Genomic DNA, 52079 nt, shown 5'->3' with positions numbered 1-52079 from the left:
CGGCCTCGCGGTGGCTGTCGGCCATCAGGGCCAGCAAGGCGTCGGTGCGCTCCTGCGGGTTCCAGGTCATGGCGGCGTCGGGCTCAAGCACGACGGAAAGATCGGTGTTGCGGGCCGGCGGCGAGGGGACGCCCCACCAGATCCAGCGTTCCTTCAGGTCGTCGGGCAGGCGGGCGGCGGCCTCGCGCACGGCGCGGCTGTGGAAACCGCTGGTCCCTTCCAGGCCATCGGTCGGCAGGCGGGTGGCGACGACGAACACGCGGGGCCGCGACTGCGGGACAAAGGCCCCGGCGTCGATCTCCAGCGCGCCGAAGCGGTAGCCCTCTTCCGACAGCGCGCCACATAGGGCGGTGAAGTCGTCGCCGTGATGCGAGGTCAGCAGGCCAACGACGTTCTCGATGACGATCACCGGCGGGGCGCGATCCTGCGCCGACATCGCCTTCATCAGAGTCCAGAAGCCGAAGAAGGCCGAGGACTTGCCGCCGGCTAGGCCCGCGCGGGCGCCGGCCAGGCTGAAGTCCTGGCAGGGGCTCGAGGCCCAGGCCAAGTCGGCGGTCGGAATATCACCACCGCTCAGGGCGAAGACGTCGCCCGCATGAAAGTGCTCAGCGGCGTCGGCGAAGTTGGCGCGATAGGTGTCGGCCTTCACCGCGTCGAAGTCGTTGGCGAACGCACAGGTCCAGCCATCGCCCAGGCCGATCCGGGCCATGCCGCCGCCGGCGAAGAACTCAAGGAAGGAGGGAGAAGCGTTCCGATTCATCGCCGCTGAGTCTAGCCTCACCGGACCTGGAGGGGATAGTCAAAGACATGCGTACCGCCGCCCTGATCGCCGCCGCCCTGTTGATAACGGCCTGCGGACAGTCGCCCATGGGCTCGGCCGAGGAAGCCCCGCCGCCGGCCGATGCGCCGATCACCGTCGGCCCGGACTATTCCGGCGACTTCGACGCGGTCGGGACCGAGCCGTTCTGGAACGTGAAGGTGCGCGCCGACGGCATGACCCTGTCCCGCCCCGACCATGCCGACGTCGTCACCGGCAATTCCGGCGTGCGCATCGACGGCGAGCAGGGCGTGTTCGACACCACCGCCGGCGAGACCCGGCTCGTGCTGCGCCTGACGCCGGGCGAGTGCTCGGACGGCATGTCCGACCGCCGCTACGGCTACCTGGCCGAGGTCTGGATCGACGGCGAGACCCTGAAGGGCTGCGCCTCGAAGACCCGGGACCTGGCCGCCCAGCCCAAGCCCTAGTCGCCCTTGGGTCCCAGATAGCCCGCGCCGTACACGGCCTCGCGGAAGTCGTGGTGCAGGGTGCCGTCGAATGGAAAGGTCTGGACGAAGAACACCGCCGTCAGATGGTTGACCGGATCGACCCAGAACAGCGTCGTCTCGCGGCCGTCCCAGAAGAATTCGCCGATCGCGCCGCGATTTTCAGCGGCCGTCTTCGGCGCGCTCTTACGGACCGCGAAGTCGAGACCGAAGCCGACCGTGCCCTTGCTGGGCAGCCAGAGGCGCTGGGTGACGCGGGGGTCCAGGTGGTCGGTGGCCATCAGGCGCACGGTCGAGGGTTTCAGGATCCGCACCCCGTCCAGCTCGCCTTCGTTCAGCAGCATGCGCGAGAAACGGGCGTAGTCGTCGATCGGCGCGACGATGCCGGCCCCGCCCATGGTCAGGCGGCGAGCGGGGTCGAAATTCAGGCGGCGGGTCTCGGCGTCGGCCTGGCGGGCCAGCTTCCCGTCGGGACCCTTGTTGTAGGTGGCGGCCAGGCGAGCGAAGGCGGCCTCGGGCTGGGTCCAGGCCGCTTCCTTCATGCCCAGGGGCTCGAGGATGTGGGCCTTCACATAGGCTTCGAACGGCTGGCCGGTCAGCTTCTCGACCAACAGGGCCTGGACGTCGACGGCGGCGCTGTAGCTCCACTGCTCGCCGGGATCGAACAGCAGCGGCGCCTTGGCGATGCGATGGCCGAACTCGGTCAGGTCGTTGGCCTGGTTCATCGGATCCAGCGCCGAGAACGCCGCATCGGCCGGGGTGGCCGTCCCTCCGTACGAGAAGCCGGCCGTGTGGCGCAGGATGTCGCGGATCAGGATCGGGCGAGCCGCCGGGCGCGTCTGGCCCTGGGCGTCCATCACCTTCATGTCCGCGAACTCGGGCAGGTAGCGCGACAGCGGGTCGTCCAGGCCGAACTTGCCCTGTTCCCACAGCTGCATTAGCGCCACGCCGGTGACCGGCTTGGTCATCGAGAAGATCTGCACCAGGGTGTCGCGACGCATCGGCTTGCCGGCTTCGCGGTCGGCCATGCCGGCGGTCCCGAAATAGCGCTCCTGGCTGTCTTTCCAGACCACCGCCGAGACCCCGACGGCGCGACCGCTATCGACCATGGCCTTCAGGGCCGCGTCGATGCGCTTCTTGTCGATCTTGACCGGGGCGGGCGCCGAGGCGGCGGGCGTCGCACGTGCAGCGGCGGGAGCGACCGGCACGGCCAGCAACGTCGCCGCGACGGCGGCGAGGATGATCTTCTTGGACACGGGAGGCTCCCCAACGCTTTCTTATGACAGCGTTGGACCTTCGCCGAGGCTGAGCTTTTTGGCCAGAGCGTCGAGGTCGTAGACGGCTACTTCAGGCCCAGGCGCTGGCCGTCGTAACGCTCGCGCAGCGGGGCCCACCAGGCCTCGTTATCGAGGTACCACTGGATGGTCTTGCGCAGGCCGGTGTCGAAGGTCTCCTGCGCCTTCCAGCCCAGCTCGGTCTCCAGCTTGGTCGCGTCGATCGCGTAGCGGGCGTCGTGGCCCGGACGGTCGGTGACGAACGCAATCAGGTCGCGGCGGCTCTGGCCGGCGATCGGGCGCAGCTCATCGAGGATGTCGCAGATCGCCTCGACCACCTGCAGGTTGGTGCGCTCATTGCGGCCACCGACGTTGTAGCTCTCGCCCGGAACGCCCTGGGTGGCGATCAGGTGCAGGGCGCGGGCGTGGTCCTCGACATGCAGCCAGTCGCGGACATTGTCACCCTTGCCGTAGACCGGCAGCGACTTGCCCTCGAGGGCGTTCAGCGTGACCAGCGGGATCAGCTTCTCGGGGAAGTGATAGGGGCCGTAATTGTTCGAGCAGTTCGAAACCACCACCGGCAGGCCGTAGGTGTGATGCCAGGCGCGGGCCAGGTGGTCGGACGAGGCCTTGGACGCCGAATAGGGCGAGCGCGGGTCGTAGGGCGTGGTCTCGCTGAACAGGCCGTCCGCGCCCAGGCTGCCGAACACCTCGTCGGTCGAGATATGGTGGAAGCGGAAGGCGTCCTTCTCGCCGCCTTCCAGCGTGCGCCAGTGGTCCAGCGCCGCCTGCAGCATGACGTATGTACCGACGATGTTGGTCTGCACGAAGTCGCCGGGGCCGGTGATCGAGCGGTCGACATGGCTCTCGGCGGCCAGGTGCATGACCACATTGGGGCGGAAGGCCTTGATCGTGGCCGAGACCACCGCCGCGTCGGCGACGTCGCCCTGCACGAACTGGTAGTCGGCCTTGCCGTCCAGCATCGCCAGGCTGGCCGGCGAGGCGGCATAGGTCAGCTTGTCGAAGTTGAGGATCGCGACGTCGTTCTGGCCGGCCAGGTGGCGGCACACGGCCGAGCCGATGAAGCCCGACCCGCCGGTCACCATCACGCGGAGATTCTGCTGCGACATGCGCGGGTTAGCCTCGGGCTGAAACAGAGCCGGGTCCGTATCCAGTTTTTAGTGTACGCGCAACTTAGTCGGTGAAGACCACGGTCTTGCGGCCATTCAGCAGCACGCGGTCTTCCAGGCGGTAGCGCAGGGCGCGGGCCAGGACACGGCGCTCGATGTCGCGGCCCTTGCGGACCAGGTCCTCGGGCGTGTCGCGGTGACTGATGCGCTCGACGTCCTGCTCGATGATCGGACCTTCATCCAGGTCGCCGGTCACGTAGTGGGCCGAGGCGCCGATCAGCTTCACGCCACGCGCATGGGCCTGGTGATAGGGCTTGGCGCCCTTGAAGCCCGGCAGGAACGAGTGGTGGATGTTGATGCAGCGGCCCTGCAGCTTGGCCGACAGGCCGTCCGACAGCACCTGCATGTAGCGGGCGAGCACGACGATGTCGGTCTTGGTCTCCTGGATCAGCTTCCAGAGATCGGCTTCCTGCTCGAACTTGGTCTCCTTGGTCACCGGCATGTGGTGGAAGGGCAGGCCCGACAGGTCGATGTGCTCGTAGGTCTCGGCCGGATGGTTGGAGACCACGCCGGCGATGTCCATCGGCAGCTCGCCGATCCGCCAGCGATAGACCAGGTCGGCCAGGCAGTGGTCGAACTTGCTGGCCAGCAGCAGCACGCGATAGCGCTCGGCGCGGTCGCGCAGGGACCACTTCATCTTCAGCGGCTCGGCCAGGGCGCCGAACTCGCCGCGCACCGCGCTGCGATCAGCGCCGTCGGCGTCGAACACCACGCGCATGAAGAACTGACCGGTCTCCTGGTCGTCGAACTGCTGGGCGTCCAGGATGTTGCAGCCGCGCTCGAAGAGGAAGGCGGACACCTTGGCGACGATGCCGCGCTGGTCGGGGCAGGAGAGGGTCAGGATCATGGTCCGCTCCCTCTAGAGAACTGTATCGCCGAAGAAAAGCGGCTGAACGCGTCAGGCGAGGCCGATTTTCCCGTCGGGCGCGGAGTTTTCCTAAACCTTGGGCACGTCCATGCCTCGCTGGACGGCGGGACGAGCCTCCACCGCCATCAGCCAGTTCTCGACCGCCGGAACGCCGGGATCGCGACCCGGCTCGGCCTTGGCCAGGGCGCCAAGCACGGCCTTGGTCCAGCTGTAGCTGGCGATGTCGGCGATGGAATAGTGCTCGCCGGCGATCCACGGATGGTCGTTCAGCCGCCGATCGAGCACGCCCAGGAGGCGCGAGACCTCCTCGCCAAAGCGGTCGATGGCGGCGGGAACCTTCTCTTCGGCGCGCAGGGCGAAATAGCCGTACTGACCGGCCATGGGCCCCAGGCCGCCGACTTGCCAGAAGGTCCATTCCAGGGCCGCCCAGCGCTCGGGACCGCTCGGGGCCAGCAGCTTGCCGGTCTTTTCGGCCAGGTAGACAAGGATCGCGCCGCTCTCGAACATCTTCTGAGGGCCTCCGGGGGCGTCATGATCGACGATGGCCGGGATCTTGTTGTTGGGCGAGATGGCCAGGAACTTCGGATCGAACTGCTCGTCCTTGCCGATGTTCACCGGGTTGACGCGGTAGGGCAGGCCGACCTCCTCCAGCATGATCGAGGCCTTGCGGCCGTTCGGCGTGGTCCAGGTGTAGAGATCGATCACGAGGCATCTCCCTGTATTCCGGGTCAACAACGCGCGGGCGGGTAGATGGCGCCGCGCGAACGGGTCTAGGCTCTGATCATGGTTTCCTCTTCCGAAGTCTTGTCTGATCGCGCGATCGACATCCTGGCCAAGCTGGTGGCGTTCGACACCACCTCGCGCCGCTCGAACCTGGAATTGATCCAGTGGGTCGAGCAGTACCTGGCGCATCTGGACGTCCCGACCCGCCGGGTGCCGAACACCGACGGGACCAAATCGAACCTGATGGCCACCATCGGCCCGGCGGTCGAGGGCGGAGTTGTTCTCTCCGGTCATACCGACGTCGTCCCGGTCGACGGCCAGCCGTGGTCCAGCGATCCGTGGGTGCTGACCGAGCGCGACGGCAGGCTCTACGGCCGCGGAACCTGTGACATGAAGGGCTTCCTGGCCCTGGCGCTGGCCGCCGCGCCGGACCTGGCCCAGGCGACCCTGTCACGGCCGGTGCACCTGGCCTTCTCCTACGATGAAGAAGTCGGCTGCCTGGGCGCGCCGGACATGATCGCGGTCATCGCCACCGAGGTTCCCCGGCCGGCGCTCGTCGTGGTCGGCGAGCCCACCGACATGGTCGCCGTGCGCGGCCACAAGGGCATCGCCACCTTCACGGTCACCGTCACCGGCCGCGAGGCCCATTCCAGCCTGACCCACCTGGGCGTCTCGGCCAACACCATGGCGATCAAGCTGATGGCGATGCTGGTCGAACTCTCCGAAAAGCTGGAGCGCGAGGCCGATCCCAATTCGCCGTTCACGCCTAAGGGCGCGACCCTGACGGTCGGCATGGTCCATGGCGGCACGGCCGGCAACATCCTGGCCCGCGAGTGCAAGTTCCTGTTCGACCTGCGCACCCCGGGCAAGATGGATCCGATGGCGTTGCTGGCCGACTTCTTCGCGGCCTGCGAGGCGATGGGCGCCGAGATCAAGGCCAAGGCCCCGGAAGGCGGCGTCAAGGTCGAGCGCCGCTCGCTGACACCGGCCTTCGCGCCCGAGGAAGACGGCGTCGCCGAAACCTTCGCCCGCAAGCTGGCCGGCGACAACGGCCCCGCTCGCGTTGTGCCCTATGCCGCCGAGGCCGGACAGTTCCAGGGCGCGGGCTTCTCGACGGTGATCTGCGGCCCCGGCTCGATCGACCAGGCGCACCAGCCCGACGAATTTGTCGAGATCAGCCAGATGCAGCGCGGCGCCGCCTTCATGCGCCGGCTGATCGAGGACCTTTCCACTTCCTGATGATGAACCGGCGGCCGATGAAGGCGGCCGGGTCGAACGACATCACCCGCAGGATCGCGCTGGGCGAAGCCTTGCGCTTGGCCTGGATGGCGCGGCGGTCGGCCATGACCTGATCCAGGTCCTCGCGCTTCAGCGCCGCCTTGATGCCGCGGATCGCCGGTTCGACGTCGCCGCGCCGCCAGTGCAGCAACAGCAGGCCCGACGTCACGGCCACGTGCAGCGGCAGGGTCACCGGGAACAGCCAGCCGGGCGTGTTCTTCAGGAAGGTCCAGACCCGGTTGCGCGAGCCGTGGAAGATCGCGAAGTCCGACCGCACCCCGGTGCTGGCCGACCCCACGTGGGCGACCTTGGCTTTCGGCAAAAGCAGGGTCGGGTAGTCGTAGAGCCGCAGGCGGTAGCCCAGATCGACGTCCTCGCAGTAGCAGAAATACCGCTCGTCGAAGCCGCCGACCTCCAGGAACAGGTCGCGGTCGATCAGCATGGCCGCGCCGCAGGCCGAGAACACCTCACCCTCGGGTAGGACCGCCGGTTCCTTGCGGCCATACCCGCCGCGGAACGGTATGCCCGCGCTGGTGACATTGTCGCCGGCCCCGTCCAGCAAGCCCGGCCGATCGGCCGACAGCTGCAGCGACGCGAAGCTCTTTACGGTCGGGTGACGACCCACCCCAGCCATCAGCTCGGCCAGCCATTCCGGCTCGGCATAGGCGTCGGGGTTCAGCAAAACCAGCCAGCGGCCCTTGGCGCGCCGGGCCGCGAAGTTGTTGCCGGCCGCGAAGCCCAGGTTCGCGCCCGCCTCGACGAAATCGACCCACGGGTGGGCTTTCGCCGCCGCCTGCGGGGCGCCGTCGGTCGAGGCGTTGTCGATCAGGATGGTCTCGAAGTCGCGGAAGGTCTGGGCCGCCAGCCGCTCCAGGCAGGGCGCCAGCGTCGGGCCGCTCTGGTAGGAGACGATGATCACGCTCACCGCCGGGCTCTTGTGTTCGATCGTCTCAGCCGGCATCGGTGGCGAAATTCGTTTCTCTAGGTACGCGTCATGAAGATCACGCCGCTGGCGATCCCCGAAGTGCTGCTTATCACGCCCGCGCGCCATGGCGATGAGCGGGGGTGGTTTTCCGAGACCTTCCGCCAGGCGGCGCTGGAGGAGGCTGGATTTAAGGCCGCTTTCGTCCAGGACAACCATGTGCGCTCGACGACGCGCGGCATCCAGCGCGGCCTGCACTACCAGAAGCCGCCCCACGCCCAGGACAAGCTGCTGCGCTGCGTGGTCGGGTCGATCTTCGACGTCGCTGTCGATATCCGCGAAGGCTCGCCGACCTATGGCCAATGGGTCGGGGCCGAGCTGTCGGCCGAGAACCGCCAGCAACTGCTGGTGCCCAAGGGCTTCGCCCACGGCTACGTCACCCTGACCGACGCCTGCGAGGTGCTCTACAAGGTCACCGACTACTACGCCCCGGCTGCCGAGGGCGCCGTGCGCTGGAGCGATCCGGCGATCGGCATCGACTGGCCGATCCCGGTCGCCGAGATCACCGCCAACGACCGCGATAACGCAGCGCCGCTGCTGAGCGAGATCGACTCACCCTTCGTCTACGAGGCCTGAGCATGAGCTTCACCGACTTCTTCTGGACCTCGCACGAAGGCCTGCCGCTGCATGCGCGGGACTATGCGCCCGTTGGCGAGAGCCGGAAGCTGCCGGTGATCTGCATCCACGGCCTGACCCGCAACGCCCGCGACTTCGAGGATCTGGCGCCCAAAATCGCCGCCACCGGCCGCCGCGTGCTGGCGGTCGACGTGCGCGGCCGGGGCCTGTCGGCCCGCGATCCGAACCCGATGAACTACCATCCGGGCACCTACGCCGCCGACATCGTCTCGCTGCTTCAGGCGGCCGGGATCGAGCGGGCGGTATTTGTCGGCACCAGCATGGGCGGACTTATCACCATGGTGTTGACCTCGATCATGCCCCAGGCGATCGCGGCCGCCGTGCTGAACGACGTCGGCCCCGAGCTGTCGCCCGTCGGCCTGGCCCGCATCGCCGGCTATACCGGTATGGCCAGCCGGTTCGAGACCTGGGACGCCGCCGTCGCCTACGCCAAGGCGATCAACGAGGCCGCCTTCCCGGCCTACACCGCCGAGGACTGGGACGTCTTCGCCCGCCGGCTGTTCGACGAGCAGGACGGCGGCTTCGTCCTGGCCTACGACCCCGACATCTCCGCCCCGATCAAGGCGGCTGCCGAAGCGGCGGCCAAATCCCAAGCGGAAGGCGGCGCGGCGCTGGCGCCGCCGGACATGTATCCGCTGTTCCGCGCCCTGGCGAAGGACCGCCCGCTGCTGCTGGTGCGCGGCGGGATCTCCGACCTGATCGACCCCGCCATCGCCGAACGCATGAAGGCCGCCGCGCCCCACATGGCCTATGCCGAGGTCCCCGGCGTCGGCCATGCGCCGATGCTGACGGAGCCTGAGGCCTGGGCCGCAATAGAAAACCTGCTGGAGACCGCGCCCTAAAGGGGTGTGCCCGGACGGCTTGGCCGTGTTAGAGCCCCGGCAGTTCTCGTGCTGGAGCGCCTATGACCCTCGACCTCGCCGCCATCCAAGCCGCCGCCGGCCGCCTGAAGGGTCAGATCGAGCGCACGCCGTGCCGCCACTCCAAGACGCTGTCGAAGATCACCGGCGCCGAAGTCTGGGTGAAGTTCGAGAACCTGCAATTCACCGCCGCCTACAAGGAGCGCGGCGCGCTGAACAAGCTGATGCTGCTTTCGGAGGCCGAGAAGGCCAAGGGCGTCATCGCCGCCAGCGCCGGCAACCATGCCCAGGGCCTCGCGTACCACGGCGCCCGCCTGGGCGTGCCCGTCACCATCGTCATGCCCAAGACCACGCCGTTCGTGAAGGTGCAGCACACCCGCGACTTCGGCGCCAACGTGGTCATCGAGGGCGAGACCTATGACGACGCCAACGCCCATGCCCGCAAGCTGCGCGAAGAGCAGGGCCTGACCTTCGTCCACCCGTTCGACGACTATGACATCATGGCCGGCCAGGGCACGATCGCCCTGGAGATGCTGGAAGACGTGCCGGACCTGGAAGTCCTGCCCGTGCCGATCGGCGGCGGCGGCCTGATCAGCGGCGTGGCCACGGCGGCCAAGGCCCTGAAGAACGACATCCACATCATCGGCTGCGAGCCGGCCATGTATCCGTCGTTCACGGCCAAGATGCGCGGCGTCGCGGCCCACTGCGGCGGCCAGACCATCGCCGAGGGCGTCGCGGTCAAGCAGGTCGGCGAGCTGACCTACAGCGTCGTCCGTCCGCTGATCGACGACGTGCTGCTGCTGGAAGAGCCCTATATCGAGCAGGCCGTGGCCCTGTACTGCAATGTCGAGAAGACCATTGCGGAAGGGGCCGGCGCGGCCTCGCTGGCGGCGCTGCTGGCCTATCCGGAACGCTTCCGGGGCAAGAAGTGCGGCCTGATCCTGTGCGGCGGCAATATCGACACCCGCCTCTTGGCCTCGGTGCTGACCCGCGAACTGGTCCGCGCCCAGCGCCTGGTGTCCCTGCGGATCATCGGCGACGACCGCCCGGGCCTGCTGTCGACCGTGGCCAGCGTGATCGGCACGATGGGCGCCAACATCATCGAAGTGAACCACAACCGCCTGGCCCTGGACGTGCCGGCTAAGGGCGCGGAGTTCGACATCACCATCGAAACCCGCGACGCCCAGCACACCCAGGACGTCATGAACGCCCTCCGCGACAAGGGTTACCCGCCGCGGGTGGTTTGATCTGAAATCCTCCCCCTAGCGGGGGAGGTGTCCGCGCAGCGGACGGTGGGGGAAGTTCTGCCGACCTTGCCTCTTCCCCCTCCGGCCTTCGGCCGCCTCCCCCGCTGGGGGGAGGATCTATTGTTGCGGCTTGCCCGGTGCGATGCGGTTCACGTCCAGCAACTCGATGCGGAAGATCATCACGCTGTTGGCCGGGATCGGGCCCTTGTCCTGCGCGCCATAGCCCAGGGCCGGCGGCACGTAGAGGATCCACTCGTCGCCCGCCTTCATGCGTTGCAGGGCGATGACCCAGGCCGGCACCAGGCCGTCCAGCGGGAACACCGCCGGCACGCCGCGCTCGTAGCTGCTATCGAAGATCGTCCCGTCGATCAGCTTGCCTTCGTAATGGACCTTGACCTCGTCGGCCTTGTTCGGGTGCAGGCCGCCCTGCGGGCCTTCGCGCACGACCTTGTATTGCAGGCCCTGCGGCAGGGTGACGACACCCGGTTCCTTGGCATTCTTGGCCATGAAAGCGTCAGCGATCGAGAGGTTCTCCTGGGCCTTCTTGCTGGGACCGCACGCGGCCAGGGTCAGGCCGGCGGCGGCCAAGGTGAGAAGCAGGGCGCGACGATGCATGAAGAACCTCGAACAATCAGGCCGTTCAGCTAGCACGAAGAGCCCGGGATTCCATCTCCGGATGAACACCGACGGGCTGATGCATACTTTTCACGGAACAGTGGTGGCTTTCGTCGACAAGCTTTTCTAGAAACAGCGTCCCAATATTCAGACGAGCTGCTCATGAAACCCGTCCGTAAAGCCGTCCTTCCCGTCGCCGGTCTGGGCACCCGCGTGCTGCCGGGCACCAAGACGACCCCGAAGGAGCTGCTGAACGTCGTCGACCGGCCGATCCTGTCGTACATCGTCGAAGAAGGCCGCAAGGCCGGCATCGAGCACTTCGTCTTCGTCACCGGTCGCAGCAAGGGCGCGATCGAGGACTATTTCGACCACCAGGTCGAGCTGGAAGCCCAGCTGGAAGCCAAGGGCAAGCTCGATATCCTCAAGCAGCTGCGCGACGAGCTGCCCAAGCCGGGCGAGATGAGTTTCGTGCGCCAGATGGCCCCGCTGGGCCTGGGCCACGCGGTGTGGTGCGCCCGCGACATCATCGGCGACGAGCCGTTCGCCGTGATGCTGCCGGACGTCATCGTCGACGCCGATCCGTCGGCGCTGGGCCAGCTGATCGAGGTCTATGACAAGGTCGGCGGCGGCAACGTCATCGGCGTCGAGGAAGTGCTTGCCAGCGAGACCCACAAGTACGGCATCGTCGCGCCGGGCGAAGTGAACGGCCGCCTGGCCACCATGACCGGCATGGTCGAGAAGCCGGCCCAGGGCACGGCCCCCTCGAACTGGTCGATCGCCGGCCGCTACATCCTGCAGCCCGAGATCTTCGACCTGCTGGCCGAACAGGAAAAGGGCGCGGGCAACGAGATCCAGCTGACGGACTCGATGGCCAAGCTGATGAAGGTCCAGGACTTCCACGCCTATGTCTATGAAGGCGTCACCCACGACTGCGGCGACAAGATCGGCCTGCTGAAGGCCAATGTCGCCCTGGCCCTGAAGCGCGCCGACCTGGGCGCCGCGGCCCGCGTGGCCGTGGAAGCCGCCCTAAAGGCCTAAGGCGTAGGCCTAGGCCCACTCGGCCAGAACCTCGGGATCGTCCTCGGCGCGCTTCAGCGCCGAGGCGTCTCCGAGCAGTCGCCGCGCGGCCCAGACGGCCGCCCCACGCACCACCGGCGCGGGATCCGCCAACAGCGGCTCGACCACCGCCATCAGACTCGCATCGCCGCTGTTGCCGATCGCGTAGAGCACGTTGCGGACAAAGCGATCCCGGCCGATGCGCTTGATCGGGTTCTTCGAGAACAGCGTCCGGAACTCGGTATCGTCCAGCACCGCCAGCTCGGTCAGAGACGGCTGCTTCAGCGCCTCGCGCGCTTGCAGCTTGGCCTCGCTGGAGAACGACGCGAACTTGTTCCACGGGCAGATCGCCAGGCAGTCGTCGCAGCCATAGATCCGGTTGCCCATGGCGGGCCGGAACTCCGCCGGGATCGGTCCGGCCAGCTCGATCGTCAGGTACGAGATGCAGCGCCGCGCATCCAGCTGGCGCGGGGCCGGGAAGGCGTTAGTCGGGCAGATGTCGAGACAGGCGCTGCATCGGCCGCAGTGGTCGACCTCGGCCTCGTCCGGCGGCAGGTCTAACGTGGTCAATACGCTGCCCAGGAACAGCCACGAGCCAAACTGGCGCGAGACCAGGTTGGTGTGCTTGCCCTGCCAGCCCAGGCCGGCCCGCTGAGCCAGCGGCTTTTCCATCAAGGGCGCGGTGTCGACAAACACCTTCACGTCGTTGCCGAACCGGCGGTGCATCCAGCCGGCCAGCACCTTCAGGCGCTTCTTGATCACGTCGTGATAGTCGTCGCCCTGGGCGTAGACCGAGATCGCCGCGTCGCTTGTGGACTTCAGCTGCTCCAGCGGGTCGATGTCGGGGCCGTAGTTGACGCCCAGCACCACCGCCGACTTCGCATCGGTCCACATGGCGGTGGGGTGCGAGCGCCGCTCCAGCGTCTCTTCCATCCAGCCCATGTCGCCATGTCGCTCGGCCTCGACGAAGGCCTTTAGCCACTCGCCATTGGGCCAGGCCGCCGCCGCGTCGGCGAAGCCACAGGTCGAGAACCCCAGGCTCAGGGCCTCGGCGCGGATCTCGTCCTTGATCGCTTCGGGGGTCAGGTCAGAAGTCGAGGTCGTCATAGTGCGCGGCCGGCGCGAGGCCGGGCCAGCGGTCGGCCAGGATCGGACGGAAGGCCGGCCTCGACTTCAGCTTCATGTACCAGGTCTTGGCCGCCTGGAAGTCCTTCCAGGGCACGTCGCCGAAATAGTCGATGACCGACAGGTGGGCGGCGGCGGCGAAGTCGGCCAGGCTCATGCGGCGACCGGCCAGCCAGTCGCGGGTCTGCAGCAGCCCGTCGATATAGCCCAGGTGATGACGCAGCGCCTCGCGGCCCTGACGCAAGGCGGCCAGGTCCGGCGCGCCCATCCGCAGCAGACGCTTCTCCATCTTCTCGTGCAGGAGGAAGCCGTTGACCTCGTTGTCGAACTTGCGGTCGAACCACTGCAACAGGCGGCGAGCCTCGGCGCGTTCGCCCGCGTCACGCCCCAGCAGCGCCGGCTCGCTCTCGGTCTCTTCGATGTGCTCGAGAATGGCCCGCGTCTCGCAGACCACAAGGTTGCGCTGGTTGCGGGTCTCGACCAGCACCGGCGGCAGGCCCGACGGGTTCAGCGAGGTGAACTCGGGCGGCATCTCCCAGTAGCGGACCTGGATCTCGACGAACGGCAGCCGCTTCTCGCCCAGCGCCAGACGCACTTGTCGCGAGGCGGGGTCCAGGGGGAAGTGGTGGAGGGTGCGTTCGACGCTCATGCCCAGGTGCGCTCAGGCTGCATCGAAAGAGCGATGCGCCGCTTTGCTTAACAAGAGGTTGCTGAACGCCGTTAAGCCAAGGAAAGCAGGCTTTTACGCGGCCTTTTGACTCACTTAGCTGTTCATTCTCGCAATCAGGTTCGTGGTGCTCTGGCCCTGCTTGAGCTCGGCCAACACCACCTTGCCGCCGTAGCCCAGCACGACGTCCGAGCCGACGACCGTCTCGACCGTGTAGTCGGCGCCCTTGACCAGCACGTCGGGGCGGAAGGCCTTGATCAGCTCCAGCGGGGTGTCTTCGCCAAACAGCACCACCAGGTCGACCGACGACAGCGAGGCCAGCACCGTGGCGCGGCCCGTCTCCTTCTGCACCGGCCGGGTCGGGCCCTTCAGCTTGGAGACCGAGGCGTCGGTGTTGAGGCCGACGATCAGCCGGTCGCAGGCGGCCTTGGCCTGGCTGAGCAGCGAGACGTGGCCGGGGTGCAGAAGGTCGAAGCAGCCGTTGGTGAAGCCGACCTTCAGGCCGCGCGCGCGCCACCCCTCGACGATCTGCTTGGCTTGGTCGCGGTCGGCGATCTTGATCTCACCGGGCTCACCCTGGGCCGAGGCGGCGACGGCGGTCAGCTCCGCGGCGGTGACCACGTCTGTGCCGAGCTTGGCCACGACCAGGCCACCGGCCAGGTTGGCCAGGTGCGCGGCGTCGGGGAGGCTCCCGCCGGCCGCCACGGCCAGCGCCAGGGTCGCGGCCACGGTGTCGCCGGCGCCGGAGACGTCGAACACCTCGATGGCGGTGGCCGGCAGATGCACTGGCGGCTGGCCGCGCACGGCCAGGGTCATGCCCGCGCCGCCGCGGGTGATCAGGGCCGCGTCCAGCCCCGGCGCCATAGCCAGGATCGCCGCGCCGGCGTCTTCCGAGGCTTCGTCGGAATTGTCGGTGATGCCCGTGGCCTCGGCGGCCTCCTTGCGGTTGGGCTTGATCAGGGTCGCGCCGTCATAACGAGCGAAGTCGCGGCTCTTGGGGTCGACGATCACCGGCTTGCCGGCGGCGCGGGCCGCATCGATCGCCCCGCGCACGACTTCGGGCGTCAGCACGCCCTTGGCGTAGTCGGACAGCACCACGACGTCGGCCGAGGCCAGGCGCGCCTTGAAGGCGGCCAGCAAGGCGGCGGCGTCGCCGGGACCCCGATCCTCGCGATCGACCCGCAGCATCTGGTGCGAGCCGGAGATGTAGCGGACCTTCTCGGTCGTGCGGCGCTTGGGATCGGCGACCAGCTCGGCCTCCAGCCCAGGCTCTGCGTCGATCATGCCGAGCAGGGCCGCGCCGGCGTCGTCCTGACCGACCAAGCCGATCAGCACAGCCTTGGCGCCCAGGGCCGCGACGTTGCGGGCCACGTTGCCCGCGCCGCCCAACATGGCGGTTTCCTTCTCGACCGCGATCACCGGCACCGGCGCCTCGGGCGAGATACGGTCGACCGCGCCATAGATGAAGCGGTCCAGCATCACGTCGCCAAGGACCAGCACGGTCTTGCCGGCGAAGGCGCGGGGGAGATGGGAGAGGGCGTCGTTCATGCGGTTCCGTACTCTCACACGCTCGGAGAACTCAACCCTCGACGGGCTGGGCGAACAATCCGCCGTGCGGCTCGGCCTTACCGCGCGGGTCCGGGTGGATCAGGATATCGGCCGCCGGGAAGGCCTCCAGAAGGCGATTTTCGGCCTCGACCATGATAGTGTGGGCTTCGGCCAGGGAGATGTCGGCGGCCAGATCGGCGTGCATCTGCATGTGGACATACGGTCCCGAAGCGCGGGTGCGCAGTTGGTGAACGCCAAGAATGCGCGGGTCGGCGGTGGCCAGGGCCAGGATCTTCGCGCGGTCCTCCTCCGGCAACTCGGTGTCCATCAGCTGGCCCGAGGCCTCGCGGAAGACGCCGATCGCGCCCCAGATCAGCCACAGCGCCACGACCAGGCCCGCCGCCGCATCGACCCACGACAGCCCCAGCCACGACGCCGCGCCGACGCCCACCAGAGCCACGGCGTTCGAGCCCAGGTCGGCGGCGTAGTGGGCGCGGTCGCCGGCGATGGCGATCGAGCCGCTGGCCTTCAGCACCTTGGTCTGGGCGGTGATCAAAGCGAGGGTTAGGACAATCGAGATGATCATGACGATCACCCCCGCCAGCCCGTGCTCGACCGGACGCGGATTGAGGAAGGCGTTGAAGGCCTCGCGCCCGATCAGCGCCCCGGAGGCGAACACCAGACCGCCCTGCACCAGGCTGGAGAAGGCCTCGGCCTTGCCATGGCCGAAGCGGTGCTCGGCGTCCGGCGGAGCGGCGGCATAGCGCACGGCGAACAGGGTCACCAGCGAGGCCACCAGGTCCAGGGCCGAGTCCGACAGCGAGGCCAGGATCGCCACGCTGTCGCTGGCCTGCCAGGCGATCGCCTTGACGATGATCAGGACGGTCGCCGTCGCCACGGACAGCAGGGCGACATTGCGGGTGGCCTTGGGATCGGCGGCGGCGGACAGGGACATGAGCCCTATCTACCGCAACCGATGCGGAAACCTAAGCCGCCGCGCGCACCTCGGGTCCCACATAGACCGACTGCGGCCGGATCAGCCGTCCGCCGGCCAGTTGCTCGCGAGCATGGGCCAGCCAGCCCGACACGCGGCCCATGGCGAAGACGCAGGTGAAGCTGGCCGGCGGCAGGCCCAGCGCCTCGAGCAACAGCGCCGTGTAGAACTCGACATTGGTGTCCAGCGGACGGTCGGGCTTGTGCTCGCGCAGGATCTCCAGCGCCGCCTGCTCGACGGCCTCGGCGAAGGCGACGCGGCCCGGCAGGCTGGGCGAGGCGTCGGCCAGCTTGCGCACGGCCGCCTTCAGGGCGTCGGCGCGCGGGTCGCGGACGCGGTAGATGCGGTGGCCAAAGCCCATCAGCCGGTCGCCGCGCGCCAGGGCTTTCTCCAGCCAGGGGCGGGCGTTTTCCGGCGTGCCGATCTCGTCCAGCATCTCGATCACCGGGCCGGGCGCGCCGCCGTGCAGCGGACCTTTCAGCGCCGACAGCCCAGCCAGCACCGCCGAGGTCAGGCCTGCGCGGGTCGAGGCCACCACCCGCGCCGCAAAGGTCGAGGCGTTGAGGCCGTGGTCGCAGACGGTGACGAGGTAGGCGTCCAGCGCGGCCGCCTCGGCGTCGGTGGCGGGCGTTCCGCGCGTCATGCGCAGGATGTCGGCGGCGTGCGACAGGGCCGGATCGGGCGCGACGGGGCTTTCGCCCTTCGCCACCCGCAGCACGGCGGGGGTGAAGACGGCCGGGGCGGCGATCAGCAGCAGGGCGGTGTTCAGGTCGTCGCCGTCGGGCAGGCGGGCCAGCAGGGCGCGCATGGCCTCGACCGGATCGCGGCGGGCCAGGCCCTCGTCCAGGGCGGCGACCTCGGTGAAGGCGCGGACGCGAGCCTCGCCCAAGGCGGGCGCCAGATCGGACGGCGCGTCCTCGAAGAAGCCGTCGAACAGCAGGTGCGCGGCCTCCTCGTAGCGGGTGCGGCCCGACAGATCCTCGACGGCGTAGCCCCGGATCACCAGGCGGCCCTTGGCCCCGTCGACATCGGACAGAACGGTGCGGGCGGCGATGACGCCCTCAAGACCATCAGACATGTGCGGTCTCCTTTCGTAGCGATGAAAAGCGCTCACAAGCCTTGATCGTCAATCTTGATCAATATAATCAATCTATATGGCGGATTGGCTGGACGCGGATCAGGTTCTGGAACGGCTGGGGATCCGGCCGCAGACGCTTTACGCCTATGTCAGCCGGGGCCGGATCGAGGCCGCCGCCCATCCGCACGACCCGCGCCGCAGCCTCTATCGCGCCTCGGACGTCGCCGCCCTGGCCCAGAAGAAGGCCCGCGGTCGCCGCGCCGCCGACGTCGCCGCTGAGGCCATCGCCTGGGGCGAGCCGGTCCTGCCGTCAGCGATCACTACAGTGGCGGGCGGACGGCTCTGGTATCGCGGCCGCGACGCCGTCGAACTGGCGGAGCAGGGCCTGACGCTTGAAAACGTCGGCCGGCTGCTGCGCGGCGGCCATGGCGCGGCGCTGAAGTCCTCCCGCCGTCCGGAGCCGCCGGTCGCCGACAGCGCGCGGGGCCGCTTGTTCCTGACCCTGGCCGCCCGCGCCGGCCGCGAACCGCCGGCCCGAGGTCGTGCGCCGCTAGCGCTCGCCATGGAAGCCGCCGATCTGCTGGAAGCCGTGGTCGACGCCGCCACCGGCCAGACCGGCGAAGGATCAGCCCACGCCCGCTTCGCCGCCGCCTGGGGCCTGGACGCGGCCGGGGCTGACCTCGTCCGGCGGACCTTGGTGCTGCTGGCCGACCACGAACTGAACGCCTCGACCTTCGCGGCGCGGGTGGCGGCTTCGACCGGGGCGTCGCTGTCGGCGGCCTGCCTTGCAGGGCTGTCGGCGCTGTCGGGGCCCTTGCACGGCGGCATGGCCGCGCGGGTTGAGGCCTTCGTCGAGGAGGCCGAACGGCGCGACGCCAATCATGCGGTTTCCGCGAGACTGGCCCGAGGAGCCTCTATGCCGGGCTTCGACCACCCGCTCTATCCGGACGGCGATCCCCGCGCGGCCGCTCTGCTGGCCGCCTTTGAGGCCCCGCCCCTGCTGGCCGAGCTACGCACGGCGACCGAAGCCGCCACGGGCCTCGCGCCGAATATCGACTTTGCCCTGGTGACCCTGGCGCGAACCCTGAAACTGCCGCCGGACGCGCCGTTCATCCTGTTCGCGACGGCCAGAAGCGCCGGCTGGGCCGCGCATGCGATCGAGCAACTTCAGACGGGGCGGCTGATCCGGCCCAGGGCGCGCTATGTCGGCGTCGCGCCGGAGGGCTATTCGCCCTCTTCCTCGTCGTAGCCGACCAGCCGCAGCGCCCGCGCTGGCAAGCCTTCCAACTCGCACCACCGCTCCAGGGCCTCTTCGCGACCGTGAGTGATCCAGACCTCGCCCGGCCGTAGCTCGCTCAAGGTCGACGTCAGCTCGTCCCAATCGGCGTGGTCGGAGAGGATCAGCGGCAGCTCCACACCCCGCTGCCTCGCCCGAGCCCGCACCCGCATCCAGCCCGAGGCGAAGCAGTCCACCGGATCCGGGAACCGCCGCGACCAGCGGTCGGCCACGGCGCTAGGCGGCGCGATGATGATCTGGCCGGCGAAGGCGTCCTTCGGACCCGTCGACGTCGCCGGCGCCAGCGGGCCGAGCTCGACGCCATGTGCCTCGTAGAGCGCGTTCAGCTTCTCCAGCGCCCCATGGACGAAGATCGGCTTATCCCAGCCGCCCTCGCGCAACAGCTTGATCACCCGCTGTGCCTTGCCCAGGGCATAGGCGCCGACGATGTGGCAGCGCTCCGGAAACTGCTCGACCGAGGCCAACAGGCTGCGGATCTCGCCCGCATCGTCGGGATGGCGGAAGACCGGCAGGCCGAAGGTGGCCTCGGTGATGAAGACGTCGCACGGGACGGGCTCGAACCGCGCGCAGGTCGGGTCGCGGCGACGCTTGTAGTCGCCGGACACCACCATGGTCAGGCCCTTCCAGCGCACGACCGCCTGGGCCGAGCCCAGCACGTGGCCGGCCGGGACCAGGGTCACCTCGACGCCGTTGTGGGCGATCGTCTCGCCGTAGGGCACAGCCTGGCGACGCTCGGTGAAGTCCTCGCCATACCGCGTCGCCATGATCGCCAGGGTCTCGGGCGTGGCGGCCACCGTCCCATGACCGGCGCGCGCATGGTCGGCATGGCCATGGGTGATCACCGCCCGGTCCACGGGGCGGACGGGGTCGATATAGAAGTCTCCCGGCGGGCAGTAGAGGCCGCCTGGTCGGGGACAGAGAAGGTCTTCGGGCTTGATCACGGCTGGATATGACAACGCGGAAGACGCTAAGCCTATCCTCATGAGCGATAACGAACAGAGCCGCATGATCGCTACGGCGATGAACGAGGGCAGCCCCCAGGCCAAGGCCTTGGGCTTCACCACCCTGGAGATCGGCGACTCCGTCGCGATCCTGAAAGTGCCTTACCGGCCCGAGATCATCGGTGATCCCGAGACCGGGGTCATCGCCGGCGGAGTGGTCACCACCCTGCTCGACCACGCCAGCGGCCAGGCCGTCCACGCCTCGATGGAGACCTGGACCTCGATCGCCACCCTGGACCTGCGCATCGACTACATGCGCGCCGCCGAGCCAGGCCTGGACGTCCTGGCCCGCGCCCATTGCTACAAGCTGACCCGCTCGATCGCGTTCGTTCGCGCCGTGGCCTACGACCGCGATCCGGAAGATCCCGTGGCCACCGCCCAGGCGACCTTCATGCTGGACTCGAGCGCTGGCAAGAAGCCCGGCGCCAACCTCAAGCCGCCGCGCGAGACGCGGGCCAAGACCGGGAGCACCGGCCAATGAGCGACGCCGACACCCGCCTGATCTCGATGCTGGACTCCATTCCCTACGCGCGCTTCCTGGGCATCAAGGCCGAACTGGCCGGGGACGAGATGACCGCCATCCTGCCCTTCGCCCAGCACATCGTCGGCAATCCCATGCTGCCCGCCATCCATGGCGGGGTGCTGGGGGCCTTCATGGAGATGACGGCCCTGGCCCAACTGTCGGTCGCCGCGCCGATGAAGCGTCAGCCGCGCACCATCGACGTCTCGATCGAGTATCTGCGCTCGGGCCGGCCGCTGACCACCTATGCCCGCGCCAGCATCAAGAAGCTGGGCCGCCGCATCGCCAACGTCCATGTCGAGGCTTGGCAGGAGGCGCGTTCTGCCCCCATCGCGACGATGCGGGGGCTGTTTCTCGTCGCGCCCAGTGAGGATTAACAGTCCGGGTCCGGAATAATCGTCTCAAAGGATAAAGTTTCCCAGGAAACTAAATTTAGCGACGACATTAATCCTCTGTAATGCCGATTAGGTGCGACAAAGTTTCTTAAATCGGCGTCATGAAGCATGAGTAACGTGCATTAACCGGAGTCGACGCCTATATCCCTGATCACCGGACGCCAACGGGCGCCGGACAACAAGAACAGGGATCAAGACCATGACCATGAAGACCAACGCCGTCGCCGGCCTCGCCTCGCTCGTTCTCGCGGTTCTGCCGCTCGTCGTCATCGCCGGTTCGCTCGTCACGAGCTTCTAAGTGATCGCCGCGTAAGCTCCGTCGGGCCGCTCATCAGAGCCGCCTCGACGGAGATGGCGAAGCAGAACTAACGAGAATACAAAGACTTGGCCGTCCGATGCAGGATGGCGTGGCGAGCAGCCAAGCGGTCGATATCCGCGTCGTAGCCGCCACCGATGACCCCGACCACGGGGATCTCAAGACCAAGACAAGCGCCCAGGACATAGGCCTCTCGTCGCGCCAGACCGTCATCGGTCAGCGACAGACGGCCCAGCTTGTCGTCCGCGTGCGGATCCACCCCCGCATTGAAGAAGACGATGTCAGGCCGGACGCTGCTAAACAGCGCCGGCAGGATCGCTTCCAGCTTTTCCAAGTACGCCTGATCGCCCGTGCCGTCGGCCAGCTCGACGTCGAGGTTGCTGACCGCCTTGCGATGCGGGAAGTTCTTCTCGGCGTGCATCGACAGCGTGAAGACGCTGGGATCGTCCTCGAAGATCCGCGCCGTGCCGTCGCCCTGATGGACGTCCAGATCGACGACCAGGGCCTGGCCGATAAGCCCCTCCGCCAGCAGCCGACGCGCCGCCACCGCCACGTCGTTGAACACGCAGAAGCCCGCACCGCTCTCGGCGGAAGCGTGATGACTGCCGCCGGCCGTGTTGCAGGCGACGCCATGCTCCAGGGCCAACCGCGCCGCCAGTAGGGTGCCGCCGGTCGCCGCCCTGGCCCGGGTCGCGACGCTGTCGGTATTGGGCATGCCGATCCGCCGGACCACGTCGGCGGGCAAGCTGAGCTCGATCACGCCACGGACATAGTCCTCGGTATGGGCCAGCCGCAGGGTCTCGACATCAATGAACTCAGGCCGGTGAAAACCCTCCGGCCCCGGAACGCCTTCGGCCTCCAGCACGCTGGCCAGGCGCGAGAACTTGTCCATCGGGAAGCGGTGCCCTGCCGGCATCTCGGCGCGGAAGGCGGGGTGGTGGATCACGGGCGGGCAAAGCGACATCACCCCACGATGGGGAGCGCGGCCGTGTGACGCAAGGTGACGGCTTGCGGCGGCGCCGAAGCGGGCTTATCGCACTGCGCCATGCAGACGACCGAGACCCTGTCCGACATCCTCGACCTCGAACCGATCGAGGTGAACCTGTTCCGGGGCGTCAGCCCCAATGACGGCTTCCCACGCATCTTCGGCGGCCTGGTGATCGCCCAGGCCCTGCTGGCGGCCTACAAGACCGTGCCGGACCGGGTCTGCCACTCGCTGCACGCCTATTTCATCCGCCCCGGCGACGTGAACGCCCCCGTGCTCTACGAGGTGGAGCGGGCCCGCGACGGCGGCACTTTCACCACCCGCCGGGTGGCCGCCATCCAGCATGGCGAGCAGATCTTCAACCTGGCCGCCTCGTTCCAGACGCCGGAAGACGGCTTCGAGCACCAGTTCGAACGCCCTGACGCGCCCGATCCCGACAGCCTGCCGACCGAGGCCGAGTTCCTGAAAAGCCTGGGCGACCAGATCCATCCCAAGATCGTCACCCTGGCCGAGCGTCCGCGCCCCGTGGACACGCGCTGGGTCGACATGCAGAACCCGATGGCCCCGGTGAAGAAGTCCGGAACCAAGCAGGTGTGGATGCGCGCCAAGGCCCCGCTGGGCGACGACATCCGCATGCAGCAGGCCGCTCTGGCCTATGCGTCGGACATGGCCTTCATGGAAAGCGCTCTGCGGCCGCACGGCCTGATCTGGACCACGCCCGGCCTGCAGGCCGCCAGCCTGGACCACGCCATGTGGTTCCACCATCCGTTCGACTTCAACGACTGGACCCTGTTCGCCCAGGACAGCCCCAGCGCCTCGCAAGGCCGGGGCCTGGTGCGCGGCCAGATGTACGGTAAGGACGGCCGGCTGGTAGCCTCGGTGGCGCAGGAATGCCTGATGCGGGTGCGAAAGTAGCCTAGAGCTTCTGATCGCTGAGCAGCGCCGCCGCCGGATCGGCGATGGCGTCGGCGCGCTCCTTTTCCGACTTCGGGGTCGAGACCAGCGGCTTGGCGACGGCCAGCGCGCGGCGGTAGGCCTCGGTCAGGGCGGCGTCGGTCTCGACGTCGGGCTTCACGCCCACCCCGTCCCAGCCCTTGCCGGTCAGCGGATGCTCGGTCCAGCCATTAGGCACGAAGGCGACGAGGCCAAAGCCCAGGCCCGGTGTCGGGCGGTTGGCCGGATTGCCGCCGCCACGCGTCTTCATCCCCACCAGCACGCCGCGCTTGTTGGCCTGGATGTCGTAGGCGAAGGCCTCGGCGGCCGAGAAGGTGCGGTTGGCGGTCAGCACGAACACCGGCTTGTCGGCATAGAGCGGCCCCGAGGCCGGGACGGTGACCTGGCGCTGCTCGACCGTCTCGCCGCCGTTCGGCTGGCGCCAGTGGATACGGGTCATGACCAGCGGCGTCTTCGACAGATGGCCCAGCAGACGGGCGTCGGACGCCCCGCCGCCGCCGGTGTTCTCGCGCAGGTCGATGATCAGGGCGTCGGTGTGCTGCAGCAGGCCCATGGTCGCGTCGATCAGGTCGGCGCCGGCCTGCGTCTGCTCGAAGTAGCGCAGTTTCAGATAGCCGATATTGGCCGGCAGCCGCCGCGCCGCCATCAGGCCGTAGGCCAGGCGCTGGTCGATCAGGGCCTGGTCGGCGTCGCTGACGCTGGCGACGCCGGCGCTGGCCGTGGTCACCGAGACCTTCAGGTGCTGGTCGCCCGAGGTCTTCAACGTGATGGCGCTGAGCGCCTCGGCCAGGACCTGGCGGTCGTGGATCTTGCTCAGCTGGCCGCGCTGGGCCTTCAGCGCCACGCGCACCGCTTGAGCCTTGGCCGGATCGAAATAGTCGCCCATCTGGCCGACCAGCGTGTCGACCACCTGGCCGGCCTGCTTGGCGGTCAGTTCCTCGGCGGCGAAGGCCGGCGAGGCCAGGCACAGGGCCAGGGCGGCGGTGGTGAGCAGGCGGCGCATGCGAGATCCCCTTCGAAGTCGCGGGGCAGATCGCATCGGGCCGGCGCGGACGCCAGTTAAGCTTGCGTCATGACCTGTTTGTCATCGACCAGCCCGATCTGGGCGACGCCGGCGACGACCAGGCCGCGCAGCAACGAAGCGGCCTGCATGCCGACGGTCAGCTCGCCCGCCAAGGCCATGCGCAGCGCCTCGGCGGCGGAGACCCAGACCGTCTCCAACCGCTCGTGCGGATCGTCCTTGGGCTCGGCCACCTTCACCACGTCGCGGGCCAGGATGATGTGGATGCGATTGGTGTGCGTGCCGGCATTGGGCCGGGTTTCGCCCAGCAGGGTCAGGGTCCCCGCGCAGCCGGCTTCCTCCAGCAGTTCCCGCCGCGCGGCCTCGACCGGATCGGTCTCGCCCTCGTCCATGCCGCCCGCCGGCAGCTCGGTGGAGATGTCGCCCAGCGCGTGGCGGTATTGCTTGATCAGCAGGACATTGTTGTCGGCGTCCAGGGCGACCAGCTCGACCCAGTCGCGATATTCCAGGACGTAGTAGGGCGCGACCACCGCGCCCTCGTCGGTTACGCAGTCGTCGGCGCGCAGGTGGATCCAGCGGTCCTGGTGAACGATGCGCGAGGCGGCGACCCGCCATTTTCCGTCCGACATCGTTGAACGCTCCTACGCGGAAATCAGTCCCGGTCGCCCAGCTCTTCGTCTTCGTCCGAGCCTTGGTCCTCTGGACCTTCGTGCTCGCCCACCAGGGCGGGTGGATCGGCCAGGATCAGACCTTCGCCGATCTTGACCTCGGGCACAGCCGATCGCGTGAACGGCAGGTACCAGGTCGGGCCGCCCAGGTCGGGGGTGATCTCGAGAATGTCGCCGGCGCCGAAATTCTGGACGCTCTTCACGCGGCCCAAGAGAACGTCGGTGGCGATGTGGCGAACCGACAGGCCCACCAGGTCGGTCAGGTAGAACTCGTCCTCGTCCGGCTCGGGCAAAGCCGAGCGGGGGACGTACAAGCGCAGGCCGCGAAGCGCGTCGGCGGCTTCCTTGCTGTCGACGCCGGGACAGCGGCAGACGACGCCATCCTTGGCCTTGCGCGCCGAGGCGATGGTCAAGGCGACCGAGCCGTCCTGGCGCTTCAGTGTCTTGAAGGCCGCGATGCTCATCGGCTCTTCGGTATAGGTCGTGATCCGCACCTCGCCGCGCACGCCGAAGCTGCCGGCCACGCGGCCGACCATGATCATCGGGTCATCGGGAGAGTTGGCCATGGTCTGGACAGAGTCGCGCCGCCGACCCGGAAAGGATCGACGGCGCTAGAACCCTGATTAGCCTTCCGAGGCTTCTTCGGCCGGAGCTTCAGCGGCCGGAGCCTCTTCAGCAGCGGCTTCAGCGGCCGGGGCTTCTTCAGCCGGAGCTTCTTCAACGGCCGGAGCAGCGGCGGCAGCGGCGGCGGCTTCAGCAGCGGCGACCTTGGCGGCTTCAGCGGCTTCGGCGGCAGCGGCCTTGGCGTCGGCTTCGGCTTGCTTGCGGTCTTCTTCGCGCTGAGCGCGCTCGGCGGTGCGTTCCTTGGCCTTCTTGCCCGGCTCGCCCTTTTGCGGGTTGTTGCCGTGGGTCCAGGCGACCAGGCCTTGGGCGGCCAGGAAGCGCGCGACGCGGTCGGTCGGCTGGGCGCCCTTCTTGAGCCACTCTTGGATCGACTCGACCTTCAGGGTGACGCGGTTGGCGTCGTCCTTCTTGAGGAGCGGGTTGTAGGTGCCGACCTTCTCGATGAAGCGGCCATCGCGCGGCGAGTGGCTGTCAGCGATGACGATCGAGTAGTACGGACGCTTCTTGGCGCCGCCACGGGCAAGACGGATCTTCAGCATTTGAGGTAGTCCTTAGGGTCTAAAGTTCTATTTCTTGAACGGGTTGAAGCCGGGCAGGCCCAGGCCGGAGAGAGGGTTGGGCTTGGCGTCGCCGCCACTCCCGAGGCCCGGCAGACCGGGCAGCCCCGGGACGCCGCCAAGGCCTCCCGCTGCGTTGGGATCGGGCTGGGGCATCTTGCCGCCGCCCATGTTCTTCATGCGCGCCATGTCGCCGCCGCCCATCATGGACGCCATGCGGGCCAGGCCCTTGCCGCCGTCCTTGGACATGGCCTTGAACATGTCGGCCATCTGGCGGTGCTGCTTGAGCAGGCGGTTGATCTCGGCGACGTCGACGCCCGAACCGGCGGCGATGCGACGCTTGCGTGAGGCGGCCAGGATGTCGGGCTTCTTGCGCTCTTCCTTGGTCATCGAGCTGATGATCGCCTGCTGGCGACGGAAGATGCTGTCGTCGATCCCGCTCTCGGAGATCTGCTTCTTGACCTTCTGGACACCGGGCAGCAGGCCCATGATGCCTTCCATGCCGCCCATCTTCTGCATCTGACGCAGTTGGGCGGCCAGATCGTCCAGGTCGAACTTGCCCTTGGCCAGCTTCTTGGCCATGCGCTCGGCTTCGGCATGGTCGAGGTCGGCCGCGGCCTTCTCGACCAGCGCGACGACGTCGCCTTGACCCAGGATACGGCCGGCGACGCGGCGGGCGTCGAACACGTCCAGCTGGTCGATCTTTTCGCCGGCGCCCAGGAACTTGATCGGCAGGCCGGTGACGTGGCGCATCGACAGCGCCGCGCCGCCCCGGCCGTCGCCGTCGGCGCGGGTCAGGATCAGGCCGGTCAGCGGCAGGCGCTCGTGGAACGCCTTGGCCGTGCGCACGGCATCCTGACCGGTCAGGCTGTCAGCGACCAGGATGGTCTCGGACGGCGTGGCGATGCGGGCGATTTCCGCCGCTTCGCTCATCATCGCCTCGTCCAGCGTGGTGCGGCCGGCGGTGTCGAGGATCAGGACGTCGTAGCCGCCAAGCTTGGCGGCGGTCAGGGCGCGCTTGGCGATGTCGGGGGCGCTCTGGCCGGCGACGATCGGGAGGCTTTCGACCTCGACCTGCTTGGCCAGGGTCGCCAGCTGCTCCATGGCGGCAGGACGACGGGTGTCGAGCGAGGCGACCAGCACCTTCTTGCGCTCGGTCTTGCTCAGGCGCAGGGCCAGCTTGCCGGTGGTGGTGGTCTTGCCCGAGCCCTGCAGGCCGGCCATCAGGATCACCGACGGCGGGTTGAGGGCCAGGTTCAGGCCGGTGGGGACTTCCCCGCCCAGCATGTCGACCAGGCCGTCATAGACGATCTTGACCACCTGGTCGGCCGGCTTGACCGAGCGAATGACCGCTTCACCGCCGGCCAGTTCCTTGGCCTTGCTGATGAAGTCCTTGACGACCGGCAGGGCGACGTCGGCCTCGAGCAGGGCGACGCGGACTTCGCGCAGCGCCTCGTCGATGTCCTTTTCGGACAGCACGCCGCGACCGCCGAGGCGATCGAAGACGCCTGAAAGTCGCTCTGTAAGGCCGTCGAACATGTCGAACCCTGGTTAAAACTACAGACCAAACGCAATCAGCCCCCATGGACGATCACGTCGATGGGGGTCCTCGCCGTCCTCGTCCGGATGGATCCTGCGCTAACAGGCCGGGGTCGTGACGGTGGAGGCGCTGCTGATAAAGCGCCGGAAGCCGGGGCTTATGCACAGAAAAGGCGGAAGAGTCAAAGGCGGGCCTCATGGACCCGCCTTGGTTTGGATCAGGCCGTGCCCAGGAAGTCGCGCTTGCCGACCTCGACGCCGTTGTGGCGCAGGATCGCGTAGGCGGTGGTGATGTGGAAGAAGAAGTTCGGCATCGCCTGGCCCTGCAGATAGTCCAGGCCGTTGAAGGTCTTGGTCTCGCCGCGGCGGACCAGATGGACGTCACGGGCCTCTCCGCCGTCGAAGGCCGCCGCGTCCAGGCCTTCCACGAAGGCGATGGCGCGGTCGATGCGAGCGATCAGGTCCTCAAACGAGGTCTCGACATCGTCCCAGGCCGGCACTTCGGCCTGGGCCAGGCGCGCGGCGCCGCCCTTGGCGAAGTCGGTGGCGATCTGAACCTGGCGGATCAGCGGGAACATGTCGGGGTACAGGCGCGCCTTCAGCAGGGCGTCGGGGTCCCACTTCTTGGCCTCGACCAGGGCGGCGGCCTTGGTCAGCACGCCCTTCAGACCCTTCAGGCCCTGGATGAACACGGGCACGCTGGCCTGGCGGATCGAGATCGACATGGGAAGCTCCGGGAAGACGATGCGCCTAGATAGAGCCGCCCGGTGACAACCGGAAGCGGAACGGTTGGCGCAAGCTGTGGGTTTTACAGCCTCAGAATTCCAACCGATGAGGTTCCCCATGAAAGTCAGCGACGCCATGACCAGCCAGGTCTCGGTCGCCCGTCCTACCGACAGCATCCGCAAGGTCGCCGAGACCATGGCCAAGGTCGACAGCGGCGTGGTGCCGATCGTCGAGAACGGCAAGGTGCTGGGCCTGGTCACCGACCGCGACATCGTCCTGCGCGTGGTCGCCGAAGGCCGCAGCTTCGACAGCCCGGTCTCGGAAGCCATGTCCGACGGTGAAGTGCTGAGCGTGAAGGAAGACGACATCCTGGCCGACGCCACCGCCAAGATGGCCAACAACCAGGTCCGCCGCCTGGTCGTGCTCAACGACGCCGGCAACCTGACCGGCATCCTGTCGCTGGGTGACGTGGCCAAGGACTACGGCGCCAAGCAGGTCGGCAAGACCCTGGAAGAGATCTCGCAGGAACCCGGCGACGCGGCGCACTAGGCGCTTTAAGACCGAGCAAAGAAAAAGGGCGGCCCCGCGAGGAGCCGCCCTTCGTCGTTCTTGGGATCGAAAGTCGCTTAGACCAGCGAGCTGTCGATGGCCTTGCAGGCTTCCATCAGGCCCTGGACCGACGCGACCGAGGCCGCGAACATCGCCTTTTCGGCTTCGTTGGTTTCGAACTCGACGATCTTCTCGGCGCCGCCGGCGCCGATGACGACCGGCACGCCGACGTACAGGCCGTCCAGGCCGTACTGGCCGGTCAGGAAGGTGGCGCACGGCAGGACGCGCTTCTTGTCCTTCAGGTACGACGTCGCCATGGCGATCGCCGATTCCGCCGGAGCGTAGAAGGCCGAGCCGGTCTTCAGCAGGGCGACGATCTCGCCACCGCCCTTGCGGGTGCGCTCGACGATGGCGTCCAGCTTCTCTTGCGTCAGCCAGCCTTGCTTGACCAGTTCCGGCAGCGGCAGGCCGCCGACGGTCGAGTGACGGACCATCGGGACCATGTCGTCGCCGTGACCGCCCAGGGTCCAGGCGTGGATGTCTTCGACCGACACGCCGGTGGCTTCGGCCAGGAAGTAGGCGAAGCGGGCCGAGTCCAGGACGCCGGCCATGCCGATGACCTTTTCCTTCGGCAGGCCCGAGAACTGCTGCAGGGCCCAGACCATCGCGTCGAGCGGGTTGGTGATGCAGATGACGAAGGCGTTCGGGGCGTGGGCCTTGATGCCTTCGCCGACGGCCTTCATGACCTTCAGGTTGATGCCCAGCAGGTCGTCGCGGCTCATGCCCGGCTTGCGCGGCACGCCGGCGGTGACGATGCAGACGTCGGCGCCGGCGATGTCGGCATAGTCGTTGGCGCCCTTCAGGGCCACGTCCTTGCCGAACACGGCCGAGGCTTCGGCGATGTCGAGCGCCTTACCCTGCGGGGTGCCTTCGGCGATGTCGAACAGGATCACGTCGCCCAGCTCTTCGCGAGCGGCGATGTGGGCCAGGGTGCCGCCGATCATGCCGGCGCCGATAAGGGCGATCTTCGCGCGAGCCATGGGGTCTCCATCAAGGCTGTGGACAGTGGAATGTCGCGGCGCGGTCTAGACCCGGAACGGTCCAGTCTCAAGCCCTCTTTCCGGTTTCGCTGCACTGCGACAAAGATGGCTGAACACCGATAAGGAGCACCGGGCATGAGCAAGACCGATCCGGGCCATTTCTTCGAGGACTTCCGCTTGAGCCAACGGCTGGTCCACGCCACGCCCCGGACGGTCACAGCGGGCGATGTCGCGCTGTACACGGCGCTTTATGGACCCCGCTTTTCGCTGTTCTCGTCCGATGAATTCGCCAAGAGCTGTGGCCTTGGCGCCGCGCCGGTCGATCCGCTGATCGCCTTCCACGTGGTGTTCGGCAAGACGGTGCCGGACGTCAGCCCGAACGCGGTGGCCAATCTGGGCTATGCCGAGGGCCGCTTCCTGGCCCCGGTGTTTCCGGGCGACACCCTGAGCGCCGTCTCCGACGTAATCGGGCTGAAGGAGAACTCCAACGGCAAGACCGGCGTTGTCTATGTGCGGACGACCGGCACGAACCAGCGCGGCGAGGCGGTGCTGAGTTACGTGCGTTGGGTGATGGTGCGAAAGCGCGACCCGGCGGCGCAGATCCCCGAGCAGGCGGTTCCGAACCTGTCAGCGGCGGTGGCCCCGGCCGACCTCACGGTTCCTGAGGGCCTGGATTTCTCCGGCTATGACTGGGCCTTGGCCGGCGCGCCGCACGCCTTCGAGGACTATGCGATCGGCGAGAAGATCGACCATGTCGACGGCATGGCGGTGGAAGAGGCCGAGCACCAGATGGCCACCCGGCTGTGGCAGAACACGGCCAAGGTCCATTTCAACGCGTTCGAACGCGCCAAGGACCCGTCCGGCAAACGCCTCGTTTATGGCGGCGTGGTGATCTCGACCGCCAAGGCGCTGTCGTTCAACGGCCTGCAGAATGCCGGCCTGATCCTGGCGATCAATGGCGGCCGGCACGTGGCCCCGTTCTTCGCCGGCGGCACGGTGTTCGCCTGGAGCGAGGTGCTGGACAAGGCCGACCTCGGCGACGTCGGGGCTTTGCGGCTGCGGCTGGTGGCGACCAAAGACCGGCCGTGCGCGGACTTCCCGGACAAGGATGGCGAAGGGGTCTACGATCCGGCCGTCATTCTCGACTTCGACTATTGGGCGGCGGTTCCTAAGCGTGGCTGATTTCCAACTCGATCCGGCCTTCGTCGCCACGTCGCACAAGGTCACCGACCTGCCGCTGTGCGAGGTGCGCCTGCAAGACGACAGCCGTTATCCGTGGCTGGTCCTGATCCCGCGCCAGGCCGACCTGCGCGAGATCGAGGAGCTGGATACGGCCCATCGGATCCAGCTGATGGAAGAGATCGTCCTGGCGGGGACTGCCGTGCGAGCGGTCGGCGCGGCCTTGGGCCTCGCCGTCGACAAGCTGAACGTCGGCGCCTTGGGCAATGTCACCGCCCAGCTGCATGTCCATGTCGTGGGTCGCCGCAAGGACGATCCGGCCTGGCCCGGTCCCGTCTGGGGCCACAGCCCGGCCAGCGCCTATTCGACCGAGGCCCTGGCCGCGCCGATCGCGGCGGCGCGCAAGGCCGTGAAGGCCTAGCGCCGCTTCTTGCTCGAGCTCTTCTTCGCCGTCGCCTTGCCGCGCTTGGCGGCAGTCGCCTTGGAGGCCTTGCCGCCCTTGCCCTTCTTGACGGCCGAGCCCTTGCCGCTCTTCTTGGCCGCCGCCGCGCACTTGGCCTTGGCGGCCTTCAGCGCCTTGCCCTTCTTGCCCTTGGTCGAGCAGGCCGGCGCGGCGGGCGCGGGACGGCTGACAGCGGCGCGCTGGGCGACGGGCCAGACATAAGGGCCGCGCCGATCGGTCTCGTAGCCGGGCGGGGCCTGCGGGAGAATGTGCTCGGCGGTCACCGCCACGGCCTGGCCATTCTCGGCCAACTCGCCGGCCCAGCGCTCATAGCCCGACGGCCGCAGGGTCAGGACCGTGGACTGGCCGCCCTTGGGGCTGAAGCGCACGACGACGGTATCGCCCTCGCGGCGGAGGTCTTCCACGAGGCCCGTCGAGCCGACGCTGCCGGGGCGCCGCAGGTCGCGCCACGCGCCTTCCAGCTCGCCATAACCGCCGGCCTTGTCGACGATCTGCAGGGCGTAGATCTGGCCGCCGCCGGCGCCGGTGATGTTCCAGCCGCCGTCCAGCGGACCTTGCAGGCTCTGGGCCGCCGCCACCGAGCCCTTGACCCGCATCTCGTAGACCTGGGCGCGGGTCGGGCCGCCGTCCGGCGCGACCGCCGCTTCCGGCGGCGGGATCGGCAGGATCACGCCGCGATGCTTGGGCGCGGGCTTGTTGGCCGTTTCGGCCTCTTCCTCGTCGGTGGTCTGGCTGCTCTGCGAGATCAGGTCGGCCAGCGGATCGATGGCCTGCGGGACCTCGGCCGCCGGCGGCGCGGTGCTGACCGGCGCATCACTGATCGCCGGAGCCGAGACCTGCGGAACAGGCGCGGGCGCTGCCGGGGTCTGCGCCAGCGCGGGGCTGGCGACCATGACGACGGAGAGAACGATAGCCCGCATCAGAAACCTTCAACTGCCCCCTAGGCGGAAGCCGACCTCGCCGCGATAGCCTCCGCCACCGCGACCAGGCGCTCGGCCTGCGCCAGATGCAGACGTTCGGCCATCTTGCCGCCCACCCGCAAGGCGCCTTTGCCAGAATTTTCGGGCGCGTTGAAGGCGGCGATCACCGCGCGGCTCCAGGCCAGGTCCTCCGGCGAGGGCGAAAAGACCCGGTTGCAGATCTCCAGATGCTTGGGATGGATCAGGGTCTTGCCGTCGAAACCGAAGTCGACGCCCTGCACGCAGACCGCCTCCAGCGCCGCCAGTTCCTCGATGTCGTTGTGCACGCCGTCCAGGATGGTCAGGCCGTGAGCGCGCGCCGCCGCCACCGACAAGGTCAGCAGCGGCAGGAACGGCGCGCGGTCCGGAGTCTGGCGGGCCCGCATCTCCTTGGCGAAGTCGTTGACGCCCATCACCCAGGTCGACAGCCGCGTGCCATGGACCGCGCCGGCGATCTCCCACAGGTGGAAAGCGGCCTTTGCGGTCTCGATCATGGTCCAGAGACGGGTGTGCGGCGGCGCGCCGTTCAGGTGCTGGTCGTACAGGCGCACATCGGCAGCGTCGTCGACCTTGGGCACCAGCACCGCGTCCGGTCCCGCCTCGGCGGCGGCCCGCAGGTCCTCATGTCCCCAGGGCGTGTCCAAGCCGTTGACCCGGATCACCACCTCGCGCGCGCCGAAGCCGCCGGCCCTGACCGCCGCCACGGCCGCGTCGCGCGCCGCCGGCTTCATCTCCGGCGCGACGGCGTCCTCCAGGTCCAGGATGATCACATCGGCGTCCAGCGTGCGGGCCTTTTCCACCGCCTTGGCGTTGGAGGCGGGCATGTAGAGCGCGCTGCGGCGCGGACGGATAGCGGTGTCGGACATGCGGAAACTCCCTTGGCCCTTCGACCCTAAGCATCGCCGCGCCGCGGCAAAAGCCTTCCCTTAGGCGCATGCGAGCGTAGGATCGCCGACATGAGCACCCGTTACGACAAGAGCGCCCGGAACGTCCTGGGCGGCGAGCTGGCCGCCTGTTCGATGGACCCGGTCACCGGCTTCTATCGCAATGGCTGCTGCGAGACGGGTCCGCACGACCTGGGTCTGCACACCGTCTGCGCGGTGATGACCGACGATTTCCTGGCCTTCTCCAAGGCGCAAGGCAACGACCTCTCCACCCCGCGCCCCGAACTGGCCTTCCAGGGCCTGAAGGCCGGCGACCGCTGGTGCCTGTGCGCCGGCCGCTGGAAAGAAGCCCTCGACGCCGGCATGGCCCCCCAGGTGGTGCTGGAAGCCACCCACGAGGAGATGCTGGCCATCGTCACGCTGGGCGTCCTGAAGGATCACGCGGTGGCTTGAGGCCGGCGCCGGCCCCTCCACCGGCTTCGCCGGTCCCCCTCCCCCAACAGGGGGAGGAGAGATACGGCCCCGGCTGGGCAGCGCCTTCCCTCTCCGCCCCGCTTGGGGGCGGACAGACCTGCGCAAGCGGGTCAGGTGGGGGCCAGTGCTGAGTCATGCGCTCTCAGCTCCACGCGGCCGCCGTTGAAAGCATGTTCCGAGGATAGAGGCGGCTCAATGCCCATCAGATCCTCCCCCTAGCGGGGGAGGTGTCGGCGCGCAGCGACGACGGAGGGGGAAGAGACCGGGCCAGGACAACTACCCCCTCCGGCGCTTCGCGCCACCTCCTCCGTTAGGGGAGGATCTACAGCCGCACTTGTCGCAACCTCCGAAATATACGACAAATGAAAAACACTGGGAGGTCGAGTGATGGACAAGCGTCTTGTCGCGTTCAGCCTGTTGTTGTTCCTGGCCGCCGGAAGCGCGGTCGCTGACGGGCAGCACTACGCCACCGCCCCGACCCAGAAGGCGGCCAAGCGCCTGGCCACCGAGCAGGCCAAGGCGACGGCCAAGGATCTGGCCCAGTGCTACCACCCCTCGCGCCAGGTCGATGACTGTCAGGCCGTCGAGGGCGGCTTTCGCTGCCGGGCCGAGACCTCGGCCAAGTACAGCAGCTGCAAGCGCGCCGGCTGGGTGAACGAATATACCGCTGAGCCTTTGAGCCGCCTGCGCTACATCGGCTGGCGCAATCCCGCCGCCGAGTTCTGGCCGCTCGACACCTATCGCGGTCCGGTCCCGGCGCCCGCCTACGGCCTGTACCTGCCGCGCGACGCAGGGCCGCCCCAGCCGCCGGCCTTCCCGAACTAGCCGGCCAGCGGATATTCCTGCTCCAGCCGATAGGCCGAGCCTTCGCTGGTCTGCCAACTGGAATAGAGGCCGAAACGGTCGACGCGGAAACTGGGCGAGTGCAGCAGGTTGTTGGCCTGGATCCAGGCGCCGACCTCGGGCACCGCGGCGCGCTTCAGATAGGCCAGGGTGACGTGCGGCGTGTAGAGCCGGCTTTCGGGCTTGAGCTCGGCCGCGCGGGCGGCGCTCTCATTGGCCTTTTGCAGGCGGCGCAGCGGCGCGCTGTCCTCGACCCCGGCCCAGACGGCGTGGATATCGGGGCCTTCGCCGAAATGGCCGACGCCGGCCAAGGCCAGGTCGAAGGCCGGCGCCTCGATCTGGGCCAGGGCCTCGTCCAGGTCGGCGGCGACCGGCTCCTGCACGTCGCCGATGAAGCGCAGGGTGATGTGGAACGCCTCCAGCGGCCGCCAGCGCGCGCCCTCGATCCCGTACTGGCGCGGGAGCAGGCCCTGGCCGATGTCGGGCGGAACGGCGATGGCGGTGAAGAGGCGGATCATCGCGGTCTGACGCCTACGGGCAGGGGTTGGGGTGCTGGGCGTGGATGGCGTTGACCGCCGTCTCCAGCTCGTCGGTCCAGGCCAGGTCGAAGGCGTCGATGGCGGTCGTCAGCTGGTCCATCGAGGTCGCGCCGATGATGGTGGCGGTCACGAACGGGCGGGTGTCGCAGAACTTCAGCGCCAGCTGGGCCGGGTCGATGCCCTTGGCCTTGGCCAGGTCGACATAGGCGCGGAACGCCTCCTGCGAGCCCGGGCCTTCATAACGCTGCATGCGGTTGTAGAGCGCCTTGCGCGAGCCGGCCGGCAGGGCGCCGTCCAGGTACTTGCCGGTCAGCTGGCCCTGGGCCAGCGGCGAATAGGCCAGCAGGCCGACCTGTTCGCGCATGGCGATCTCGGCCAGGCCGTATTCGAAGGTGCGGTTGGCCAGGTGATAGGCGTTCTGGATCGAGGCGATGCGCGGCAGGCCCTTGGTCTCGCTCTCGGCCAGGAACTTCATCACGCCCCAGGGGAACTCGTTGGAGACGCCCAGGTGGCGGATCGAGCCCTTCTTCACATGCTTGTCCAGCGCCTCGAGAATGTCGCCGAAGGCCTCGAAGTTCTGGTCGTAGTCCTTGTAGGCCTGGCCGCCGAACACCCGCACCTGCCGGTCGGGCCAGTGCAGCTGGTAGAGGTCCAGATAGTCGGTCTTCAGGCGGCGCAGCGAGCCCTCGACGGCCTCGTCGATCTGGGCCTTGGTCTGGCGGGTCACCGAGCCATCCTTGCGCATCCACGGCAGGCCGCCGAAGGCCGCGCCCTGGCCGGCGACCTTGGAGGCCAGCACGATCTCGTGACGCTTGCCGGTCTTCTCCAGCCAGGAGCCGATATATTGCTCGGTCCGGCCTTGCGTCTCGGCATTGGGCGGGCTGGCGTACATCTCGGCCGTGTCCCAGAAATTGACCCCGCGACCCAGCGCGTAGTCCATCTGCTGGTGGGCCTGCGCTTCACTATTCTGCGAGCCCCAAGTCATGGTGCCCAGGCAACAGCGCGAGACGGACACGTCCGTGCGGCCCAGCTTGACGTATTCCATCGGCGACGCGCCCCTGTTTTGCCTTGTGTGGGGAGCTTTCTAAGGGCGTCTGCCGTTGTCCCGCAAGGCGCGGCGCCGATCAGCTGTACTCCCGAATGCATACCATGAACGCATCGCGGAGGGGGATTGCGCCACGGGCCGGGACACCCGATATTCAGGATCGCGTCCACCGTGGACGCTCTAGCTCAAGGGCTTAATTCGATGAACGACTTCAACCGCGACTACGCGCGCTCGATCCCGGCGGATCGCGCCGACATGTCGGTTGACGCCGGCCTGCGTAGTTTCATGCTCGGCGTCTACAACAAGGTGGCGCTGGGTCTCCTGCTGTCGGCAGGCCTGGCCTTCCTGACCAGCGCCTATCAACCGGTCGCCAGCCTGCTGTACGTGCTGACCCCGGACGGCCGCCTTGCCGGCTTTACCCTGGCCGGCACGATCATCCGCTTCGCCCCGCTGGCGATGATGCTGGTCGCCATGTTCGCCATGAAGAACCCGACCGCCCGTTCGTCGGGCGCGCTGTACTGGGCGCTGGTGGCGTCGATGGGCGCGGGCCTGGGCGTGTGGCTGCTGGCCTATACCGGCGCCTCGGTGGCCTCGACCTTCCTGATCACCGCCATCGCCTTCGGCGGCCTCAGCCTGTTCGGCTACACGACCAAGAAGGACCTGACCGGCTTCGGCAGCTTCCTGATCATGGGCGTGATCGGCCTGATGATCGCCTCGCTGGCCCAGATGTTCCTGCACCTGCCGGGCCTGTCGTTCATCATCAGCCTGCTGGGCGTGTTCATCTTCGCGGGCCTGATCGCCTACGACACCCAGCGCCTGAAGATGACCTACTACGCCCTGGGCGGCGACCAGCAGTCGATGGCCGTGGCCACCAACTATGGCGCGCTGAGCCTGTATCTGAACTTCATCAACCTCTTCCAATTCCTGCTCAGCATCCTGGGCACGCGTCGCTAAGACGAGCGGAAGGGTCGAAAGATCGAGCCCCGGCGGGAAACCGCCGGGGCTTTTTCTTTGGCCCGTTCGCACCCACATGGATGGGGATGGAGACGACGATGATCCGAGCCTTCGCCCTGACAGTCGCGATGATGGTCGCCACCGGCGCGCATGCCGAGACGATCCCGGCCTATCCGCCGATGAAGACGCCGAACCTCTCCACGCCCCTGAACCTGAAGCCGGTTGGCCCGGTGGAGCTGCGCTACGCCCAGGCCCCCGCCCCGCTGCCCAGGGGCGTCGCCCGGACGGCGATCGAGCGGCGCGAAGGCGGGGTCTCGGGCGGGGTTGGCGTGCTGTGCGGCATCCAGCCCAGCGCCGACACCAGCGGCATTGGCACGGCGCGCGGGTATGACAATGACGGCCGCTTCGTCGGGGCGAAGCTGGGTTTCAGCTTCTAGTCGACGACCGAGAACTTGCCCTTCTCGAACACCCGCAGCACCAGCGGCAGCTCGTGGCCGCGCTTGAGGATCTGGCCGCCTTGGCCGAACACCGCCCAGGCGCCCTGCTTGCGGGCCAGGGACGGGTGTTTTTCGACGCGATAAAGCGGGGCCTCGGCGGCGTGGCGGAAGATCGAAAACACCGCCCGGTCGGAAAGTCCCGCGATCCCGTAGTCGCGCCACTCGCCCGCCGCGACCATCCGGCCGTACAGGCGCATCAGCTGATCCAGCTCGCGGCGCTCGAAGAACACGACGCCGCCGACGGGTGCGGTGGGATGGGAATCCAGGGCCATCCCGTGAATCTAAGCCCAAATCGGCCGAATGGAACAGTCCCGCCCACCTTCCAGACGATCCGTGTCGCGACGGTCACGCCGGGGGAAAATGACACCACATGGTCACGGTGCGCCGCGATATGACCTTATTTCGGTCCATCGCCCGCCTGTTTGCGGGTCGATAACAACATTGTCGGCTGATCGGACACCCCACGGTCTCGGATCCTGAACAGCCCCCCCAGCCCCCCAGATCGCGGGCCGGTCAGCCGACAAACTCTATATCCCCTCCCCCAATTAGCCCGCGCGGTTCTCCCCCCACCGCGCGGGCTTTTTGCATTCGCAAATCCGAAAAACTCCCGCCGCAAAACGACCTTGGTTCGGCCCAGACCTCGCCCGAACCGGCCGCGATAAAGAGAGCGTCGACGAAGAGCGGACCGGGTTCCTGTCCAGCCCCCCAGCCCGCCCGGTCACGAGACGCTTCTCGCCGACATGCAAAAGGAACCCGCGTGGCCCGTCCCCTCCGGCCACGCGGGTTTTTTGTTGTCTGAAGTCCAGGGAGCTTAGCGCTCGGTCTTGGTCGTCTCGAGGACGCCCAGGATGCGGCCGCCCTTGGCGCCCTGCACCAGGATCACCGTCTCCAGGTCGGAGTCGGCGCCCAGGACGGTCGGCAAGCGATAGAGCTTGGGCTTGCCGGCCCAGGGGCCCAGCTTGACCAACTCGCGCACCACATTGCGGTGGACCAGGGTCTGGCCCTTGTTGTCGCCGCGCTTGACGGCGATGTCCTGCTCGCGCGGGTCGTAGCGCACCAGCCAGACCTCACCGCCGCCGCGCGGGGCGGGGCCCGAGCCGACCGCGACGCGGGTCTTGCCGATGAATTCGATGTCGGGCGCATTCAGTGGGGTGCGCTTGGCCGTCTTGACCAGATCCTGCACCGCCTCAGCCTTGGCGCCCGAGGCCTGGACGCGGCCGGCGATCACCACCTGGGGCGTAGGCACGTCGCGCAGGGCGAACTTCTTGGCGTAGGCGCGCTGACGCTCGGCGAAGACCGGCTTGGCGAAGGTGTCCTTCCAGCCGAGATAGTCCCAGTAGTCGACCGAATAGGTCAGGGCCAGGACGCCGTCGTCCTTGGCCAGGTCGGCCGCAACCTGATTGGCCTTGCCGCAGGACGAGCAGCCCTGGGCCGTGAACAGCTCGACCACCACCGGCGCCTTTTGGGCCCACGCGGCGGGAACGAGAACGCCGGACAGGGCCAGGGCGAGCAGGGGGAGGACGGCCTTACGCATTGCGGGTCACTTAAGCCAAGAACGCCCCGGATAGCCGTTCACGAGGCCGTGAATAGCACCGGTCCATGGGGAGAAAACGTTGTCACCGCCCTCTCCAACGAAAAACGGCCGGCCCCTAAGGGAGCCGGCCGCCTTTTTCAGGTCTGAACCCGCCGCTTAGCTGGCCGACTTGGCCAGGTTGCGCAGCACGTAGTTCAGGACGCCGCCGTTCTTGAAGTACTCGAGCTCGGTCGGCGTATCGATACGGCAACGCACCGGGAAGCGGGCGATGCGGCCGTCGGTCGGGCGATAGAGTTCGACGATCAGCTGCTTGCGCGGCGCCAGGTCGGTGAGGCCGCGGATCGAGACGATCTCCTCGCCGGTCAGCTCCAGCTTCTGCCAGCCGTCCTGCACGAACTGCAGCGGCAGCACGCCCATGCCGACCAGGTTCGAGCGGTGGATACGCTCGAAGCTTTCGCAGATCACCGCGCGGACGCCCAGGAGCTTGGTGCCCTTGGCGGCCCAGTCACGCGACGAGCCGGTGCCGTATTCCTTGCCGCCGAACACGACGGCCGGACGGCCTTCGGCCTGGTACTTCATGGCCGCGTCGTAGATCGACATCACTTCGCCGGTCGGGAAGTGTTTGGTCACGCCGCCTTCGATGTCGGGCGTGATCTTGTTGCGGATGCGGATGTTGGCGAACGTGCCGCGCATCATCACCTGGTGGTTGCCGCGACGCGCGCCGTAACCGTTGAAGTCCACCGGCTCGACGCCTTGGTCGATCAGGTATTGACCAGCGGGGCTGGACGTCTTGATCGAACCGGCCGGGCTGATGTGGTCGGTGGTGATCGAGTCGCCGAACACGGCCAGGACGCGGGCTTCCACGATGTCGGTGACCGGAGCCGGGGTCATCGAGATGTTGGGGAAGTACGGCGGGTTCTGGACGTAGGTCGAGTCACCTTCCCAGGCGTAGGTCTGGCCGCCGGTCACCTTGATGCCCTGCCAGTTCTTGTCGCCCTTGAAGACGTCGCCGTAACGGGTGGCGAACATCTTCTCGTTGATGGCCTTGCGTTGCAGGGCGGCGATGTCTTCATTCGAAGGCCAGATGTCCTTCAGGAAAACGTCGTTGCCCTTCTTGTCCTGGCCGATCGGCTGGGTGGCCAGGTCGATCTTCAGCGAGCCGGCCAGGGCATAGGCCACCACCAGCGGCGGCGAGGCCAGGTAATTGGCGCGCACGTCCGGGTTCACGCGGCCTTCGAAGTTGCGGTTGCCCGACAGGACCGAGCACGCGACCAGGTCGGCGTCGTTGATGGTCTTGCTGATGGCTTCCGGCAGCGGGCCCGAATTGCCGATGCAGGTGGTGCAGCCATAACCCACGAGGTTGAAGCCGAGAGCATCGAGGTGCTTGGTCAGGCCAGCCTTGGCCAGGTAGTCGGTGACCACCTGCGAGCCGGGGGCCAGCGAGGTCTTCACCCACGGCTTGGTCTTCAGGCCCTTGGCGACCGCGTTCTTGGCCAGCAGGCCGGCGGCGATCAGCACCGAGGGGTTGGAGGTGTTGGTGCACGAGGTGATGGCGGCGATGACCACGTCGCCGTGGCCGACGTCGAAGTTTTCACCTTCCACCGGGGCGCGCAGGTCGGGCTGCTCGGCCTTGCCGAACTCACCGGTCAGCGACTCGGCGAACTTGACCGAGGCGTCGGCCAGCAGGACGCGGTCCTGCGGGCGCTTGGGACCAGCCAGCGACGGCTGAACCGACGACAGGTCCAGTTCCAGGGTGTCGGTGAAGGTCGGCTCGGCGACGCCGGGCTCCCACCACAGACCCTGTTCCTTGGCGTAGGCTTCGACCAGGGCGACGCGCTCGGCCGAGCGGCCGGTGCCCTTCAGGAAGGCCACGGTGGCGGCCGAGATCGGGAAGAAGCCGCAGGTGGCGCCGTATTCCGGGGCCATGTTGGCGATGGTCGCCTGGTCTTCCAGGGTCAGGTTGGCCAGGGCGTCGCCGTAGAATTCGACGAACTTGCCGACCACGCCCTTCTTGCGCAGCATCTGGGTGACGGTCAGCACCAGGTCGGTGGCCGTCGCGCCTTCCGGCATGGCGCCGGTCAGCTTGAAGCCGATGACTTCCGGGATCAGCATCGGGATCGGCTGGCCCAGCATGGCCGCTTCAGCCTCGATGCCGCCCACGCCCCAGCCCAGGACGGCCAGGCCGTTGACCATGGTCGTGTGGCTGTCGGTGCCGACGACGGTGTCGGGATAGGCGACTTCGGCGCCGTCGACTTCGTTGGTCCAGACGGTCTGGGCCAGATATTCCAGGTTCACCTGGTGGCAGATGCCGGTGCCGGGCGGGACAACGCGGAAGTTGTTGAACGCCGACGAGCCCCAACGCAGGAAGCGGTAGCGCTCGATGTTGCGCTCGTATTCGCGCTTGACGTTGTCGTCATAGGCTTTTGGGTTGCCGAAGTTGTCGACCATGACCGAGTGGTCGATGACCAGGTCGACGGGGTTCAGCGGGTTGATCTTGGCCGGGTTGGCGCCCAGGGCGACCATGGCGTCGCGCATCGCGGCCAGATCGACGACGGCGGGAACGCCCGTGAAGTCCTGCATCAGCACGCGCGCGGGGCGGAAGCTGATTTCGTGCTCGACCGCGCCCTTGTTCTGCAGCCAGGCGGCGACGGCCTTCAGGTCGTCTTCGTTGACCGAGACGCCGTCTTCGTTACGCAGCAGGTTTTCCAGCAGCACCTTCATCGAGACCGGCAGCGAGGCCGTTCCGGCAAGACCGGCTTCCTCGGCGGCGCGAAGGCTGTAATAGACGTAAGACTTGTTGCCGACCTTGATTTCCCGGCGGGCTTTCAGGCTGTCTACAGACGCCATTCTAAGGATCCTTCTCTGTCCACGGCCGCCCGAAAACCTCTCCCGGGATCACGCGCTAATCGGAAGGGACGCACAGGTTCCGCCTCCGCGCCGCGTACCACCCTGAACGACTGGAGGGGGGCGACCGGCCGCTTCTTAGCGCCACCTCTGCCCAACGTCCATGTCGCGCGCGGGGTCTTGGCATGTTGAGAGTTGTTCTCATTAAGGATCTGGCGATTTCGCGTGGCGAGCGAAGGCTGTTTTCAGGCCTGAACTTGACCTTGAGCGCCGGAGAGGCGGCGGCGCTGGTCGGCCGCAACGGCGCGGGCAAGACCAGCCTGCTTCGATCCGTCGCGGGGCTGCTCCGTCCCGCCGAGGGCGCGATCGCCTTCGAGGGCGAGGCCGGGCCGATCGAGGCCGAGACCGCGAGGGCCGAACACCTGCACTTATTGGGACACCAGGACGGGCTGAAATCCAGCCGCACGGCCTGGGAGGAGCTGCGGTTCCAGACCCTGTGGACCGGCGGGACCGAGGAGTCGGCCCGCGCCGCCGCCAAACGGTTCGACCTCAACCGCCTGCTGGACCTCGAAGTCCGCCGCCTGTCGGCCGGCCAGCGTCGGCGCCTGGCCCTGGCGCGGCTGGCGGCCAGCCCCCGGTCGCTATGGCTGCTGGACGAGCCGATGGCGCCGCTGGACGCGGCCCAGCGCGCGGCGTTCGGGGCGGTGATGGCCGAGCATCTGGCCGGCGGCGGCATGATCCTGGCCTCGGTGCACGATCCGCTGCCCATTCCCGCCCGGTCAGTGGAGGTCGGCGCATGAAGGCGTTCGGCGTCCTCCTGCGGCGGGAGCTGGCCCTGGCCTGGGGCCGGGGCGGCGGGCCGCTTCTGGCTTTGACCTTCTATGCCTGTGTCGTCGTGTTGCTGCCGATGGCCTCTGGCCGCGCGCCCGAACGCCTGGCCGCCATCGCGCCGGGCATCGCCTGGCTGGCCTTGGCCCTGGCGGCGCTGCTCTCCCTCGAGCGGTTGTTCGAGCGCGACTACGAGGACGGGACCCTGGACCTGCTGGCGCTGGGCCCCGCGCCGCTGGAAGCCGTCGCCGTCGCCAAGTGCCTGGCCCAGTGGCTGGCCACCGGCGCGCCCCTGGCCCTGGCGGCTCCGGTCGCGGCCTTGATGCTGGGCGCGGAGGTGAAGGTCATGCCGCTCTTGGTGCTTTGCGCCCTGGCTGGAGGCCTGGCCTTCGCGTTCCTGGGCGGGCTGGGCGCGAGCCTAGCGCTGGGCAGCAAGCGCGGCGGCCTGCTGGTGGCGGTGATCGTCCTGCCGCTGTTCGCCCCGCCGGTGATCTTCGGGGCCGGGGCGCTGGACGGGTATTCGGCGGGGCTGCCGTGGACCGGCGGGCTGCTGCTGCTGTTGGCCTATTGCGTGGCGGCGGTGGCGTTGTCGCCGGTGGCGATGGGCGCGGCGTGCCGGAACGCGTTGGACTAGCGGGCCCGCAAACCTCGTCCTTCGACAAGCTCAGGATGAGGTTTTCTACTGAAACGCTATAAAAGTAGCCCTCATCCTGAGCCTGTCGAAGGACGAGGGCGGCCCCTCAGGCCGTCGGCGCGACCGTCGCCTGCACATCTCCGATCGCCGCCTTCTTCTCTCCCAGCACCACCAGCAAACTCCCGCCGATGATCAACGCCCCACCGGCGAACAGCGCCGCGGTCAGGTGGTCGCCGAACAGCAGCACGCCGCAGGCCGCGCCGATCAGGGGCTCGATATTGATGAACACCCCGGCGCTGGCCGCCCCGACCCGCGCCGCGCCGTACTGCCAGGCGGCGGTGGCCAGCAAGGTCGCCAGCACGCCCTGGGCCACGATCGCGGCCCAGACCGGCGCGGTCAGATCCAGCTTCGGCGGGCCATGCATGAAGAACGCGATCGGCAACACCGTCGCGGCGGCGATGATGATCGACACCGCCGGAATGGCCATGGCGTTCGGAGCCTTCGGCGCACGCCGCAAGGTCAGCAGCCAGGCCAGGAACAGGAACAGCGCCCCGATCGACAGGGCCACGCCATAGGGCGAGCTGGCGCCGTCCGGCTTGCCGGCGATGCAGGCCGCGCCCAGCGTCGCCGCCGCCACGCCGGCCCACGACATCTTCGAGACCTTCTCGCCCAGCACCTTGGCGCTGACGGCGATCAGGGCCGGCATGGCGCCGACCAGCAGCGCCGCCACCGTCACCGACACATGCGCCAGGCCCTCGAACTGGACCATGAAGGCCACGCCGTAGAGCACGCCGGCCAGCAGCACGACCGGCGACTTGAACAGGGCCCGCACCTCGGGAGCGCGCAAGGCGAACGGCGCGGCGGCCAGGGCGGCGACCGCGAAGCGCAGCAGCACCATGTGGCTCGAGTCCGTCTGGGTCAGGATCAGCTTGCCGGTCGGAAAGCCCAGACCCCAGCAGAGGCCCGCCATGGCCAGGGCGACGAAAGCGAGTGACTTCATGGCGGACTCCCCAATAGGCGAAAAGGCGTAAGCGAGCGGGCAGGCGCGCACGGCGGCTCGCGCGCGCTGTCTAGAGGATGACGATCCCGGATGTGGCAGCTGACATAACGCGCGCCAGCTTGAGCGCAAGGCGCGTGTCTCCGCCGCCCGCCAATCATGTAACATTGTTCATGAATCCGGACATTTTCGCGCCATATCGCGATGGCCAAGCTCTCGCCCATCAACACCAGAGGGAGCTCACAACCCATGCGTAATCTGCTTGTTCGCCTGGCGCTCGCGGGCGCCGCCGTCACCGTCCTGACCGCCGGCGCCGCCTCGGCCCAGATCCCTGCGCCGCCGCCCCCGCCGGCTCCGCCCGCGCCCCCGGCCCCGCCGCTGCCGCCCCTGGACGCCTTGATGGCCATGGGCCCGGACATGGCCATGATGGGTCCCCACTTCCGCGCCCCGGATCCGGAAAAGCGCGCCCAGCGCCTGCGCGACGTCCTGCAGCTGCGTCCTGACCAGGACCGCGCCCTGAAGGCCTATGTCGAAGCCACAGCGCCTAAGCCCTTCGTGATCAAGAAAGAAGCGGCCAAAGACGGCGCCGACCCCGCACCGCCGACCACGCTGGAACGCCTGGACCACATGACCAAGGCCGCCGACGCCATGAAGGCTCGCGCCGAGGCCACGCGCGCCTTCTACCTGGCCCTGACCCCCAGCCAGCAGAAAACCTTCGACGTGCTGGGCATGGACAGCCGCGAAGGCGGCGGTTTCCACGTCCACCGCCTCGACACCCGTGGTCCGCAGGTCTTCAAGAGCGGCGACCGCAAGGTCATTATTCAACGCAAGGTCGGCTGACCCCGATCGAGCGTGAAGGCGCGGCGTGCCTGCACACGTCGCGTCTTCTCAGCTTCCGTAGCCATACGGCCATTGCCCGCGCCGACGCGCCGCTCTAGAGCGTGGACATGGACGCGCGCCACACGTTCGATTTCCTGACCAATCCCGAGCGGTTCATGGCCTTCTCGCGATGGGCCGCGCCGCTATTGGGCGGGCTCTCCGCGATCGCCGCCATCGCCGGCCTGGTCATGACCTTCCTGGTTCCCGAGGACTATCAGCAGGGCGACACGGTGCGGATGATGTTCATCCACATCCCGGCCGCCTCGTTGTCGATCTTCATCTATGTCTGCTTAGGGGTCGCCAGCTTCCTGGCGCTGGTCTTCCGGCAAGCCCTGGCCGATCTCGCCGCCCAGGCCTGCGCCCCGATCGGCGCGGTCTATACGCTGCTGGCCCTGATCACTGGCTCGCTGTGGGGCAAGCCGATGTGGGGGACCTGGTGGGTGTGGGACGCCCGCCTGACCTCGGTGCTGGTGCTGCTGCTGTTCTATCTGGGCTACATGGCCCTGCGCGGGTCGCTGGAAGACGAGCAGAAGGCCGCCCGCGCCGCCGCCATCCTGGCCCTGGTCGGCCTGATCAACCTGCCGATCGTCAAGTTCTCGGTCGACTGGTGGAACACCCTGCACCAGGGCTCCTCGACCTTCATGGCCAAGAAGGGCGACGGCCTGCCGGCGATCTATGCCTGGCCGGCGGTGCTGATGGGCCTGGCCTATCTGGGCGGGTTCGGGGCGCTATGGCTGGTGCGCATCCGCGCCCTGGTCTGGCGGCGCAAGGCCCGCAGCCTGTCGCTGAAACTGGCCGAGACCGCCCGATGAACTTCGATTTCGACGCCGGCAAGTACGCCGCCTATCTGTGGCCGGCCTTCGCGATCTCGGCGGTCGCCTTCGCCTGGTTGATCGCCGACAGCGTGGCCGGCGCCCGGCGCTGGAAACAGCAGACCGAACGCCTGCAGGCCGAGCTGGACGAGTTGAAATCGTGAAACGCTGGCTGGCCTTCACGCCGCTGCTGGTGCTGATCGCCATGGCGGCCCTGTTCGCGGGCTATGCCCTCAAGCGCGACCCGCACGTCCAGCCGCACGCCCTGGTCGGCAAGGCCATGCCTGCGCCGCTGCTGCCCGAGTTGGCCAGCGGCCGCAACGCGCCGATCCGCCAACCGAGCGACGGCCCCATTCTCGTGAACTTCTTCGCCTCGTGGTGCGCGCCCTGCGAGGTCGAGCACCCGCAGCTGATGGCCCTGAAGGCCCAGGGCGTGAAGGTGGTCGGCATCGCCTACAAGGACGCGCCGGCCAACACCCAGGCTTTCCTGGGCCGCCTGGGCGATCCCTTTGCCGAGCGCCTGGTCGACCGTGACGGTCGCGCGGGCTTCGAGTTCGGCGTCACCGGCGTGCCCGAGACCTATCTGGTCGGCTCCGACGGCATGATCATCGCCAAGCACACCGGTCCGCTGACTCCGGACGCGGCCGAAGAGCTGCTGAAGAAGGCCCGCTAGCCCTTCACCGGGACGCAGGTCTTGGGCCCCGCGGTCAGGCGCTCCAGGCCGGCGATCATGGCCAGCGCCTCATCCTTCGCGATCGGTCGCAGTGCGCCGCGCCCCTCGGCGACCTGGTAGTCGCAATCCAGCAGCTTGAAGGGCGGCTTCTCGTCGGTCGTGTGGCGCTCGACCACCATCCGGCCGGCCGACATCCAGACCGAGCTCACGTCCGTCACCAGCACCTGGCGTTCCGGCGAGCGGACCCAGGTCTCGCCCTTGCTCCCGACCGAGATCTGGTAGCCGTTCGGCAGCACCTGTTTGCCCGGCATCATCGAGCCGACCATGGCGGCGATAAACAGCCCGACCGCGATCAGGACGATCAGGAAGATGATCTTCTGCCGGTTCACGGGCTCTCCGAGGAACGAGGTGCGCTCACTGGTCGCGGACCTATCCTGTTAACTCCGCGTTGACCATACTCGCCGAAGTTCTGTTAACCATGTTACAGTCCGCGTCATGAGCAACGTCCGTCCCGCCGGTTGGCCGTCCGTCCCGTCGAAGCCCGCGTCCGCACCCGCCACGGGTCCGGCCGCTTCGACGCGCGCGGCGTTCTTCCAGCAGGCCCTGGGCGACGCGGCTCCCACCCGTCCGGCCGCCGCGCCCTCGACGGTGCAGATGCAGACCATGGCTCAGCCCCAGCAGCGCCCCGCGCCGCAGAAGCCGTTCGTGCAGCCCGACGCCCAGCCGCAGAAGATCCTGCGCCCGGGCTCGCTGCTGAATATCGTGGTCTAGTCGATTGCTGGCGACGGCCGGGCTGCTGCTGCTCCTTGCCTCGCCTCGCTTGACGGCTGATTTTGGACTGACGCCGTTCTTGCCTCTCGCTCCCGCCAAGACACCCGCGCCGGACTACGTGGCCGGCGGTTCACCCGTCGTGACGAAGGTCGTACTGGCTTGCGGCGGCCGCGAGGCGCGCGCGCTGACCCACACCGACGGTGCAGCTTCGGTGGTCTTCGCGCCCACCCGCACCACGCCTCGAACGATCGCCTGTATCGAGGCCAAGCTGCCTCAGGTCACAGTCCGGGAAGCCCCTTAGGCCGCCTTCTTCGCGGCCTTGTCCTTCTTGGGCTTCTTGTCCTTTTTCGGCTTCTCAGCCTTCGGCGCCTTCAGCTTCTTGGCCTTGGGCTCGGTTTCGGCCGGATGCAACTCGGCGCCGGCCATGTCGGACAGCAGGTCCAGGAAGCCTTCTCGCTTGCCGGGCTTCAGCAGCGCCAGGATGCGGGCGTCGGCCATGCCGACCATCGGGCGGATGGTCTCCAGTGCTTCGCGGCCAGCCTCGGTCAGGCGGACGCTGTTGGCGCGGGCGTCCTCGCTGGAGCGCTGACGCTCCAGGTGGCCCTTGGTGATCATGCGGGCGACCATGTCGGCGAGGGTCGAGCGGTCGATGCCGGTGGCGCGGACCAGGGCCGTCTGGGTGACGCCCTCGTTCTCGGCCACGGCGGCCAGCACGGCGAACTGGCGCTGGGTGACCCCGGCCTCGCCGCACTCTTCGGCATAGATGTCGAGCGCCAGTTGCAAGACCCGGTGCAGCAGGTGGCTGGGCGAGCGCTCCAGGAGACCCCCGACCGTCTTCTCGCCCTTGCTCTTGGCCATGCTCGCGTCCCCAAAATCCGCACGGCCTGCCTCGGCCGACGGAAGAACGCTACCATCCTAACACGTCGATTTGACGACAACGGTCCGTGGACGGCGGATACCTAGAAGCCGGCGTCCGGGGGCTCTACGGCCGTCGGCTCGTCGCCCTTGGCCATGTGCTTCATCATGAAGGGCACCTGGGTGGCGACGAACACCAGCGCCAGCGGCAACAGACCGATACGGAACTTCACCCAGGTGTCGGTGCCCTGGGTATTGCGGACGATCTCGTTCAGCAGGGCGACCACCGCGAAATAGCCGCCGTAGCGCAGGGTCAGGGTGCGCCAGGCTGCGTCCGGCAGATGCAGGGCCTCGCCCATGATCAGCTTCAACGGCTGGCGACCCGTCAGCACACCGCCAAACAGGAAGGCGGCCAAAGCGAGGTTGATCACCGTCACCTTGACCTTCACGAACACGTCGCTGTGGAAAATCAGGCCCAGGGTCCCGAAGATCAGCGCCATGCCGCCGAAGAACAGCGGCAAGAGAGCTAGGCGGCGCTCGACCGCATAGCCGATGGCCAGGGCCGCGGCGGAAGCCGCCACCAGCACCCAGGTCGCCTTCTGGAAGTCCTTGGTGATGAAGTAGGCCGCGCCGAACGCCAGGGCCGCGCCGTAGTCGACGACCGTCCGAACCCAGCCGTTGTTCTTCTTAGGGGCCTCTGCCGGCGCTTCGCTCACGGATCAGTCCTTCAGGCCGACGAGGGAGCGCGAGAAGGCGCGGGCGTCGAAAGGTTGCAGGTCCTCGACGCCTTCGCCGACGCCGATCAGCTTGATCGGGCTGTCGGAGGCGCGCGCCACCGGCACCAGCACCCCGCCGCGCGCGGTGCCGTCCAGCTTGGTCATGACAATCCCGGACACGCCGACCTGGTTGCCGAAGATCTTCTCCTGGGCCAGGGCGTTGCGGCCGACCGTGGCGTCCAGCACCAGCAGGGTCTCGTGCGGATAGTCCGGATCGACCTTCTTCACGACACGGATGACCTTGAGCAGCTCGTCCATCAGGCCCTGCTTATTCTGCAGACGGCCGGCGGTGTCGATCAGCACGACGTCGTAGTGCTCGGCCTTGGCGTGCTCGACCGCCTCATAGGCCAGGGCGGCGGCGTCCGAACCCGTGGGCTTGGACATGAAGTCGGCCCCGGCCCGGTCGGCCCAGACCTTCAGCTGCTCGACGGCGGCGGCCCGGAAGGTGTCGCCGGCAGCGATCAGGACGCGCGCGCCCTTCTCGGTCAGGTCGGCGGCGATCTTGCCCAGGGTCGTGGTCTTGCCCGAGCCGTTGACGCCGATGAACAGCACCACATAGGGACGCGGACCGTTCAGCGGGTCGAAGTCACCCTGGCGGTCGGAAAGCTCGGCGGCGATCAGCTCGGCCAGGGCTTCCTTGACCTCGTCGTCGGTCGACGACTTGCCGAAACGCGCCTTGCCGAAAGCCTCGGTGATACGGGCGGCGATCTGCGGACCAAGGTCCGCCTCGATCAGCATCTCTTCCAGCGCGTCCAGCTGTTCCTGGTCCAGGGGCTTCTTGGTGAAGACCCCGGTGACCTGGTCGGTCATCTGCTGGGAGGACCGGGTCAGGCCTGACGTCAGGCGCTGGAACCAGCCTTTTTTCTGCTCGGGCTTATCGCTCATCCGCGCTCCTTTAGGGGAACGGGCGAAAGTGTAAATCGGATATTACCGCCACATGGTTCACGAGGTCGGGTGCGCCGTGCCATGTACGGGCATGGACGTGCACCTAGACCCCCTCGGGACCGCGCTTTTCTGGCTCGACTACGCCGCCGCGGCCGTTTTCGGGGCAACCGGCGCCCTCGCGGCCGCTCGGCGCAAGCACGACATCATCACCTTCGGATTCTTCGCCGCCATCACCGGGGTGGGCGGCGGGACGCTGCGCGACCTGCTGATCGGGGCGCCGGTGTTCTGGGTGCAGCGGCCGGGCTACATTCTGGCGTGCTTGGCGGCGGCCACGGTGGTCTGGCTGCTGGGCAAGCGCGGCTGGCGGTTCCGGGCGCTGCTGTGGCTGGACGCCCTGGGCATGGCCGCCTACGCGGTCGTCGGCACGGCCAAGGCGCTGAGCCTGGGGGTGCATCCGTTCAGCGCCGTGGTCATGGGGGTTTTGACCACCGCCTTCGGCGGCGTGATCCGGGATGTGCTGGCCGAGGAGCCCAATCTGCTGCTGCGGCGGGAGATCTACATCACCGCGGCCTTGCTGGGGGCGGGGGTGTTCGCGGTGTTGCAGCTGCTGGGGGCGCCGTTCTGGCCGGCGGGCATCGCGGGGTTTGTCGCGGCGTTCGGGCTGCGGGCTTGTGCGATCAAGTTCGGATGGTCGCTGCCGGGGTTTGCGGGAGAAGACGCCGAGTAGGCCCCTCCACCGCCTTCGGCGGTCCCCCTCCCCCAAGAGGGGGAGGAGAGAAAGCTCCTCGCGCTCGGTGCATGTGGTGCGTTCTCCCTCCGCCCCGTTTGGGGGCGGACAGACCTGCGCAAGCAGGTCAGGTGGGGGCCTGTGCTGAGTTTCAGGTATCCCGATCCGGGTGCTGCCGGCTGACCACAGGCGTGCTGGACCCGCCCATCGGCGGCCGCACCGGCATCTCCGCCAGGTGCTCCATCCACGCCGGCCGGCTTTCGACCGCCAGCTGCACCCCCGGCTCGACCGCCGACGGATCGTCGAACGCAAACACCGCCAGGTCGATCTTCTCGTCGCTGTATTCGTAGGTCAGCGGCGTCCCGCAGGCCGCGCAGAAGCCGCGCTTGACCGCGTCCGAGCTCTGGAACACCGAACGCTTGCCGCGCGTCCAGGTCAGGTCGGCGACGTTCACCGTCACCAGCGCCCCGAACGGCCCGCCGAACGCCTTCTGGCACATGCGGCACCAGCAGATGGAGGCGCGGCCGGGCTGGCCGTCCACCCGGAACCGCACCGCGCCGCACTGGCAGCCGCCGCTCAACATCGCCCTACTCCTTCGGCGTCAGTTTGAACGTCACCTTGTAGCCGTCGTGGTCCGACAGCACGGGCTCGCTGGCCCCGTCGAAGGTGGCCTCGACCGCGGTCGGGATCACCTCGACCGCGTCGCCGTTCAGGAAGCCGATCAGGTCCTGGGTGTTCAGCCAGGGCGCGTCGCCGTCATATGAGATCTGGGTGTCGCAGGCGCCCGGCCGCTCGTGGCACCAGCGGCTGACCACCATGAACGGATATTCGGTCATCACGTAATCGAAGCGTCCCGCCGAGTGACGGACATTGAAGTCGCCGCCGACGATCAGCGGCGCGCCGGGCGTGCGCGCGACCTGCAGGAACCGGCCCAGTTCCTCGGCCTGCAGGTGGTGGGCGGCGTTGGAGCGATTGCTGGGCACCTTCGAGGCGCCGTGCGAATTCAGGTGCGTGTCGACGATCTCGACCGGGGTCGGCAGGCCGGGAACCTGCACCGCCACCAGCATCACGCTCTTGTTGGCCAGGCAGTCCAAGCCCGCGCAGTAACGGTAGGCGTGCGACTTCACCCATTCGATCGGGTGATTGCTCAGCACCCACAGGCCGCTGGAGCCCCACTTGCCCAGACCCTCGCCCTTGCCGCGATACTTCACGCGGCGATAGTCCGGCTTGTCGCCCTTCAGATAGTCGGTATCCCGCTGGCCCTTGCGCGGACCGCGCGCGACGTAGGGATAACCGCTCAGGTCGACCAGGTCCCAGACCTCGTCGCGAAAGCCTTCCTGGATCAGGACGACGTCGGGCTCAGTCCCCTCGGACCGCATGGCGGCCAGCTCGTGACCGATCTTCTGGATCGCCTTGCCGCGACCGTGCCGG

62 protein-coding genes (2 of these 62 only partly in view) are annotated in these 52079 nt (G+C 68.1%); 27 read left to right on the top strand and 35 right to left on the bottom strand.

Annotated elements, in window-relative coordinates:
* A protein-coding gene (locus AC1RRR_RS22710; protein WP_492816349.1) for a DNA cytosine methyltransferase crosses the window boundary here: on the bottom strand, positions 1–760 show its 5' portion. 365 nt of this gene lie to the left of the window's left edge; only the first 760 of its 1125 coding nucleotides appear in the window; it begins with the start codon at positions 758–760; its stop codon lies off the left edge, out of view.
* Between the two features lie 47 nt (positions 761–807).
* Here AC1RRR_RS22710 and AC1RRR_RS22705 point away from each other — a divergent pair, with 47 nt between their 5' ends.
* Positions 808–1245, top strand: a complete 438-nt coding sequence (locus AC1RRR_RS22705) for a COG3650 family protein (protein WP_492816347.1) — start codon at positions 808–810, stop codon at positions 1243–1245.
* On the opposite strand, the gene AC1RRR_RS22700 is transcribed toward AC1RRR_RS22705, so the two are convergent.
* The 4 genes from AC1RRR_RS22700 to AC1RRR_RS22685 all read right to left on the bottom strand — a co-directional run bounded on the left by AC1RRR_RS22700 (position 1242) and on the right by AC1RRR_RS22685 (position 5300).
* A complete protein-coding gene (locus AC1RRR_RS22700; RefSeq protein WP_492816345.1) occupies positions 1242–2519 on the bottom strand; it encodes a serine hydrolase domain-containing protein in 1278 nt (425 codons plus the stop codon). The genes AC1RRR_RS22705 and AC1RRR_RS22700 overlap by 4 nt on opposite strands.
* An 86-nt stretch (positions 2520–2605) precedes the next feature.
* The gene (gene rfbB / locus AC1RRR_RS22695; protein ID WP_492816343.1) at positions 2606–3667 is read right to left on the bottom strand and encodes a dTDP-glucose 4,6-dehydratase; all 1062 of its coding nucleotides are present in this window, start codon (positions 3665–3667) and stop codon (positions 2606–2608) included.
* 64 nt (positions 3668–3731) lie between these two features.
* Positions 3732–4574: a formyltetrahydrofolate deformylase gene (purU, locus tag AC1RRR_RS22690; protein WP_492816341.1), complete on the bottom strand. Its 843-nt coding sequence runs from the start codon at positions 4572–4574 to the stop codon at positions 3732–3734.
* Positions 4575–4664: 90 nt separating this feature from the next.
* Positions 4665–5300: a glutathione S-transferase N-terminal domain-containing protein gene (locus AC1RRR_RS22685; RefSeq protein ID WP_492816339.1), complete on the bottom strand. Its 636-nt coding sequence runs from the start codon at positions 5298–5300 to the stop codon at positions 4665–4667.
* Positions 5301–5378: 78 nt separating this feature from the next.
* Here AC1RRR_RS22685 and argE point away from each other — a divergent pair, with 78 nt between their 5' ends.
* Positions 5379–6557 carry an acetylornithine deacetylase gene (gene argE, locus AC1RRR_RS22680; RefSeq protein ID WP_492816337.1) on the top strand — a complete coding sequence of 393 codons (1179 nt, stop codon included), beginning with the start codon at positions 5379–5381 and terminating at the stop codon, positions 6555–6557.
* Here the strand turns inward: argE and AC1RRR_RS22675 are convergent.
* Positions 6520–7557, bottom strand: coding sequence for a glycosyltransferase family 2 protein (locus tag AC1RRR_RS22675; protein ID WP_492816335.1), 1038 nt, complete (start codon positions 7555–7557; stop codon positions 6520–6522). The two genes, argE and AC1RRR_RS22675, sit on opposite strands and share 38 nt — an antisense overlap.
* Positions 7558–7590: 33 nt before the next feature.
* On the opposite strand from AC1RRR_RS22675, the gene rfbC reads away from it, so the two are divergent.
* The 3 genes from rfbC (at position 7591) to AC1RRR_RS22660 (ending at position 10321) form a co-directional block, all read left to right on the top strand.
* Complete coding sequence (gene rfbC, locus AC1RRR_RS22670) at positions 7591–8154, top strand: dTDP-4-dehydrorhamnose 3,5-epimerase (RefSeq protein WP_492816333.1); 564 nt, start codon at positions 7591–7593, stop codon at positions 8152–8154.
* A 2-nt stretch (positions 8155–8156) separates the two neighbouring features.
* Entirely contained in the window at positions 8157–9056 is a 900-nt protein-coding gene (locus AC1RRR_RS22665) for an alpha/beta fold hydrolase (RefSeq protein ID WP_492816331.1), read from the top strand.
* A gap of 62 nt (positions 9057–9118) precedes the next feature.
* Entirely contained in the window at positions 9119–10321 is a 1203-nt protein-coding gene (locus AC1RRR_RS22660) for a threonine ammonia-lyase (protein WP_492816329.1), read from the top strand.
* Positions 10322–10438: 117 nt separating this feature from the next.
* Here the strand turns inward: AC1RRR_RS22660 and bamJ are convergent, their stop codons facing one another.
* On the bottom strand, positions 10439–10936 hold the full coding sequence (gene bamJ, locus AC1RRR_RS22655; protein ID WP_492816327.1) for a BamJ family beta-barrel-assembly machinery protein: 498 nt from the start codon (positions 10934–10936) through the stop codon (positions 10439–10441).
* A gap of 162 nt (positions 10937–11098) precedes the next feature.
* Between bamJ and AC1RRR_RS22650 the strand changes: the two genes are divergently transcribed.
* Positions 11099–11974 carry a UTP--glucose-1-phosphate uridylyltransferase gene (locus AC1RRR_RS22650; protein ID WP_492816325.1) on the top strand — a complete coding sequence of 292 codons (876 nt, stop codon included), beginning with the start codon at positions 11099–11101 and terminating at the stop codon, positions 11972–11974.
* A 9-nt stretch (positions 11975–11983) separates the two neighbouring features.
* On the opposite strand, the gene queG is transcribed toward AC1RRR_RS22650, so the two are convergent.
* The 5 genes from queG to AC1RRR_RS22625 form a co-directional block, all read right to left on the bottom strand.
* Positions 11984–13099 (bottom strand): tRNA epoxyqueuosine(34) reductase QueG, encoded by a 1116-nt coding sequence (gene queG / locus AC1RRR_RS22645; protein ID WP_492816323.1) that lies wholly within the window; start codon positions 13097–13099, stop codon positions 11984–11986.
* Positions 13080–13766 carry an FtsZ-binding protein FzlA gene (gene fzlA, locus AC1RRR_RS22640; RefSeq protein ID WP_492816321.1) on the bottom strand — a complete coding sequence of 229 codons (687 nt, stop codon included), beginning with the start codon at positions 13764–13766 and terminating at the stop codon, positions 13080–13082. The genes queG and fzlA overlap by 20 nt, the downstream gene beginning before the upstream one ends.
* Before the next feature lie 114 nt (positions 13767–13880).
* Positions 13881–15332 (bottom strand): D-glycero-beta-D-manno-heptose-7-phosphate kinase, encoded by a 1452-nt coding sequence (rfaE1, locus tag AC1RRR_RS22635; RefSeq protein ID WP_492816319.1) that lies wholly within the window; start codon positions 15330–15332, stop codon positions 13881–13883.
* A 31-nt stretch (positions 15333–15363) separates the two neighbouring features.
* Positions 15364–16287: a cation diffusion facilitator family transporter gene (locus AC1RRR_RS22630; protein ID WP_492816317.1), complete on the bottom strand. Its 924-nt coding sequence runs from the start codon at positions 16285–16287 to the stop codon at positions 15364–15366.
* A 31-nt stretch (positions 16288–16318) separates the two neighbouring features.
* The gene (locus AC1RRR_RS22625) at positions 16319–17404 is read right to left on the bottom strand and encodes a citrate synthase/methylcitrate synthase (protein ID WP_492816315.1); all 1086 of its coding nucleotides are present in this window, start codon (positions 17402–17404) and stop codon (positions 16319–16321) included.
* A 76-nt stretch (positions 17405–17480) separates the two neighbouring features.
* Between AC1RRR_RS22625 and AC1RRR_RS22620 the strand changes: the two genes are divergently transcribed.
* On the top strand, positions 17481–18653 hold the full coding sequence (locus AC1RRR_RS22620) for a citrate/2-methylcitrate synthase (protein ID WP_492816313.1): 1173 nt from the start codon (positions 17481–17483) through the stop codon (positions 18651–18653).
* On the opposite strand, the gene AC1RRR_RS22615 is transcribed toward AC1RRR_RS22620, so the two are convergent.
* Positions 18629–19657, bottom strand: coding sequence for a ligase-associated DNA damage response exonuclease (locus tag AC1RRR_RS22615; protein ID WP_492816311.1), 1029 nt, complete (start codon positions 19655–19657; stop codon positions 18629–18631). The two genes, AC1RRR_RS22620 and AC1RRR_RS22615, sit on opposite strands and share 25 nt — an antisense overlap.
* A gap of 25 nt (positions 19658–19682) precedes the next feature.
* On the opposite strand from AC1RRR_RS22615, the gene AC1RRR_RS22610 reads away from it, so the two are divergent.
* The 3 genes from AC1RRR_RS22610 to AC1RRR_RS22600 all read left to right on the top strand — a co-directional run bounded on the left by AC1RRR_RS22610 (position 19683) and on the right by AC1RRR_RS22600 (position 20915).
* Positions 19683–20183, top strand: a complete 501-nt coding sequence (locus AC1RRR_RS22610) for a PaaI family thioesterase (RefSeq protein ID WP_492816309.1) — start codon at positions 19683–19685, stop codon at positions 20181–20183.
* Positions 20180–20599 carry a PaaI family thioesterase gene (locus tag AC1RRR_RS22605; RefSeq protein ID WP_492816307.1) on the top strand — a complete coding sequence of 140 codons (420 nt, stop codon included), beginning with the start codon at positions 20180–20182 and terminating at the stop codon, positions 20597–20599. The genes AC1RRR_RS22610 and AC1RRR_RS22605 overlap by 4 nt, the downstream gene beginning before the upstream one ends.
* Before the next feature lie 217 nt (positions 20600–20816).
* Entirely contained in the window at positions 20817–20915 is a 99-nt protein-coding gene (locus AC1RRR_RS22600) for a hypothetical protein (protein WP_295110033.1), read from the top strand.
* A gap of 67 nt (positions 20916–20982) precedes the next feature.
* On the opposite strand, the gene AC1RRR_RS22595 is transcribed toward AC1RRR_RS22600, so the two are convergent.
* On the bottom strand, positions 20983–21897 hold the full coding sequence (locus AC1RRR_RS22595) for a histone deacetylase family protein (protein ID WP_492816305.1): 915 nt from the start codon (positions 21895–21897) through the stop codon (positions 20983–20985).
* An 81-nt stretch (positions 21898–21978) separates the two neighbouring features.
* Between AC1RRR_RS22595 and AC1RRR_RS22590 the strand changes: the two genes are divergently transcribed.
* On the top strand, positions 21979–22833 hold the full coding sequence (locus AC1RRR_RS22590) for an acyl-CoA thioesterase (protein WP_492816303.1): 855 nt from the start codon (positions 21979–21981) through the stop codon (positions 22831–22833).
* 1 nt (position 22834) lies between these two features.
* On the opposite strand, the gene AC1RRR_RS22585 is transcribed toward AC1RRR_RS22590, so the two are convergent.
* From AC1RRR_RS22585 to AC1RRR_RS22560, 6 genes are all read right to left on the bottom strand, one after another.
* Positions 22835–23875: a S41 family peptidase gene (locus AC1RRR_RS22585; protein ID WP_492816301.1), complete on the bottom strand. Its 1041-nt coding sequence runs from the start codon at positions 23873–23875 to the stop codon at positions 22835–22837.
* A gap of 56 nt (positions 23876–23931) precedes the next feature.
* Positions 23932–24522, bottom strand: a complete 591-nt coding sequence (locus AC1RRR_RS22580) for an NUDIX hydrolase (protein WP_492816299.1) — start codon at positions 24520–24522, stop codon at positions 23932–23934.
* 23 nt (positions 24523–24545) lie between these two features.
* The gene (rimM, locus tag AC1RRR_RS22575; RefSeq protein WP_492816297.1) at positions 24546–25127 is read right to left on the bottom strand and encodes a ribosome maturation factor RimM; all 582 of its coding nucleotides are present in this window, start codon (positions 25125–25127) and stop codon (positions 24546–24548) included.
* Between the two features lie 57 nt (positions 25128–25184).
* Positions 25185–25724, bottom strand: a complete 540-nt coding sequence (rpsP, locus tag AC1RRR_RS22570; RefSeq protein WP_492816295.1) for a 30S ribosomal protein S16 — start codon at positions 25722–25724, stop codon at positions 25185–25187.
* A 27-nt stretch (positions 25725–25751) separates the two neighbouring features.
* Entirely contained in the window at positions 25752–27281 is a 1530-nt protein-coding gene (gene ffh / locus AC1RRR_RS22565; RefSeq protein ID WP_492816293.1) for a signal recognition particle protein, read from the bottom strand.
* Positions 27282–27499: 218 nt separating this feature from the next.
* Positions 27500–28006: a DUF1993 domain-containing protein gene (locus tag AC1RRR_RS22560; protein ID WP_492816291.1), complete on the bottom strand. Its 507-nt coding sequence runs from the start codon at positions 28004–28006 to the stop codon at positions 27500–27502.
* Between the two features lie 118 nt (positions 28007–28124).
* Between AC1RRR_RS22560 and AC1RRR_RS22555 the strand changes: the two genes are divergently transcribed.
* Positions 28125–28556 carry a CBS domain-containing protein gene (locus tag AC1RRR_RS22555; RefSeq protein WP_492816289.1) on the top strand — a complete coding sequence of 144 codons (432 nt, stop codon included), beginning with the start codon at positions 28125–28127 and terminating at the stop codon, positions 28554–28556.
* 77 nt (positions 28557–28633) lie between these two features.
* Here AC1RRR_RS22555 and mdh read toward each other — a convergent pair whose 3' ends face one another.
* Positions 28634–29596: a malate dehydrogenase gene (mdh, locus tag AC1RRR_RS22550; RefSeq protein ID WP_492816287.1), complete on the bottom strand. Its 963-nt coding sequence runs from the start codon at positions 29594–29596 to the stop codon at positions 28634–28636.
* 135 nt (positions 29597–29731) lie between these two features.
* Between mdh and AC1RRR_RS22545 the strand changes: the two genes are divergently transcribed.
* Together AC1RRR_RS22545 and AC1RRR_RS22540 are read left to right on the top strand one after the other, a co-directional pair.
* Positions 29732–30778: a MaoC family dehydratase gene (locus tag AC1RRR_RS22545; RefSeq protein ID WP_492816285.1), complete on the top strand. Its 1047-nt coding sequence runs from the start codon at positions 29732–29734 to the stop codon at positions 30776–30778.
* Positions 30771–31196 carry an HIT domain-containing protein gene (locus AC1RRR_RS22540; protein ID WP_492816283.1) on the top strand — a complete coding sequence of 142 codons (426 nt, stop codon included), beginning with the start codon at positions 30771–30773 and terminating at the stop codon, positions 31194–31196. The genes AC1RRR_RS22545 and AC1RRR_RS22540 overlap by 8 nt, the downstream gene beginning before the upstream one ends.
* Here the strand turns inward: AC1RRR_RS22540 and AC1RRR_RS22535 are convergent.
* Both AC1RRR_RS22535 and AC1RRR_RS22530 read right to left on the bottom strand, forming a co-directional pair.
* A complete protein-coding gene (locus AC1RRR_RS22535) occupies positions 31193–32158 on the bottom strand; it encodes a hypothetical protein (RefSeq protein ID WP_492816281.1) in 966 nt (321 codons plus the stop codon). The two genes, AC1RRR_RS22540 and AC1RRR_RS22535, sit on opposite strands and share 4 nt — an antisense overlap.
* 20 nt (positions 32159–32178) lie before the next feature.
* Complete coding sequence (locus tag AC1RRR_RS22530; RefSeq protein WP_492816279.1) at positions 32179–33063, bottom strand: HpcH/HpaI aldolase/citrate lyase family protein; 885 nt, start codon at positions 33061–33063, stop codon at positions 32179–32181.
* 90 nt (positions 33064–33153) lie between these two features.
* Here AC1RRR_RS22530 and AC1RRR_RS22525 point away from each other — a divergent pair, with 90 nt between their 5' ends.
* Both AC1RRR_RS22525 and AC1RRR_RS22520 read left to right on the top strand, forming a co-directional pair.
* Complete coding sequence (locus AC1RRR_RS22525; protein ID WP_492816277.1) at positions 33154–33534, top strand: DUF2237 family protein; 381 nt, start codon at positions 33154–33156, stop codon at positions 33532–33534.
* A 408-nt stretch (positions 33535–33942) separates the two neighbouring features.
* Positions 33943–34380 carry a hypothetical protein gene (locus AC1RRR_RS22520; protein WP_492816275.1) on the top strand — a complete coding sequence of 146 codons (438 nt, stop codon included), beginning with the start codon at positions 33943–33945 and terminating at the stop codon, positions 34378–34380.
* Here AC1RRR_RS22520 and thpR read toward each other — a convergent pair.
* Positions 34377–34916, bottom strand: a complete 540-nt coding sequence (gene thpR / locus AC1RRR_RS22515) for an RNA 2',3'-cyclic phosphodiesterase (protein ID WP_492816273.1) — start codon at positions 34914–34916, stop codon at positions 34377–34379. The genes AC1RRR_RS22520 and thpR overlap by 4 nt on opposite strands.
* 13 nt (positions 34917–34929) lie before the next feature.
* Entirely contained in the window at positions 34930–35982 is a 1053-nt protein-coding gene (locus AC1RRR_RS22510) for an aldo/keto reductase (protein ID WP_492816271.1), read from the bottom strand.
* A 201-nt stretch (positions 35983–36183) separates the two neighbouring features.
* Here AC1RRR_RS22510 and AC1RRR_RS22505 point away from each other — a divergent pair, with 201 nt between their 5' ends.
* Positions 36184–36936 (top strand): Bax inhibitor-1/YccA family protein, encoded by a 753-nt coding sequence (locus AC1RRR_RS22505; protein WP_492816269.1) that lies wholly within the window; start codon positions 36184–36186, stop codon positions 36934–36936.
* Positions 36937–37034: 98 nt separating this feature from the next.
* The gene (locus tag AC1RRR_RS22500) at positions 37035–37373 is read left to right on the top strand and encodes a hypothetical protein (RefSeq protein WP_492816267.1); all 339 of its coding nucleotides are present in this window, start codon (positions 37035–37037) and stop codon (positions 37371–37373) included.
* Here AC1RRR_RS22500 and AC1RRR_RS22495 read toward each other — a convergent pair.
* The 3 genes from AC1RRR_RS22495 to acnA form a co-directional block, all read right to left on the bottom strand.
* A complete protein-coding gene (locus AC1RRR_RS22495) occupies positions 37370–37705 on the bottom strand; it encodes a DUF2794 domain-containing protein (protein ID WP_492816265.1) in 336 nt (111 codons plus the stop codon). The genes AC1RRR_RS22500 and AC1RRR_RS22495 overlap by 4 nt on opposite strands.
* A gap of 539 nt (positions 37706–38244) precedes the next feature.
* Positions 38245–38967, bottom strand: coding sequence for a DUF1223 domain-containing protein (locus tag AC1RRR_RS22490; protein ID WP_492816263.1), 723 nt, complete (start codon positions 38965–38967; stop codon positions 38245–38247).
* 156 nt (positions 38968–39123) lie between these two features.
* The gene (gene acnA, locus AC1RRR_RS22485; protein WP_492816261.1) at positions 39124–41814 is read right to left on the bottom strand and encodes an aconitate hydratase AcnA; all 2691 of its coding nucleotides are present in this window, start codon (positions 41812–41814) and stop codon (positions 39124–39126) included.
* A gap of 182 nt (positions 41815–41996) precedes the next feature.
* Between acnA and ccmA the strand changes: the two genes are divergently transcribed.
* On the top strand, positions 41997–42611 hold the full coding sequence (gene ccmA, locus AC1RRR_RS22480; RefSeq protein ID WP_492816259.1) for a heme ABC exporter ATP-binding protein CcmA: 615 nt from the start codon (positions 41997–41999) through the stop codon (positions 42609–42611).
* Positions 42608–43273 carry a heme exporter protein CcmB gene (gene ccmB, locus AC1RRR_RS22475; RefSeq protein ID WP_492816257.1) on the top strand — a complete coding sequence of 222 codons (666 nt, stop codon included), beginning with the start codon at positions 42608–42610 and terminating at the stop codon, positions 43271–43273. The genes ccmA and ccmB overlap by 4 nt, the downstream gene beginning before the upstream one ends.
* A 106-nt stretch (positions 43274–43379) precedes the next feature.
* On the opposite strand, the gene AC1RRR_RS22470 is transcribed toward ccmB, so the two are convergent.
* Positions 43380–44273 carry a DMT family transporter gene (locus AC1RRR_RS22470; protein ID WP_492816255.1) on the bottom strand — a complete coding sequence of 298 codons (894 nt, stop codon included), beginning with the start codon at positions 44271–44273 and terminating at the stop codon, positions 43380–43382.
* A 246-nt stretch (positions 44274–44519) separates the two neighbouring features.
* On the opposite strand from AC1RRR_RS22470, the gene AC1RRR_RS22465 reads away from it, so the two are divergent.
* From AC1RRR_RS22465 to AC1RRR_RS22450, 4 genes are all read left to right on the top strand, one after another.
* Complete coding sequence (locus AC1RRR_RS22465) at positions 44520–45110, top strand: Spy/CpxP family protein refolding chaperone (RefSeq protein ID WP_492816253.1); 591 nt, start codon at positions 44520–44522, stop codon at positions 45108–45110.
* 107 nt (positions 45111–45217) lie between these two features.
* A complete protein-coding gene (ccmC, locus tag AC1RRR_RS22460) occupies positions 45218–45961 on the top strand; it encodes a heme ABC transporter permease CcmC (RefSeq protein ID WP_492816251.1) in 744 nt (247 codons plus the stop codon).
* Complete coding sequence (gene ccmD, locus AC1RRR_RS22455) at positions 45958–46125, top strand: heme exporter protein CcmD (protein WP_492816249.1); 168 nt, start codon at positions 45958–45960, stop codon at positions 46123–46125. The genes ccmC and ccmD overlap by 4 nt, the downstream gene beginning before the upstream one ends.
* A complete protein-coding gene (locus AC1RRR_RS22450) occupies positions 46122–46634 on the top strand; it encodes a DsbE family thiol:disulfide interchange protein (protein ID WP_492816247.1) in 513 nt (170 codons plus the stop codon). The genes ccmD and AC1RRR_RS22450 overlap by 4 nt, the downstream gene beginning before the upstream one ends.
* Here AC1RRR_RS22450 and AC1RRR_RS22445 read toward each other — a convergent pair.
* Entirely contained in the window at positions 46631–47023 is a 393-nt protein-coding gene (locus AC1RRR_RS22445) for a hypothetical protein (RefSeq protein ID WP_492816245.1), read from the bottom strand. The two genes, AC1RRR_RS22450 and AC1RRR_RS22445, sit on opposite strands and share 4 nt — an antisense overlap.
* A 106-nt stretch (positions 47024–47129) precedes the next feature.
* Between AC1RRR_RS22445 and AC1RRR_RS22440 the strand changes: the two genes are divergently transcribed.
* Positions 47130–47405 (top strand): hypothetical protein, encoded by a 276-nt coding sequence (locus tag AC1RRR_RS22440; RefSeq protein WP_492816243.1) that lies wholly within the window; start codon positions 47130–47132, stop codon positions 47403–47405.
* A 79-nt stretch (positions 47406–47484) separates the two neighbouring features.
* A complete protein-coding gene (locus tag AC1RRR_RS22435) occupies positions 47485–47706 on the top strand; it encodes a hypothetical protein (RefSeq protein WP_492816241.1) in 222 nt (73 codons plus the stop codon).
* Here AC1RRR_RS22435 and AC1RRR_RS22430 read toward each other — a convergent pair.
* The 3 genes from AC1RRR_RS22430 to ftsY form a co-directional block, all read right to left on the bottom strand.
* Positions 47703–48263, bottom strand: coding sequence for a MarR family winged helix-turn-helix transcriptional regulator (locus tag AC1RRR_RS22430; RefSeq protein WP_492816239.1), 561 nt, complete (start codon positions 48261–48263; stop codon positions 47703–47705). The two genes, AC1RRR_RS22435 and AC1RRR_RS22430, sit on opposite strands and share 4 nt — an antisense overlap.
* A gap of 101 nt (positions 48264–48364) precedes the next feature.
* Positions 48365–48976 carry an inner membrane-spanning protein YciB gene (locus AC1RRR_RS22425; RefSeq protein ID WP_492816237.1) on the bottom strand — a complete coding sequence of 204 codons (612 nt, stop codon included), beginning with the start codon at positions 48974–48976 and terminating at the stop codon, positions 48365–48367.
* Positions 48977–48979: 3 nt separating this feature from the next.
* A complete protein-coding gene (gene ftsY / locus AC1RRR_RS22420) occupies positions 48980–49921 on the bottom strand; it encodes a signal recognition particle-docking protein FtsY (RefSeq protein WP_492816235.1) in 942 nt (313 codons plus the stop codon).
* 91 nt (positions 49922–50012) lie between these two features.
* Here ftsY and AC1RRR_RS22415 point away from each other — a divergent pair, with 91 nt between their 5' ends.
* The gene (locus AC1RRR_RS22415) at positions 50013–50648 is read left to right on the top strand and encodes a trimeric intracellular cation channel family protein (RefSeq protein ID WP_492816233.1); all 636 of its coding nucleotides are present in this window, start codon (positions 50013–50015) and stop codon (positions 50646–50648) included.
* A gap of 151 nt (positions 50649–50799) precedes the next feature.
* Here AC1RRR_RS22415 and AC1RRR_RS22410 read toward each other — a convergent pair whose 3' ends face one another.
* A complete protein-coding gene (locus AC1RRR_RS22410; RefSeq protein ID WP_492816231.1) occupies positions 50800–51231 on the bottom strand; it encodes a GFA family protein in 432 nt (143 codons plus the stop codon).
* 4 nt (positions 51232–51235) lie between these two features.
* Positions 51236–52079: the 3' portion of an endonuclease/exonuclease/phosphatase family protein gene (locus AC1RRR_RS22405; RefSeq protein WP_492816229.1), read on the bottom strand. Its footprint extends 50 nt past the window's final position; 844 of the gene's 894 nt are visible here — the last part of the coding sequence; the start codon falls outside the window, past its right edge; the stop codon is at positions 51236–51238.

The sequence above is a fragment of the Caulobacter sp. GW821-FHT12D05 genome (assembly GCF_058807295.1).
The sequence above is the reverse complement of the archived record's forward strand: the minus strand, read 5'-3'. Positions and strand labels throughout refer to the sequence as shown.

Excerpts from the sequence above, each read along its gene's own strand:
- AC1RRR_RS22705 (WP_492816347.1), top strand. The coding sequence starts at position 808 with ATGCGTACCGCCGCCCTGATCGCCGCCGCCCTGTTGATAACGGCCTGC.
- rfbB (WP_492816343.1), bottom strand. The coding sequence starts at position 3,667 with ATGTCGCAGCAGAATCTCCGCGTGATGGTGACCGGCGGGTCGGGCTTC.
- purU (WP_492816341.1), bottom strand. The coding sequence starts at position 4,574 with ATGATCCTGACCCTCTCCTGCCCCGACCAGCGCGGCATCGTCGCCAAG.
- argE (WP_492816337.1), top strand. The coding sequence starts at position 5,379 with ATGGTTTCCTCTTCCGAAGTCTTGTCTGATCGCGCGATCGACATCCTG.
- AC1RRR_RS22675 (WP_492816335.1), bottom strand. The coding sequence starts at position 7,557 with ATGCCGGCTGAGACGATCGAACACAAGAGCCCGGCGGTGAGCGTGATC.
- rfbC (WP_492816333.1), top strand. The coding sequence starts at position 7,591 with ATGAAGATCACGCCGCTGGCGATCCCCGAAGTGCTGCTTATCACGCCC.
- AC1RRR_RS22665 (WP_492816331.1), top strand. The coding sequence starts at position 8,157 with ATGAGCTTCACCGACTTCTTCTGGACCTCGCACGAAGGCCTGCCGCTG.
- AC1RRR_RS22660 (WP_492816329.1), top strand. The coding sequence starts at position 9,119 with ATGACCCTCGACCTCGCCGCCATCCAAGCCGCCGCCGGCCGCCTGAAG.
- bamJ (WP_492816327.1), bottom strand. The coding sequence starts at position 10,936 with ATGCATCGTCGCGCCCTGCTTCTCACCTTGGCCGCCGCCGGCCTGACC.
- AC1RRR_RS22650 (WP_492816325.1), top strand. The coding sequence starts at position 11,099 with ATGAAACCCGTCCGTAAAGCCGTCCTTCCCGTCGCCGGTCTGGGCACC.
- queG (WP_492816323.1), bottom strand. The coding sequence starts at position 13,099 with ATGACGACCTCGACTTCTGACCTGACCCCCGAAGCGATCAAGGACGAG.
- fzlA (WP_492816321.1), bottom strand. The coding sequence starts at position 13,766 with ATGAGCGTCGAACGCACCCTCCACCACTTCCCCCTGGACCCCGCCTCG.
- rfaE1 (WP_492816319.1), bottom strand. The coding sequence starts at position 15,332 with ATGAACGACGCCCTCTCCCATCTCCCCCGCGCCTTCGCCGGCAAGACC.
- AC1RRR_RS22630 (WP_492816317.1), bottom strand. The coding sequence starts at position 16,287 with ATGTCCCTGTCCGCCGCCGCCGATCCCAAGGCCACCCGCAATGTCGCC.
- AC1RRR_RS22625 (WP_492816315.1), bottom strand. The coding sequence starts at position 17,404 with ATGTCTGATGGTCTTGAGGGCGTCATCGCCGCCCGCACCGTTCTGTCC.
- AC1RRR_RS22620 (WP_492816313.1), top strand. The coding sequence starts at position 17,481 with ATGGCGGATTGGCTGGACGCGGATCAGGTTCTGGAACGGCTGGGGATC.
- AC1RRR_RS22610 (WP_492816309.1), top strand. The coding sequence starts at position 19,683 with ATGAGCGATAACGAACAGAGCCGCATGATCGCTACGGCGATGAACGAG.
- AC1RRR_RS22605 (WP_492816307.1), top strand. The coding sequence starts at position 20,180 with ATGAGCGACGCCGACACCCGCCTGATCTCGATGCTGGACTCCATTCCC.
- AC1RRR_RS22600 (WP_295110033.1), top strand. The coding sequence starts at position 20,817 with ATGACCATGAAGACCAACGCCGTCGCCGGCCTCGCCTCGCTCGTTCTC.
- AC1RRR_RS22595 (WP_492816305.1), bottom strand. The coding sequence starts at position 21,897 with ATGTCGCTTTGCCCGCCCGTGATCCACCACCCCGCCTTCCGCGCCGAG.
- AC1RRR_RS22590 (WP_492816303.1), top strand. The coding sequence starts at position 21,979 with ATGCAGACGACCGAGACCCTGTCCGACATCCTCGACCTCGAACCGATC.
- AC1RRR_RS22585 (WP_492816301.1), bottom strand. The coding sequence starts at position 23,875 with ATGCGCCGCCTGCTCACCACCGCCGCCCTGGCCCTGTGCCTGGCCTCG.
- AC1RRR_RS22580 (WP_492816299.1), bottom strand. The coding sequence starts at position 24,522 with ATGTCGGACGGAAAATGGCGGGTCGCCGCCTCGCGCATCGTTCACCAG.
- rimM (WP_492816297.1), bottom strand. The coding sequence starts at position 25,127 with ATGGCCAACTCTCCCGATGACCCGATGATCATGGTCGGCCGCGTGGCC.
- rpsP (WP_492816295.1), bottom strand. The coding sequence starts at position 25,724 with ATGCTGAAGATCCGTCTTGCCCGTGGCGGCGCCAAGAAGCGTCCGTAC.
- ffh (WP_492816293.1), bottom strand. The coding sequence starts at position 27,281 with ATGTTCGACGGCCTTACAGAGCGACTTTCAGGCGTCTTCGATCGCCTC.
- AC1RRR_RS22560 (WP_492816291.1), bottom strand. The coding sequence starts at position 28,006 with ATGTCGATCTCGATCCGCCAGGCCAGCGTGCCCGTGTTCATCCAGGGC.
- AC1RRR_RS22555 (WP_492816289.1), top strand. The coding sequence starts at position 28,125 with ATGAAAGTCAGCGACGCCATGACCAGCCAGGTCTCGGTCGCCCGTCCT.
- mdh (WP_492816287.1), bottom strand. The coding sequence starts at position 29,596 with ATGGCTCGCGCGAAGATCGCCCTTATCGGCGCCGGCATGATCGGCGGC.
- AC1RRR_RS22545 (WP_492816285.1), top strand. The coding sequence starts at position 29,732 with ATGAGCAAGACCGATCCGGGCCATTTCTTCGAGGACTTCCGCTTGAGC.
- AC1RRR_RS22535 (WP_492816281.1), bottom strand. The coding sequence starts at position 32,158 with ATGCGGGCTATCGTTCTCTCCGTCGTCATGGTCGCCAGCCCCGCGCTG.
- AC1RRR_RS22530 (WP_492816279.1), bottom strand. The coding sequence starts at position 33,063 with ATGTCCGACACCGCTATCCGTCCGCGCCGCAGCGCGCTCTACATGCCC.
- AC1RRR_RS22525 (WP_492816277.1), top strand. The coding sequence starts at position 33,154 with ATGAGCACCCGTTACGACAAGAGCGCCCGGAACGTCCTGGGCGGCGAG.
- AC1RRR_RS22520 (WP_492816275.1), top strand. The coding sequence starts at position 33,943 with ATGGACAAGCGTCTTGTCGCGTTCAGCCTGTTGTTGTTCCTGGCCGCC.
- thpR (WP_492816273.1), bottom strand. The coding sequence starts at position 34,916 with ATGATCCGCCTCTTCACCGCCATCGCCGTTCCGCCCGACATCGGCCAG.
- AC1RRR_RS22510 (WP_492816271.1), bottom strand. The coding sequence starts at position 35,982 with ATGGAATACGTCAAGCTGGGCCGCACGGACGTGTCCGTCTCGCGCTGT.
- AC1RRR_RS22505 (WP_492816269.1), top strand. The coding sequence starts at position 36,184 with ATGAACGACTTCAACCGCGACTACGCGCGCTCGATCCCGGCGGATCGC.
- AC1RRR_RS22500 (WP_492816267.1), top strand. The coding sequence starts at position 37,035 with ATGATCCGAGCCTTCGCCCTGACAGTCGCGATGATGGTCGCCACCGGC.
- AC1RRR_RS22495 (WP_492816265.1), bottom strand. The coding sequence starts at position 37,705 with ATGGCCCTGGATTCCCATCCCACCGCACCCGTCGGCGGCGTCGTGTTC.
- AC1RRR_RS22490 (WP_492816263.1), bottom strand. The coding sequence starts at position 38,967 with ATGCGTAAGGCCGTCCTCCCCCTGCTCGCCCTGGCCCTGTCCGGCGTT.
- acnA (WP_492816261.1), bottom strand. The coding sequence starts at position 41,814 with ATGGCGTCTGTAGACAGCCTGAAAGCCCGCCGGGAAATCAAGGTCGGC.
- ccmA (WP_492816259.1), top strand. The coding sequence starts at position 41,997 with ATGTTGAGAGTTGTTCTCATTAAGGATCTGGCGATTTCGCGTGGCGAG.
- ccmB (WP_492816257.1), top strand. The coding sequence starts at position 42,608 with ATGAAGGCGTTCGGCGTCCTCCTGCGGCGGGAGCTGGCCCTGGCCTGG.
- AC1RRR_RS22470 (WP_492816255.1), bottom strand. The coding sequence starts at position 44,273 with ATGAAGTCACTCGCTTTCGTCGCCCTGGCCATGGCGGGCCTCTGCTGG.
- AC1RRR_RS22465 (WP_492816253.1), top strand. The coding sequence starts at position 44,520 with ATGCGTAATCTGCTTGTTCGCCTGGCGCTCGCGGGCGCCGCCGTCACC.
- ccmC (WP_492816251.1), top strand. The coding sequence starts at position 45,218 with ATGGACGCGCGCCACACGTTCGATTTCCTGACCAATCCCGAGCGGTTC.
- ccmD (WP_492816249.1), top strand. The coding sequence starts at position 45,958 with ATGAACTTCGATTTCGACGCCGGCAAGTACGCCGCCTATCTGTGGCCG.
- AC1RRR_RS22440 (WP_492816243.1), top strand. The coding sequence starts at position 47,130 with ATGAGCAACGTCCGTCCCGCCGGTTGGCCGTCCGTCCCGTCGAAGCCC.
- AC1RRR_RS22430 (WP_492816239.1), bottom strand. The coding sequence starts at position 48,263 with ATGGCCAAGAGCAAGGGCGAGAAGACGGTCGGGGGTCTCCTGGAGCGC.
- ftsY (WP_492816235.1), bottom strand. The coding sequence starts at position 49,921 with ATGAGCGATAAGCCCGAGCAGAAAAAAGGCTGGTTCCAGCGCCTGACG.
- AC1RRR_RS22415 (WP_492816233.1), top strand. The coding sequence starts at position 50,013 with ATGGACGTGCACCTAGACCCCCTCGGGACCGCGCTTTTCTGGCTCGAC.
- AC1RRR_RS22410 (WP_492816231.1), bottom strand. The coding sequence starts at position 51,231 with ATGTTGAGCGGCGGCTGCCAGTGCGGCGCGGTGCGGTTCCGGGTGGAC.